The sequence below is a fragment of the Actinoplanes sp. NPDC049599 genome, from assembly GCF_044465625.1.
GTDB lineage: Bacteria > Actinomycetota > Actinomycetes > Mycobacteriales > Micromonosporaceae > Actinoplanes.
Genome location: NZ_JBITLX010000048.1, coordinates 3,606 through 47,384, shown reverse-complemented (window position 1 = coordinate 47,384; position 43,779 = coordinate 3,606). Strand labels below are relative to the sequence as shown.

At 72.4% G+C, this 43,779-nt stretch carries 35 protein-coding genes; 10 read left to right on the top strand and 25 right to left on the bottom strand.

Annotation, left to right across the window (positions count from 1 at the left end; all coding sequences use genetic code 11):
• Positions 1-102: 102 nt before the first annotated feature.
• The 6 genes from ACIBQZ_RS41925 to ACIBQZ_RS41900 all read right to left on the bottom strand — a co-directional run bounded on the left by ACIBQZ_RS41925 (position 103) and on the right by ACIBQZ_RS41900 (position 7,346).
• On the bottom strand, positions 103-933 hold the full coding sequence (locus ACIBQZ_RS41925) for a transposase family protein (protein ID WP_396094536.1): 831 nt from the start codon (positions 931-933) through the stop codon (positions 103-105).
• Positions 934-2,030: 1,097 nt separating this feature from the next.
• Positions 2,031-2,468: an endonuclease domain-containing protein gene (locus ACIBQZ_RS41920; protein WP_396094538.1), complete on the bottom strand. Its 438-nt coding sequence runs from the start codon at positions 2,466-2,468 to the stop codon at positions 2,031-2,033.
• A gap of 762 nt (positions 2,469-3,230) precedes the next feature.
• Positions 3,231-3,917: a hypothetical protein gene (locus ACIBQZ_RS41915; RefSeq protein ID WP_396094535.1), complete on the bottom strand. Its 687-nt coding sequence runs from the start codon at positions 3,915-3,917 to the stop codon at positions 3,231-3,233.
• A 317-nt stretch (positions 3,918-4,234) separates the two neighbouring features.
• Positions 4,235-5,044, bottom strand: coding sequence for a sugar phosphate isomerase/epimerase family protein (locus ACIBQZ_RS41910; RefSeq protein ID WP_396094534.1), 810 nt, complete (start codon positions 5,042-5,044; stop codon positions 4,235-4,237).
• The gene (locus ACIBQZ_RS41905; RefSeq protein ID WP_396094533.1) at positions 5,041-6,195 is read right to left on the bottom strand and encodes a DUF993 family protein; all 1,155 of its coding nucleotides are present in this window, start codon (positions 6,193-6,195) and stop codon (positions 5,041-5,043) included. Before ACIBQZ_RS41905 ends, ACIBQZ_RS41910 begins: the two co-directional genes overlap by 4 nt.
• Positions 6,192-7,346, bottom strand: coding sequence for a Gfo/Idh/MocA family protein (locus ACIBQZ_RS41900; protein WP_396094532.1), 1,155 nt, complete (start codon positions 7,344-7,346; stop codon positions 6,192-6,194). Before ACIBQZ_RS41900 ends, ACIBQZ_RS41905 begins: the two co-directional genes overlap by 4 nt.
• Before the next feature lie 101 nt (positions 7,347-7,447).
• Between ACIBQZ_RS41900 and ACIBQZ_RS41895 the strand changes: the two genes are divergently transcribed.
• A complete protein-coding gene (locus ACIBQZ_RS41895; protein ID WP_396094531.1) occupies positions 7,448-8,473 on the top strand; it encodes a LacI family DNA-binding transcriptional regulator in 1,026 nt (341 codons plus the stop codon).
• Here the strand turns inward: ACIBQZ_RS41895 and ACIBQZ_RS41890 are convergent, their stop codons facing one another.
• Positions 8,474-8,707: a zinc ribbon domain-containing protein gene (locus tag ACIBQZ_RS41890; protein WP_396094530.1), complete on the bottom strand. Its 234-nt coding sequence runs from the start codon at positions 8,705-8,707 to the stop codon at positions 8,474-8,476.
• Positions 8,708-8,766: 59 nt separating this feature from the next.
• On the opposite strand from ACIBQZ_RS41890, the gene ACIBQZ_RS41885 reads away from it, so the two are divergent.
• The 4 genes from ACIBQZ_RS41885 (at position 8,767) to ACIBQZ_RS41870 (ending at position 13,493) form a co-directional block, all read left to right on the top strand.
• Entirely contained in the window at positions 8,767-9,633 is an 867-nt protein-coding gene (locus ACIBQZ_RS41885; protein WP_396094529.1) for a DUF6910 family protein, read from the top strand.
• A gap of 34 nt (positions 9,634-9,667) precedes the next feature.
• The gene (locus tag ACIBQZ_RS41880) at positions 9,668-10,441 is read left to right on the top strand and encodes an SDR family NAD(P)-dependent oxidoreductase (RefSeq protein WP_396094528.1); all 774 of its coding nucleotides are present in this window, start codon (positions 9,668-9,670) and stop codon (positions 10,439-10,441) included.
• 45 nt (positions 10,442-10,486) lie between these two features.
• Positions 10,487-11,743, top strand: a complete 1,257-nt coding sequence (locus ACIBQZ_RS41875) for a saccharopine dehydrogenase family protein (protein WP_396094527.1) — start codon at positions 10,487-10,489, stop codon at positions 11,741-11,743.
• Positions 11,744-11,867: 124 nt separating this feature from the next.
• The gene (locus ACIBQZ_RS41870) at positions 11,868-13,493 is read left to right on the top strand and encodes a methyl-accepting chemotaxis protein (protein WP_396094526.1); all 1,626 of its coding nucleotides are present in this window, start codon (positions 11,868-11,870) and stop codon (positions 13,491-13,493) included.
• A gap of 11 nt (positions 13,494-13,504) precedes the next feature.
• Here the strand turns inward: ACIBQZ_RS41870 and ACIBQZ_RS41865 are convergent, their stop codons facing one another.
• Both ACIBQZ_RS41865 and ACIBQZ_RS41860 read right to left on the bottom strand, forming a co-directional pair.
• Positions 13,505-13,843: a TraR/DksA family transcriptional regulator gene (locus ACIBQZ_RS41865; protein WP_396094525.1), complete on the bottom strand. Its 339-nt coding sequence runs from the start codon at positions 13,841-13,843 to the stop codon at positions 13,505-13,507.
• A 19-nt stretch (positions 13,844-13,862) separates the two neighbouring features.
• Positions 13,863-15,020: an alkaline phosphatase PhoX gene (locus tag ACIBQZ_RS41860; protein WP_396094524.1), complete on the bottom strand. Its 1,158-nt coding sequence runs from the start codon at positions 15,018-15,020 to the stop codon at positions 13,863-13,865.
• Positions 15,021-15,084: 64 nt separating this feature from the next.
• Here ACIBQZ_RS41860 and ACIBQZ_RS41855 point away from each other — a divergent pair, with 64 nt between their 5' ends.
• Entirely contained in the window at positions 15,085-16,077 is a 993-nt protein-coding gene (locus tag ACIBQZ_RS41855) for a DUF6461 domain-containing protein (protein ID WP_396094523.1), read from the top strand.
• Here the strand turns inward: ACIBQZ_RS41855 and ACIBQZ_RS41850 are convergent.
• The 11 genes from ACIBQZ_RS41850 to ACIBQZ_RS41800 form a co-directional block, all read right to left on the bottom strand.
• Positions 16,057-17,247 (bottom strand): serine hydrolase domain-containing protein, encoded by a 1,191-nt coding sequence (locus ACIBQZ_RS41850; RefSeq protein WP_396094522.1) that lies wholly within the window; start codon positions 17,245-17,247, stop codon positions 16,057-16,059. The genes ACIBQZ_RS41855 and ACIBQZ_RS41850 overlap by 21 nt on opposite strands.
• A 127-nt stretch (positions 17,248-17,374) precedes the next feature.
• Positions 17,375-17,917, bottom strand: a complete 543-nt coding sequence (locus ACIBQZ_RS41845; RefSeq protein WP_396094521.1) for a hypothetical protein — start codon at positions 17,915-17,917, stop codon at positions 17,375-17,377.
• Positions 17,917-18,555: a hypothetical protein gene (locus ACIBQZ_RS41840; protein ID WP_396094520.1), complete on the bottom strand. Its 639-nt coding sequence runs from the start codon at positions 18,553-18,555 to the stop codon at positions 17,917-17,919. Before ACIBQZ_RS41840 ends, ACIBQZ_RS41845 begins: the two co-directional genes overlap by 1 nt.
• A 41-nt stretch (positions 18,556-18,596) precedes the next feature.
• Complete coding sequence (locus ACIBQZ_RS41835) at positions 18,597-20,453, bottom strand: Xaa-Pro dipeptidyl-peptidase (protein ID WP_396094519.1); 1,857 nt, start codon at positions 20,451-20,453, stop codon at positions 18,597-18,599.
• Between the two features lie 148 nt (positions 20,454-20,601).
• Complete coding sequence (locus ACIBQZ_RS41830) at positions 20,602-21,123, bottom strand: hypothetical protein (protein WP_396094518.1); 522 nt, start codon at positions 21,121-21,123, stop codon at positions 20,602-20,604.
• Positions 21,120-23,213, bottom strand: coding sequence for a galactose oxidase-like domain-containing protein (locus ACIBQZ_RS41825; RefSeq protein ID WP_396094517.1), 2,094 nt, complete (start codon positions 23,211-23,213; stop codon positions 21,120-21,122). The genes ACIBQZ_RS41830 and ACIBQZ_RS41825 overlap by 4 nt, the downstream gene beginning before the upstream one ends.
• Complete coding sequence (locus tag ACIBQZ_RS41820; protein WP_396094516.1) at positions 23,210-24,403, bottom strand: glycosyltransferase; 1,194 nt, start codon at positions 24,401-24,403, stop codon at positions 23,210-23,212. Before ACIBQZ_RS41820 ends, ACIBQZ_RS41825 begins: the two co-directional genes overlap by 4 nt.
• Positions 24,400-25,971, bottom strand: coding sequence for an ArnT family glycosyltransferase (locus ACIBQZ_RS41815; protein ID WP_396094515.1), 1,572 nt, complete (start codon positions 25,969-25,971; stop codon positions 24,400-24,402). The genes ACIBQZ_RS41820 and ACIBQZ_RS41815 overlap by 4 nt, the downstream gene beginning before the upstream one ends.
• Positions 25,972-26,056: 85 nt before the next feature.
• Positions 26,057-27,313 (bottom strand): glycosyltransferase, encoded by a 1,257-nt coding sequence (locus ACIBQZ_RS41810; RefSeq protein ID WP_396094537.1) that lies wholly within the window; start codon positions 27,311-27,313, stop codon positions 26,057-26,059.
• A gap of 741 nt (positions 27,314-28,054) precedes the next feature.
• Positions 28,055-28,930: an alpha/beta fold hydrolase gene (locus ACIBQZ_RS41805; RefSeq protein WP_396094514.1), complete on the bottom strand. Its 876-nt coding sequence runs from the start codon at positions 28,928-28,930 to the stop codon at positions 28,055-28,057.
• Between the two features lie 76 nt (positions 28,931-29,006).
• Entirely contained in the window at positions 29,007-31,196 is a 2,190-nt protein-coding gene (locus ACIBQZ_RS41800; RefSeq protein ID WP_396094513.1) for a putative bifunctional diguanylate cyclase/phosphodiesterase, read from the bottom strand.
• Positions 31,197-31,342: 146 nt separating this feature from the next.
• On the opposite strand from ACIBQZ_RS41800, the gene ACIBQZ_RS41795 reads away from it, so the two are divergent.
• The gene (locus ACIBQZ_RS41795) at positions 31,343-33,136 is read left to right on the top strand and encodes a serine/threonine protein kinase (protein ID WP_396094512.1); all 1,794 of its coding nucleotides are present in this window, start codon (positions 31,343-31,345) and stop codon (positions 33,134-33,136) included.
• Between the two features lie 15 nt (positions 33,137-33,151).
• On the opposite strand, the gene ACIBQZ_RS41790 is transcribed toward ACIBQZ_RS41795, so the two are convergent.
• Genes ACIBQZ_RS41790 through ACIBQZ_RS41775 form a run of 4 tightly spaced genes read right to left on the bottom strand, consistent with a single transcriptional unit; the run spans position 33,152 to position 37,377 of the window.
• The gene (locus ACIBQZ_RS41790) at positions 33,152-34,213 is read right to left on the bottom strand and encodes a LacI family DNA-binding transcriptional regulator (protein ID WP_396094511.1); all 1,062 of its coding nucleotides are present in this window, start codon (positions 34,211-34,213) and stop codon (positions 33,152-33,154) included.
• 16 nt (positions 34,214-34,229) lie between these two features.
• Positions 34,230-35,126 carry a carbohydrate ABC transporter permease gene (locus tag ACIBQZ_RS41785; protein ID WP_396094510.1) on the bottom strand — a complete coding sequence of 299 codons (897 nt, stop codon included), beginning with the start codon at positions 35,124-35,126 and terminating at the stop codon, positions 34,230-34,232.
• Entirely contained in the window at positions 35,123-36,058 is a 936-nt protein-coding gene (locus ACIBQZ_RS41780; protein ID WP_396094509.1) for a carbohydrate ABC transporter permease, read from the bottom strand. Before ACIBQZ_RS41780 ends, ACIBQZ_RS41785 begins: the two co-directional genes overlap by 4 nt.
• An 11-nt stretch (positions 36,059-36,069) precedes the next feature.
• Positions 36,070-37,377 (bottom strand): ABC transporter substrate-binding protein, encoded by a 1,308-nt coding sequence (locus ACIBQZ_RS41775; RefSeq protein WP_396094508.1) that lies wholly within the window; start codon positions 37,375-37,377, stop codon positions 36,070-36,072.
• A gap of 153 nt (positions 37,378-37,530) precedes the next feature.
• On the opposite strand from ACIBQZ_RS41775, the gene ACIBQZ_RS41770 reads away from it, so the two are divergent.
• Positions 37,531-39,501, top strand: a complete 1,971-nt coding sequence (locus ACIBQZ_RS41770; protein WP_396094507.1) for a beta-galactosidase — start codon at positions 37,531-37,533, stop codon at positions 39,499-39,501.
• 26 nt (positions 39,502-39,527) lie between these two features.
• Positions 39,528-41,048: an arabinogalactan endo-beta-1,4-galactanase gene (locus tag ACIBQZ_RS41765; protein WP_396094506.1), complete on the top strand. Its 1,521-nt coding sequence runs from the start codon at positions 39,528-39,530 to the stop codon at positions 41,046-41,048.
• Between the two features lie 6 nt (positions 41,049-41,054).
• Here the strand turns inward: ACIBQZ_RS41765 and ACIBQZ_RS41760 are convergent, their stop codons facing one another.
• Positions 41,055-42,458, bottom strand: a complete 1,404-nt coding sequence (locus ACIBQZ_RS41760; protein ID WP_396094505.1) for a S28 family serine protease — start codon at positions 42,456-42,458, stop codon at positions 41,055-41,057.
• Positions 42,459-42,570: 112 nt separating this feature from the next.
• On the opposite strand from ACIBQZ_RS41760, the gene ACIBQZ_RS41755 reads away from it, so the two are divergent.
• Positions 42,571-43,515 carry a hypothetical protein gene (locus ACIBQZ_RS41755; RefSeq protein WP_396094504.1) on the top strand — a complete coding sequence of 315 codons (945 nt, stop codon included), beginning with the start codon at positions 42,571-42,573 and terminating at the stop codon, positions 43,513-43,515.
• Positions 43,516-43,779: the final 264 nt, after the last annotated feature.

The window sequence follows — 43,779 nt, the reverse complement described above, 5'->3', positions numbered from 1 at the left end:
GCACGAAACCAGCGGCGGTATCCGCACAATGCACTTCTACGTCGACTCGCAGACCAACGCACTAGCCGAAATCGAGTCGCACCTGACGCGGTGGAGGGAGGGTCATTCAAAACCCGGTGCGGTGGTTCTGAAGATCTCCAAGGCGGTGACGGTGCGTAACACGTCGGGGACGTCAGTCATGATCTGGTGGTAGCCGGTCTTGAGGATCTTCCAGTTCTTCAAATGACTGTTCGCGCGTTCGACGGCTGCGCGTAGTCGGTTGACGCTGTAGTTGTAGGACGTCTGCTTGCCGGTCAGTTCCCCACCGGGGGGCTTCTTGTGCGGGGTGATCGGGCCGGTGCCCTGGTAGCCGCTGTCGCCGATCATGCCTGGTCCGCCGGGTGTGAGGTGGTCGGCCCACCGTTGGGCGATGCCGGAGATGAAGAACGCCGCCGCGTCGTGGCGGGCGCTGTTGACGGGTTCGCCCACGTCGGTGACCCGGCCGTCGAGATCAGCGATGACCTGCGCGTTCTGCCCGCACACGTGTTTCTTGCCGGAGAACAGGCCGTGAGAGGACTCGCGTTCGCCGACCGGGGCGACGAACCCGTCGACCAGCACACCCTCGCGGCGGGTCTGCTCCAGACGCTGGTCGACTTCAGGGCGGGTGACCCAGCGCAGGATCGGCTGCAGGATCTGCTGATAGCGGGTGATGGTTGCCTGGGAACAGCCGAACACCTCAGCCAGGACCTCGTCGGGCAGGTTGTGCCGGAGTCCGAACAGTACCGCGATGACCGCCGTGGGCAGCCGCAACACGTGTGGACGCCCGACCGGCGGCTTCTCCCACTCATCGCCGACGATCTCGCGGACCCGGCCGATCAGGTCGGCGAGCCGGCCGGTCGGGAGTCCTGTCATACTTTCGCAGCGCAGCGGCTGGCCCTCGATCAACTTCCTCACAAAAGATGATCTAAAGGATCCCGGCCGCTGCGTCTACTTCAGACAGTCGGCCTCGGGTCGCGGCCACCCTCGAATCTCACTCAACGTGACATCCATGAGTGTCGACCGATTTTTGAATGACCCTCAGGGAAGGCCGCGCGTCGATCGAACCACAGCTCGACCCCGCATTCGAACACATCGGCCACCTCACGCAGTAGCCTGCAACGGATCTCGGCACAGCATGCGCCGGTCAGCCGCAAGTAGCATCACCGTGCGTGACGATGCCTCGCCGACCGCCGCGCACGCTCGGCGGCAAATGAGTGCACTGCCGAAGTTGGGCCAGAAGGATGAGTTCAAAAGGCAATCTCGGGGCACAGAATCGCAACGTGGTGCCTGACCGCGAAGCCCCGACGTTGGAGGAGCTTCAAGTGTTCGCTGCGACGCTTCCCGCTCCAATGGGAGAGCGCCTTCTCGCCAAGGCTCGTCCACTGCCGGCAGCTCCGGAACCCGACACCATCGGTGCGCCCGCACCGATTTATCAGTCATGGTCCGAGTTCCTGGCTCTCACCACGGCGGCGCAGCGTCTGATGTGGTGTCGGTTGAAGGCCAAGACCGCGAACCGCACGCGCCTCATGTCAGGGGCAGCGGCCGGCAGAGTGACTCCAGAAACGGTGTGGGGAGTTCTCGAGGCCGCCGAGGGCCGGTGCACCTACTGCGGTTCACTGCTGTGGAGGGTCGGCCGTCCGGCGCGGATGGCCGACCCGCAGCCTGGGCTCACGTCGGTCGCCGGATCGGGTCACTCGGTCACCTCGTCGCCCGATTCAGCGGGGGAACCAACGACCGCGACAATCTCAGCTGGTCATGCCTCTGGTGCAACACCTGGCCATCCGAGCGCCGAGAAGGAGCGTCGGACCACGGTGCCGTCCGTTGACACGGTAGGTGCCCGAGGACCGGATACACCCGGCCGATGTCGCCCAGAACGATCCACGCCACACCTGCTGGCCGGTCGCCCTGGCGATGGCGCTAAGTCCGACACTGCTTCACCCTCCGCGCCTTCCTCCCGGCAGCAGAGGACGCTCAGTCTTGGCTGGCGAATGAAGCGGACCCGGCCGCGAGCGTCATCGACCGGGTGCTCGCGGGATGGCGAGTGGCGAGCATTGGTCGCAGATGCATTGCGCTCCGAGCTGCTGAGCGCGCTCGTGCTTGGTCTTGTTTACCGCAGTCCTGCGGATCGGGTCGGTCGGATCGTTGCCGTACGCGCGTAAGTAAGCGAGGGCCGCCGCGACCCACCGCGCGTTTCTGATGCGGATGATGTACTCCAGACCACGGGTCTCGAAGGCGCCGAGGTCACCGTTGCACCCGGAACATAGAAGGCCGCGATTGCACTGCCCGCAGCTACCGCGCTCGCAGCACACATGGTCGTGGTCGATGAATAGCGGTGCCGGCCCGCTTCGGGCGGTGTTGTCCGCCCCGAAGGACCGCGATAGGCCGCGGCCGCAGATTGCACAGACTCCACCCTGTGCACGCAGCAGTGCCGAGTACGTCTCCCTCGTCATGCGGTGCCTGACGAGGGGCTCGGTGGGCATGGCGAGGCAGCAGAAGTCCGGCCCCGGCGATTCGATGTGGATCGCAATCGTGGCCGTCAAGTCGATCATGTGCCGCAGTGAGGGCGGTGAAGCTGGCACTGGGACGCGGGTCATTTGGCGAGATGGCATGCGCAGATGATGCCGTCTGGGTACGACACTGGAGGCCTCGGCCGATCCTGCCCTCAATGGTCAGCCGGATCGGTCGTCCCGGCGTGAGGTCAGCGCCTGCACGTCGACAAGAATGGCGATGGCATGATCCCCGTCCCCAGGCGCCACCTCGACGGCTGAGACAGGATGCCAGCCACCTCGGGAACGTGACGCTGTGTAGCGATCGGATCGCGGCAGATCCGGATGCCAGCAGTTACAGCTGAGAAGCCATGAACTTCACTCGACCCGGAATATCAGAATTGGGAAGTGGGTGCCACTCGGCTTCCTCCTGAACCCGAACCGCAAGCCACAGGCACTGAACGCAGCGACGAAATTCCCGGACCGGCAGCAGCCACCCGCCTTCGTCACGGTGGCCAGCGACGGTTGCTGACCGCACGGAGAGCGGCGATCCGCATTTCGGGCAACGATGTGATGGATGCGGCTGCCGGACGTAGCCGCCGGACCCATCGCTCATGAGCAGAACTCTAGCCCGCAACTTCGACAGCCGGGTTGACCTTAGGCAGGAGCCGCACGATCGTCTCGTGCGCACGATCCGCGGCATGACAGTGCGCTCCGCCCAAGATGTCAAGATCTGCGCCGGACCGATTCAGGAGCAACTGCGGCCACCTGGTCACAATCCGAGATGACTCCCTCCGCACTGTGGGACGCTGCCTTCGGTAGTCCGCGCAAGGGACGGGAATTGTTGTTCTGGCCTCCAGCCGGGGAGGTCGCCGATTCTAACCACCCCATGCCGTCGAACCGCCGCAATCCCAGGCGATCGAGGATCCGGGGTTTGTCAGCGGTTGCCGCCAGGTGGGCGAGGTTCTCGAAGTAGCTCCAATAGGTACCGCAACCCCTCGTCCGCTCTTGCTCCGCATATGGCTGCAACTTCTTCCACGCTTCAAGTACTCGGCCGTGGACGTAACTCAAGATCAGCTCACGGTCGGCCGTTGGAAGCACAGCCAGGATCCCATAGTCACCGTAGAGGTGACCAACCCGGTAGACATGCACCCGAGCTTCCAAAGGGAGACCAGAGATGCCGTGGTCGGGAGTGAAGTCGGCTGCCAGGTGGCGCAGAACATAGTCGAGGCTATGCTGAAAGGAGTCAGTCCGGAACTCCGCGTTGAGGCTCATCAGCGTCGTCCTGGTATGTGAATCGCGACTCGTGGAGCGCGTGATCCGATATTGCCGCAACGCCATTGCCGTAGAAACGGCGAGCGCGGTGACGGAAGTCGGCAATGCGATCAATTGCTGGATCGATCCGAGGTCCATGCGATCTCCCGATTGCCTGTCAGCTTCATTCGGAAGGAGCTGGTCACAGGATACAGAGCCCCTGCAAATTGATCACCGAGTCATTGCCATGGAATTAGTTTCGGCGCGGCGAGTGGATTCTTGTCGAGATGATCGAGTGCGCTCATCTCGGCAGATCCGCGCATCCCGCACTCAGCATCTCGGTGCGCGGTGACAGCAACGCGGCGCCGAGAGTCGCGTACATCTGGTTCGATCTCGCGAACGAACCCACGCCCCGCCGGCGGGGCCCGTCGATATCGGCCCGCACCGGCGGCTGTGGATGGAGCGCGGACCGCGCCTCAGGCGTCGCTGACGTGGATGCGGTAGCGCTCCAATGTCTCGTCGAGCACCTCGCCGCCCGGCCGGGACCAGACGTCCTCGGCGAAGACTTCCACCTCGATCGGGCCGGTGTAGCCCGCCGCGTCCACCGCCTCGCGGAAGCGGCGCAGTTCCACGCAGCCCGTGCCCGGCAGGCCCCGGCCGAGCAGTACCCCGGCCGGCAGCGGCGTCACCCAGTCGGCCACCTGGAAGCAGGCGATCCGCCGCTCGCGCCCGGCCCGGGCGATCTGCTCCCAGACCGCGTCGTCCCACCACAGGTGGTACGTGTCGACGACCACCCCGACCGCCTCGGCCGGGTACGGCGCCGCCAGGTCGAGCGCCTGCTTCAGGTTCGCCACCACGCACCGGTCCGAGGCGAACATCGGGTGCAGCGCCTCGATCGCCAGTTGGACCCCGGCGTCCAGTGCGTACGGCACCAGCTCGCCGATCGCCGAGCCCACGTGTGCGCGGGCCGCGTCGACGTCCCGGCTTCCGGCCGGCAGTCCGCCGGAGACCAGCACCAGCGCGGGGGCGCCCAGGGTCGCGGCCTCGTCGATCGCGCGCTTGTTCTCGTCCGCCCAGCCGTTCTGCTGGAAGAAGCCGCCGCGGCACAGCGAGGTGACGGCCAGCCCGTGGTCGCGGGCCAGCGCCGCCGCCCGTGCCACGCCGTACGCCTGGACGTCCTCGCGCCACAGGCCGACGCCGGTCACGCCGGCTGCGGCGCAGCCGGCCATCAGGTCGGGCAGCGGCCAGTGCTTGGTTGTCGCCTGGTTCAGGGAGAAGCGTTTCACGGCTGCGCCACCCCCGCCGTGGTGAAGAACGCCCGGGCCCGGTGCGCGGCGAGTTCCGCGTCCGGCAGCAGCCCGGCCGCGTCGGCCAGGCGTAGCAGCCGCGCCAGGTGCCGCGGTGAGCGGCCGCTCTGCACGCCGCCGACCATCGTGAAGTGGTCCTGGTGGCCGGCCAGCCAGGACAGGAACACGATGCCCGTCTTGTAGTACCAGGTCGGCGTGGCGAACAGGTGGCGGGAGAGCGTCACGGTCGGGGCCAGGATGCGGTCGTACTCCCCGAGGTCGCCCGCGTCCAGGGCCCGCAGCGCCGCGGCGGCCGGCGCCGTGATCGCGGCGAAGATGCCCAGCAGCGCCTCGGAGTGGCCCCGCTCGTCGCCGCGGATGAGGATCGGGTAGTTGAAGTCGTCGCCGGTGTAGAGCCGGACCTCGGCCGGCAGCCGGCGCCGGATCGCCACCTCGAAGTCCTCGTCCAGCAGCGACAGCTTGATCCCGTCGACCCGGCCGGGGTGCGCGGCGATGAGCTCGAGGACCGTCTCGGCGGCCGGGCCCTGCTCGCCGGCTCCCCAGTAGCCGGCGAGCAGGGGGTCGAAGGCCGGGCCCAGCCAGTGCAGGATCACCGGCTGGTCGGCGTCGTCGAGGAGCCGCCCGTAGACGTCCAGGTAGTCCTCGGCCGTGCGGGCCGTGGCGGCCAGGTGCCGGCTGCACATCAGCACCGGGGTCGCGCCGGCCTCCTGCACGTCGGCGAGCTGCTCGCCGTAGGCCTTGCGGATGTCGTCCAGCGACGCCGGGCCGGGCGGGAGCTGGTCGGTGGCGACGCCGGCGGCGATCGTGCCACCGGCCGCCGCCGCCTCGCGCGACGAGCGGCGGATCAGCTCGCGGGCCGCCGGGTAGTCCAGGCCCATGCCGCGCTGGGCGGTGTCCATCGCCTCGGCCACGCCGAAGCCGTGCGCCCACAGGTGGCGGCGGAAGGCCAGGGTGGCGTCCCAGTCCACCGCCGGGGGCGCGCCGGGCACGTTCTCGGCGGCCGGGTCCGCGACCACGTGGGCGGCGGCGTAGGCCACCCGGCCGGTGAACGGTGCGCCGGGCGTGGCCCACTGCGCGCCGGCCCCGGAGAGCGTCAGCGGCCCGTCGGGCAGGTGCACGGTGCGGCTCACTGCGTCAGCTCCGGCACCTCGACGCGGCGGCCCTCGCGGGCCGACCGCAGGCCGAGCTCGGCCAGTTGCACGCCGCGCGCGCCGGCCCACAGGTCCCAGGTGTACGGGGCGTCCTCGGCGACGTGCCGCAGGAACATCTCCCACTGCGCCTTGAAGCCGTTGTCGAACTCCTCGTTGTCCGGCACCTCCTGCCACTGGTCCCGGAACGAGTGGGTCAGCGGCAGGTCCGGGTTCCACACCGGCTTGGGGGTGGTGGACCGGTGCTGGATGCGGCAGTTGCGCAGGCCCGCGACCGCACTGCCCTCGGTGCCGTCCACCTGGAACTCGACCAGCTCGTCGCGGTTCACCCGGACCGCCCAGGAGGAGTTGATCTGCGCGACCATGCCGCCGTCGAGCTCGAAGATGCCGTACGCGGCGTCGTCGGCGGTGGCCTCGTAGGGCTCGCCCTGCTCGTCCCAGCGTTGCGGGATGTGCGTGGTGACGTGCGCGGTGACGGCGCGGACCGGGGCGAAGAGCTGCTCCAGCACGTAGTGCCAGTGCGGGAACATGTCGACCACGATGCCGCCGCCGTCGGCCGCCCGGTAGTTCCAGCTCGGACGCTGGGCGGTCTGCCAGTCGCCCTCGAAGACCCAGTAGCCGAACTCGCCGCGTACCGAAAGGATCCGGCCGAAGAAACCGCCGGAGATGAGGCGTTCCAGCTTGCGCAGGCCCGGCAGGAAGAGCTTGTCCTGCACGACGCCGTGCTTGACGCCGGCCGCGTCGGCGGCCCTGGCCAGCTCGACCGCGCCGTGCAGGGTGGTCGCGAGCGGCTTCTCGGTGTAGATGTGCTTGCCGGCCTCGATCGCCAGGCCGATGGCCTTCTCGCGCTCGCTGGTCACCTGCGCGTCGAAGTAGACCTGCATATCGGTGCGGGCCAGCGCCGCGCCCAGGTCGGTGGTCCAGTCGGTGAGGCCGTGGCGGCCGGCCACGTCGCGCAGTTTGGCCTCGCTGCGCCCGACGAGCAGCAGCTCGGGCCAGAGCACCGAGCCGTCCCGCAGCGGCAGCCCGCCGCTCTCCCGGATGGCGAGCAGGGAACGGACCAGGTGCTGGCGATAGCCCATCCTCCCGGTGACACCGTTCATGACGATCCCGATCGGGACACGAGCGGACATGGGCCGACCCCCTAGGTAAGCGCTTTCCTGGCAGGTTACCGGCGCGCACACACCGCAGGCAAGCGGTTGCTCCCGGCCGTTGATGGGCTAGTCTTCTCCGCGTGGCGACTCTGGCTGATGTCGCGCGGCGGGCGGGGGTCTCGACCGCGACCGTTTCCCGCATCATCAACAACAGCCCCAAACCCGTGGCCGCGGCGCTGCGCGAGCGGGTGCTGGCGGCCGTCGCCGAGCTGCAGTTCGTGCCGAACGCCAACGCGCAGCAGCTGGCCCGGGCGGACCGCACCGCCGTCGGGGTGATCGTGCACGACGTCTCCGACCCGTACTTCGCGGAGATCACCCGGGGGCTGCAGCGGGTCGCCACCGACCACGGCCGGCTGGTCATCATCTGCAACAGCTACCGCGACCCGGAACGCGAGCTGGCGTACGTGGACCTGCTGCACGCCCACCAGACCGCGGCGATCGTGCTGGCCGGCTCCGGCTACGTCGACGCGCCGATCACCGCCCGGATGGACGGCAAGCTGCGGCTCTACCAGAGCACCGGCGGGCGGGTCTCGGTGATCGGCCGGCACGAGCACGCCGGCGACGCCGTGGTGCCGGAGAACGAGCCCGGCGGCTACCTGGCCGGCGACGCGCTCTACCGGCTCGGGCACACCGCGATCGGCGTCATCGCCGGGCCGCGGCACCTGACCACCACCACCGACCGCCTCGCCGGGCTGCGCCGCGCCGCCAAGGAGCACGGCCACCGGCTGGGCACCCGGCAGGTGGTCTACGCCGACTTCGACCGCAACGGCGGCGCGGCGGCCACCGCGACCCTGCTCGCGCAGAACCCGGGCCTGACGGCGCTGGCCGCGCTGAACGACTCGATGGCCGTGGGCGCGCTGGCCTGCCTGCGGGAACGCGGCATCGACGTGCCCGGCGAGATCAGCCTGATCGGCTTCGACGACATGCCGATCTCGGTCGACGTGACGCCGCCGCTGAGCACCGTACGGCTGCCGCTGGAGGAGATCGGCGTCCGCGCCATGTCGCTGGCGCTGCGCGAGGGTGACCGCGACGGCCCGCTGGTGGAGCACGCGGCCGCGAAACTGGTGCTGCGGGGCACCACCGCCCCGCCGCGCGGCGGGCGCTGATCAGACGGCCAGCCGGTCCGCCTCCCGGGAGTCGACGTCCTGCGTGACGCCGCAGTTGGTGCACTGCAGGTAGTAGCGGGCCGGGCGCACCGGGAACAGCGGGATGAAGAACAGGCTGAATTTGGTCGTGCGCTTGATCAGCACCTGCGCCACCGTGGCGCCGCAGTAGGCGTGCAGCAGGGTCGGCGCCGCGATGCGGCGGTCCGAGGACTTGAAACCGAAGATGAGGAACACGGGGACGACGGTACCCAGCCGGCGCATTCTCATACCCCGGCGAGCGAAAGGACGTGACCGTGCGGGTCGAGGTGGAGAGCGACACCCCGCTGTGGTTCGGGCCCGGTTCCCCGGTCCGGGCGGCCTCGGCGATCGCGGCGTTCGGCGACGGCTGGCTGGTCGCCCAGGACGACGCCACGCACGCCGCCTGGCTGCGGCCGGACGGCGTCACGGCGGTCCGGGTGCTCGACCCGGTCGGCGGGCACGACACATTCAGCTCCGCCGCGGGCACCAAGCACCTGAAGCCCGACTTCGAAGCGGCGGTCACCGTCGACGACGGCGTGCTGCTGCTCGGCTCCGGCTCCACCGCGGCCCGGATGCGCGCCGCGCTGGTGACCGCGCCCGGCACCGTGCGGATCGTGGACCTGACGCCGGTCTACCACCGGATCGCCGCAGCGCTCGGCCTCCCGGTGGACCGGCTCAACCTGGAGGGCGCGGCGCGGATCGGCGACCGGCTGCGCTGGTTCCAGCGCGGCAACTCGGCCGCCGGGGTGCCGTCCGCGGCGGTCGACGTCAACCTGTCGGCCCTGCTCGCCGCGGCCGCGCCCGAGGTGGGCAGCGCACGGCGGTACGACCTCGGCGCGGTGCGCGGGGTGGCGCTGGCGGTCACCGACGCGGTGGCGCTGCCGGACGGCCGGATGCTGGTCTCCGCCGCCGCCGAGGACACCCCGAACGCGGTCGACGACGGGCCGGTGGTGGGCGCCGCGCTCGCGCTGCTGGACGACGACCGGGTGCTCGCGGTCGCCGCGGTGCCCGGCGGGCCGCACAAGATCGAGGGTCTGGCCGTCCGGCGCGTCGGGCCCGCCGGGGTGTCCCTGATCGCGGTCGTGGACGCCGACGACCCCGACGCGGCCTCCGGCCGGCTGGACCTGCGCGTGACCTGGTGACGGCCGGCCGGCCGGGACGAGGCAGCATGGGGGCATGGCGACGATATTGGTGACCGGGTCCAGCGACGGCATCGGACGGCAGACCGCGAGCACGCTCGCGGCGGACGGGCACCGGGTGGTGCTGCACGCCCGCAACGCCGCACGGGCGGAGCAGGCACAGGCGGCGGTGCCCCAGGCGGTGGCCGTGGTGCGCGGCGACCTGACCTCGCTGGCCGAGACCCGGCAGCTGGCCGAGCAGGCCGCCGCGGCCGGGCCGTACGACGTGGTGATCCACAACGCCGGAGTGGGTGGCGGGCAGCGCGAGCCGGTCCGGACCGCCGACGGGCTGGAGCGGATCTTCCAGGTCAACGTGCTGGCGCCGTACGTGCTGACCGCGCTGGTGCCCTGGCCCGCCCGGCTGGTCTACCTGACCTCCGGGCTGGAGGCCGACGGGGTCCCGCGGCTGGACGACCCGCAGTGGGAGCACCGCGCCTGGGACGGCATGCAGGCGTACAGCGACTCGAAGCTGTACGACGTGATGCTGGCGTTCGCGGTCGCCCGGCGCCGGCCGCAGGTGCTCAGCAACGCGGTCGACCCCGGCTGGATCCGTACCCGGATGGGCGGGCCGGGCGCGACCGACGAGCTGCCCGCCGGCGCCGAGACCCAGCTCTGGCTGGCCACCAGCGACGAGCCGGCGGCCACGGTCACCGGCCGCTACCTCAAGCGCCGCCGGGAGCTGCGGGCGAATCCGGCCGCGTACCGGGAGGACCTGCAGGAGCGGTTGCTGGCGGTCTGTGCCGAGCTGTCCGGGGTCACGCTGCCGGCCTGAGCCCGGCCGAGCGGACCGGAGCGGGGTGACGGAGAATCATCGACCATGAGTGATCAATCCCCCGCCCGGGTCCGCGACCTCGACATCGTCGTCTACGGCGCCTCCGGCTTCGTCGGGGAGCTGACCGCCGGGCACCTGGCCCGGCACGCCCCGGCCGGCACCCGGATCGCGCTGGCCGGGCGGTCCGCCGAGCGGCTGGCGGCGGTCGCCGGGCGGCTCGGCGTGGACTGGCCGGTGCTGGTGGCGGACGCCGCCGACGAACCGGCCCTGGCCCGCCTCGCCGCCGCCGCGCACGTCGTGATCACCACGGTCGGCCCGTACGCCAAGTACGGCCGCGCCCTCGCGCACGCCTGCGCCGCGGCCGGCACCGACTACGTCGACCTGACCGGCGAGGTCATCTTCGCGCGGGCCAGCGCGGACGAGAACCACGAGCTGGCCCGCGCCACCGGCGCCCGGATCGTGCACTCCTGCGGCTTCGACTCGATCCCGTCGGACCTCGGGGTGCACGTGCTGTGGGAGCGGGTGCGGGCGGACGGCGCCGGCGAGCTGACCGCCACCACGCTGGTGGTGACCAGCATGAAGGGCGGGATCAGCGGCGGCACCATCGACTCGATGCGGCACCAGCTGGACGTGACGAGGAAGGACCCGGCGCTGCGGCGGCTGGCCGCGAGCCCGTACTCGCTGAGCCCGGCGCTCGCCGACGAGCCGGAGCTGGGCCGCCAGGACGACCTGGTCACGCTGCGCGCCGCGGAGGTCGACCCGGCGCTGCGCGGCAGCCTGGCCCCGTTCGTGATGGCGTCCTACAACTCCCGGGTGGTGCGGCGCAGCAACGCGCTGCGCGGCTTCGCGTACGGCCGGGCGTTCCGCTACCGCGAGGCGATGAGCGTGGGCACCTCGCCGCTGTCGCCGGTGCTCGCCGCCGCCACCAAGGCCGGCCTCGGCGCGCTGGTGCTGGGCCTGTCGGTGCCGCCGACCCGGTGGCTGCTGGACCGGTTCCTGCCCAAGCCCGGCGAGGGCCCGGATCAGCGATCCCGTGAGCAGGGGCACTTCACGGTCGACCTGTTCACCACGACCAGCACCGGGGCGCGCTACACGGCCCGGGTCCGGGCCAAGGGCGATCCCGGGTATGCGGCCACCGCCGTCATGCTCGGCGAGTCCGCGCTGGCCCTGGCGCTGGACCGGGAGCGGCTGCCGGACGTGCCGGGCGGCGTGCTGACCCCGGCCACCGGGATCGGTGACGCGCTGGTCGAGCGGCTGCGCGCGGCCGGTGTGGAGATCTCCGCCCGGCCCCGCACACCCTGACCCGGAAAATTCGCCAAGTCGGCCCCCACGCAGGTCCGCGCTGGCGATAGTGAGGATGCGGACGGCGCGGGGCCGCCCGCGAGGGGGACCCGTCCCGCCTGACCTGCAGCGAAAGAAGTACGGCATGACCACGGCAACCGAGTCGGGCAAACCGAGCCGGGGGCGGCCCACGTTCGCCGACCTCAGCGTCAACGTCAAGGTGCTGTCGGCGGTGGCCGTCGCGGCCCTGGTCGCCCTGTTCGTCGGGATCAACGGCATCCGCTCGCTCAGTGAGGCCAGCGACTCCGCGCAGCTCATCTACCGCAGCAACGTGGCCAGCATCAAGGCGATCGGCGACGTCAAGACGGCGGTGACCCAGGCCCGGGTCGACCTGTCCAACCAGGCGCTGTCCCCGGACGACGCCTCCGTCACCAAGTTCACCCAGGGTTTCATCGCCGACCTGGACGCCTTCAGCACCGCGATGAAGGCCTATCGCGACAGCGGGCCGGCCGGTGATCCGGCCGTCATCAACAGCCTGCAGACGACCTGGACGTCGTACATCAAGGTCGCGCAGGACGAGATGCTCCCGGCCGGGGTACGCAACGACCTGGCCGGCTGGGCGTCGATCCGCGACGCCAAGGCGCTGCCCCTGCTCACCACGATTTACCAGGACCTGGCGACGCTCGACAAATCCGAGACGGCCGACGCGGCCAAGAACGCCGCCGCGGCCAAGTCGGGCTACGAGTCCAGCCGGCTGACGGCGATCGTCTCGCTGATCGTCGGGATCCTGCTGGCGCTGGCCCTGGGCGCGCTGGTGGCCCGCCGGATCGTGCAGGCGCTCACCAAGGTCAAGGTGGTCTGCGAGGCGCTGGCGGCCGGCGACCTCACCAGGACCAGCGGGCTCACCTCGCGCGACGAGCCGGGGCAGATGGGCCAGGCGCTCGACGCCGCGGTGGGCCGGCTGCGCCACACGGTGACCACCATCGACGGGTCCGCCTCCTCGCTGGCCAGCGCCTCGGAGCAGATGACCGGCACGGCCACGCAGATCGCCACGTCGGCCGAGGAGACCTCCGCGCAGGCCCAGGCCGTGTCCGCCGCCGCCGAGCAGGTCTCGCGCAGCGTCGAGACGGTCTCGGCCGGCAGCGAGGAGATGGGCGCGTCGATCCGGGAGATCTCGCAGAACGCCACCGAGGCCGCCCGGGTCGCCGAGGAGGCGGTCACCGTCACCGCCGCGACCTCGGCCACCATGGGCAAGCTCGGCGAGTCCTCGGCCGAGATCGGCAACGTGATCAAGGTGATCACCTCGATCGCCGAGCAGACCAACCTGCTGGCGCTCAACGCCACCATCGAGGCCGCCCGCGCGGGCGAGATGGGCAAGGGCTTCGCCGTGGTCGCCTCCGAGGTCAAGGACCTGGCCCAGGAGACCGCCCGGGCCACCGAGGACATCTCCCGCCGGGTGCAGGCGATCCAGGACGACACCAACGGCGCGGTGACCGCGATCGAGGGCATCTCCGCGGTGATCGCCCGGATCAGCGACTTCCAGACCACCATCGCCTCGGCCGTGGAGGAGCAGACCGCGACCACCGCCGAGATGAACCGCAGCGTGTCCGAGGCGGCCACCGGCTCCGGGGAGATCGCGCAGAACATCACCGGGGTCGCCGAGGCGGCCCGGCTGACCAGTCAGGGCGTCTCGGACACCCAGCAGGCCACGGCCGAGATGGCCCGGATGTCGACCGAGCTCAGCAGCCTGGTCGCCACGTTCCGGTTCTGAGCCCGGGCTCCTCAGGCCCGGCCGGCGCAGGCCACGCAGGTGGTGGCGAACGGCCGGGCCGCGAGGCGCTCCCCCGGGATCGGCTCACCGCACTTCTCGCAGCCGCCGTAGGTGCCGGCGGCCGAGCGGGCCAGGGCGTCGTCCAGGTCGGCGACACGCCGGCGGCCGGCGGCGAGCAGGGCGGTGAGCTGGGCCCGTTCGAAGGCGATGGTGCTGCCCTCCGGGTCGTGCTCGTCGTCGGCGTTCGAGGAGCGCGAGGCCTCGAAGACCTCCAGCAGGTCCTGATCCAGCCGCTGCACCTGGGCCCGCGCCTCGGCCCGCAGGCGCCGCAGGGTGTCGTCGCGCTCCATCTCCCGACGATACGGCCGCTCAGCCGCGGAACGGCCCGCGCACGCAGTACGTGATGCCGTCGGTGAGCACCCCGGCCGGGCCCCGTTGCGAGGAGAAGTAGAGCCGGTCGCCGCGCGGGCTGAACGCCACCCCGCACAGCTCGGAGGAGTCCTGGCCGGTCACCCGCAGGAACGGCGACACCCGGCCGGCGGGCGTGACCAGGCAGATCTCCATCGAGCCGCCGTCCTCGGCCACGTACAGGTCGCCGCCGGCCGACCCGGTCAGGTTGTCCACGCCGGTCAGCGGCGGCGGGCCGGCACCGGCCAGGTTGTCGTCGTAGGTCAGCCGGTAGCGGCCGGCCTTGAGGTCGACCTGCCAGATCCTGCCGTCGCCCTTGGTGGTGAACCAGACGATGTCACCGGCGTAGTAGCAGCCCTCGCCGCCGTGGAAGACCTTCGCGGCGGCCACCTGGTGCCGGGTGCGCACCGGCGTGCCGCCCGGATCGGGCACCCGCTTCCAGGTGAAGGCGCCCGAGGTGCCCGGGCCGCCGCACAGCACCTCCAGCCGGCCCGCCGCCAGGTCCGGCCAGCGGTGCGGGACGAACCGGTAGAACCGGCCGTCGGGCTCGTCCTCGGTCAGGTATACGACCCGGCGGACCGGGTCGGCGGCCGCGGCCTCGTGCCGGAAGCGGCCCATCGCGGGCCGGGCCACGGCGGCGCCGCCCCTCGGGTACGTCTCGAAGACCTTGCCCCGGTCGATCTCCTCGCAGGACAGCCAGGTCCGCCAGGGCGTGCCGCCGCCGGCACAGTTGCCGGTGGTGCCGGCCAGGATGCGCCGGGCCGCGGTCACCCGCCCGTCGGCGCCGAACCGGATCATCGAGGCGCCGCCGCGTCCCGGGGCGGGCACCTCGGAGTTGGAGACGTAGATCCAGCCGTCGCCGTCCGGGAAGGTGGCGCCGCCGTCCGGTGCGTCGTGCCACCGGTAGCTCGTACCGGTGACCCGCCGCCCGGAGCGGGCCACGACGCTGCTGGTGAATCCCTCCGGCAGCCGGATCCCGTGGCTGTCCGCCGCGCACAGCGGCCCGTAGGGCCCGGCGCCGGAGCGGGCCACGGCGTAGGCCGCCGACCAGCCGGTGAACGGCAACGCCACGGCGCCCGCGCCGAGCGCGGTCACCCGCAGCAGACTTCGACGGTCCATCCCGACAGCATACCTAGATATGGTGTAATTCCGGCAATTCGCTCGGGGCCTACACTGCACTGCTGTGGATGACCTTGCGCATGCCCGGGCGCTCCGCGACCAGCTCGGCGAGACCTTCTGCCTGACCTATGTGAAGGGCGTGGACGCGGAGGCGGCGCTGCGGCGGCTGGGCGGCTGCCCGGACACCGTCCGGACGCTCCCGGACGGCGACGTGGCCGGGCCGCCGCTCGCCGTGGCCCTGGCGCTGGGCACCTGGTCGGTGGTGATCGAGCCCGGCGGGACGCGGGGCGCAGACCACGCGCTGCTGGAAGTGGCCTCGCGGGGCACGGCGGCGGTCTCGGTGCTGCGCCACGACCAGGCCGCGGCCCATTTCGGGTACGCCGTCGACGGCGCCACGGTCACCGGCTTCGACCCCGGCTACCCGGCCGAGGAGACGATCTGGGGCGCGGACCCGCAACTGCTGCGCCCGCTGATGGACGCCCTCGGGCTGCGGCCGCCGTCCGACGAGTCACAGAGCGCCTGGCAGGACGCCGAGGCCCGGGCGATCGTGCTGGCCCAGCGGATCACCGGGGTCCGGCTGCCCGACCGGCCGCTGGCGGCCGCCCGGGTCGCGGCCGAGCTGGAGCCCTGGTTCGTCGTCCCGGCCGGCGGGGCGGACCTGCTGCGCGCCGGCCGGCGCACCCCGTTCGCCGCGGAGCTGCTGGCGGCCGCGGAGGCCGCGGCCCCGGACGTGCAACGGGCGGTCGCGGTCGCGGAGGTACGCCGCCAGGCCGCCGTGCTGGGCGTCGCGGACTCCCCCGGTCTCGTGGCGGCGCTGACCGCCGGCGCCCCGGTGGCCCCGGACTCGCCGCTGGGTCATCGGGTGCGCGGCTGGCTGGCAACCGGCGACCGCCCGGAGCTGCGCTGGTTCCTCGGCGCCCTGCGCGGCGTGCTGGGCGCGGACCCGCGGGTGGCGGTGCTGGCGGCGCTGAAGCCGTACGCGTCGGCTCTGCCCGGCCTCGCCGACGAGCCGGCCCGTGCCGCCGTCCTGGCCGCGCTACGCGACCAGGCTCGCTGACGTCCGGCCGAGCCGGGCGGTGATCGCGCGCAGCGCCGCGATCGTCTCCCGGTCCCGGTCGGGGTCGTCCTCGGTCGGCCACGCGCTGCACTTGACGATCACCACGTCGGCCGCCGGATCGACGAACAGGTACTGGCCGTGCACCCCGAGGCCGGTGAACGCGCCGCCGTCCAGGGTCCACCACTGGTTGGCGTAGCCGTAGTGGTCGTAGCCGCTCGGGCCGAGCGCCCCGATCGCCAGCCCCGGCACGTCACGGACACCGGTGCGGCGGACCCAGTCGCGCGGGATGAGCTGCTCGCCGTCCAGCACGCCGTCGCGGGCCATCAGCAGCCCGAGGCGGGCCACGTCGCGCGCGGTGGCGTTGAACGAGCCGCCGCCGATCGCGGTGCGCGGCCGCGAGCGGGAGAGCCAGTAGTAGGCGTCCCGGTCCGCGCCGAGCCGGCGCCACAGCCGGTCGGCGGCGTACGCGGCCAGCGACATGCCGGTGGCGGCCTCCAGCACCCAGCCGATGAGCTGAGCGTCCATGGTGGAGTAGTTGAAGCGCTCACCCGGCTCGGCGGTGCGGCGGGCGGACCGCAGCACGTCCACCACGCTGCCGCGGCCCAGGCAGGCCTCCTCGAAGCGCTTGATGTCCGTGCCCGGCACGTCCCACGCCTCGAGGTCACCCACGCCGCTGCTCATCGCGAGCAGGTCGGCGAGGGTGGCGGCCTCGTAGGCGGTGCCGGCGAAGTCGGGGCGGTAGTCCACGACCCGGTCGGTCAGGCTGCCGATCGCCCCCTCGGCCAGCGCGATGCCGACCAGCATCGAGGTCAGCGACTTGGACAGGGAGAAGAGCTGGAAGCGGGCGCGCGGGCCGGCGAACGTGCCCGGGTACGTCTCGTGCACGAGCTCACCGCGGTGCAGCACGACGAAGGCCGTGGTGTAGGTCCGGCGGTGCAGGTCGGCCAGGCTGAGCCGCCGGCCGTCGAAGTCGTAGGTCAGCTCCAGCGGCCCGGCCCGGCCCGGCAGCGGGCGGTGCACCGGGCCGCGGGCGACCCGCTCGGTCGGCAGCAGCCAGTTCATGTGGGTGAAGGTCCACTCGTTGAACGGGCGCTGCATGATCAGGTCACCCTGGCGCTCCCACCAGGAGGAAGCCGGCTGAACGTGCTGATGGTCGATGACACTGGTCATGGCAGCCCCCGCTGTCCGATCCACGGTGCGTACGCGATACGTAACGCCTCGGACATGACTACGGAGTGGATCGGCGAATCGTTCGGCGCTTCCGCCTGACTTTTTCCCCGGCGCCGGCCCGCCCTGGTCAGCGCGCCGCATCGGCTTCCACCTCGGCGTCGTCGAGCCAGATGTGCGCGATCTCGAGGAACCGGCCGGCCTTGAGGTGATCCGGGCGGTCGGCGGGTTCGAGCGCCGCGGCGACCACGGCCATGCCGTCGCGCAGCTCGGCGATCAGCTCCGCGAGCGGCCGCGACGGCGCCGGCGGCACCCGGCGGTCGTGCACGGCCCGGCCGATCCGCCACAGGCGCTCACCCGCCCAGCCGGCGGCCGGCACCACGACGGCGAGCACCCCCGGGCGGGTCGGATCCGGCACCAGGAGCAGCGTCGTGGCGCTCAGCGCGACCATCAGCGCGAAGTTCACGATCGCCCAGTTCTCCGGGCGCCGGTCCAGCGCCGGGGGCAGTCCGAGCGCGTGGGTGGCGTTCCAGAGACCGGCGGTCGCGAGCTGCAACGCCCCGACGACGGCCGGGTCGGCGCCGGACCCGGACAGCCCGGCGTGCTGGCGGTCGACGGCGGCCCGCTCCGCCGTGAGCGCGAGATCCCGGACCTGTTCCGCGAGGCCGGTCATCACCCGGCCGCCCGCTCCGGCGCGGACAGCCAGATCTCCAGGGCCAGGATCGCGACGCAGACGTCACGGTCGGCAGCGCTCAGCGCGGCCAGCCGGGCGTCCCGCCACCGCAGCCGGTCGAAGGCGGCCGCGGTCGGCCGGCCCGCGGACCTCTCGCGCATCAGCGCGGTCAGTTCGCCGCGCGCCAGCCGCAGCAGGGCCAGGGTCTCGCCCGCCGCGCCCACCCCCGGCGGGGGCGTGACCGCCGGCGCCGATCGTGAGCGGGCCAGCCGGCGCCGGCCGACCCTCCGGTCGACGGCGTTGAGCAGCCGGAAGAACGGGAACGCGAGCCCGAACAGCACCACCGGCAGGGTGATCGTGGCGGCCCAGCCGCCCGGCAGCCCGGCCACCTCGCCGAGCAGGGTGGACACCGCCCAGATCGCGCCGCCCATCAGCAGCACGCTCAGCGCGGACCGGGCCCCGCGGCCGAGCCCGCCGGTGGCCCGGACCACCTGGTACCGGGCACCCCGCAGCCAGTCGCGGGCCTCGGCGGCGCGCGGATGGTCGCTGCCGGCGGTCAGCACCGCCAGGCGCGCCTCGGCAGTCTCCAGCAGGTGGCCGGCCCGGGCGAGCCGGGACGGCAGGCGGTGACCCTCCACAGCACGAGGGTCACACGGGAGCGCAACCGCCCGGCCGGCGCTCAGCGGGCCAGCGGCAGCGCCACGTGCGACACCCCGAGCCGGACGCCGACCGTGGTGCCGGCCGGGTAGCGCAGGGTGTGGTCGCGTTCGGTGGAGATGAGCACCAGGCCGATCCGGTGACCGGGCGCGAAAACGTGATCCTGGGTCTGCAGGTCCCAGCTGAACGGGTAGGTCCTGCCGGGCCGCACCGGGGTGGTGTGCGACGGCGAGAGCCGGTTGCGCACGTCCAGCCAGCCCCGGGTGACGATCTCCGACCCGGTGCGCACGGTCACGTACTCCCGGCGGGTGAAGCAGCCCGGGTCCTCCGGGATGCCGGGGCCGACGCAGTCCTGCACGCCCGGCAGCGAGCGCAGCCCGGCGAACCGGTCGGCGGGCCCGTAGTCGACCAGCAGCGCGGTCAGGTACGGCGACGCCCCGGCCAGATCGGCCCGGACCGTCACCCTCGGCGTGCCGGACAGCCGGGTCTCGCGGGTCAGCGGCTCGGACAGGTACGCCAGCCGGTTCTCCTTGACGGTCAGCTCGTTGTCGGCCAGCTGCTCGGCGGTCTGCGTGGGATCGTCCACGAACGACTCCCGGAGGCCCGGCCCGGTGGGCGTGCCGCGCAGCGTGCCGCCCGTACCGAAGAACATCGGGGTCGTCCGGGTGCCCGGCACCGGCCAGGACCGCGAGGTCCGCCACACGGTCGGCGCCACCTCGACGTCGGCCATCGGCTCCCGCATGATCCCGGTGTCGATCTTGTACAGCCAGAAGTCGAACCAGCGGTGCAGCGTGCTGAGCCACTCGGCCCGCCGGACGTTGAACGGGTCGGTGTGCGCCGCCTGGTGCAGCCAGATCTTGCGCGGCACGTGCCGCTTCGCCAGCGCGTCCCACCACTGCCCGGCCTGCCCGGTGCGGACGTTGTCGTCGTGCAGCCCGTGCACGAGCAGCACGCTCGCGCGCACCTTGTCCACGTCGCGCAGGTAGTTCCGCTCGGCCCAGTAGGCGCTGTAGTCGCCGGTCTCGCGGTCCTGGCCGCGTTCCAGCGCCGCCGTCACGCCGGCGCAGACCTCCGGGTTCTCCCGGGTCAGCACCGCCTTGGCGAGCACGTCGGTGTCCTCACCCTGGAACCCGCCCGGTGCGACCACGCCGCCGTTGGCCCGGTAGTAGTCGTACCAGCTGGAGATCGCGGCGATGGGCACGATCGTCTCCAGCCCGCGCACGCCGGTGGCGGCGACCGCGTTGGGCAGCGTGCCGTTGTAGGAGACGCCGATCATCCCGGTCCGCCCGGTCGACCAGCCGGCCCGCACCGGCGCGCCGGCCTCGTCGACGGCCGTGGCGCGGCCATTGAGCCAGTCGACGACGGCCTTCATGCCGAGGGTCTCGTTGCGCCCGCCGGAGGTGGGACAACCGTCGGAGCCGCCGCTGCCGAGGCTGTCGGCGAAGACCACGGCGTAGCCGCGCGGCACGAAGTAGTTGTCGAGGTACCCGGCGAAGGTCACGGTCTCGGCCGCCCGGTCGGCGTCGCTCCCGCCGCCGCGGCGCGCGCCGGCCGCGTCGCGGTCGATGTCGTCATGATTCGGTACGTCGTTGAGCCCGGCGAAGTAGGGACTGCCCTGGAAGATCACCGGGACCTTCCGGCCGTCCCCGGTCCGCGGCCGGATGATCCGTACGGCGACCCGGTCGGGCGTGCCGTCGGCGTCACTGTCCACCGAGGTCTGCACCCACACCCGCTCGCGGACGGCCTGGGTGTAGTCGTAGACCGGCTCGGTGCCGGCGGCGGGCGCCGGCGCGGCCTGCGCGACAGCCGCACCGGCGGCCACGGTGAGCAGGGCGGCGCCGGCGGTCAGAGCCCGCACCAGGAATCGGACGGATCGCATCGAGGACGCCTCCGGCGCTCGGGGACCAGACGGTGGGACGACCCTATCGCCTCCGGTCGATGCGCAGGGGCCCGGTCCACCCCGGACTCCCGCGGCACGCGTCGGTGGCAGGCAGCGCGACGTCGCGCTGCCTGCCACCGAACCGCGATCAGTTGTCGCAGGCCACCTTGTTGCCGTCGGGGTCCAGCTTCTGCCGGTCCGCCGCGGCCACCGTGAGCGGCAGGAAGCCGCGCTCGGTCAGCCACGCGCACTTGTCCTTGGTGCCCGGCGGGAACGTCCACGGCACGCACTGGGTGATCTCGCCGTAGTTGTGGTCGCAGCCGTCCACGTTGGGCCGGACGTACCGGGTCTTGGTCGGTGACGGCAGCGGCTTGAGCGGCTTCACCCCCGGCTGGCCGGCGAAGTTCTGCACGAACGGCTCGGCCACCGGCCCGCCCGGAGCCGCCGGCGACGAGGACGCCGCGGTGGCCGCGGCAGGCGGTGCCGCCGGGTCGGCCGGTGCGCTCGCGGCGAGCCGCGGCCAGGTGCTGTCGGTGGGCCGGGGCGCCGGCGCGACCGGCCCGGCCGCCGGGGAAGCGTCCCGCTCCCCCGGCGCCGCGACCAGCCAGACGCCGGCGGCCAGCACGCCGAGCACCCCCAGCACGATCAGGGTACGGCGCGCCCCGCTCACTTGACCTGCACCCACTGCGCCACCGACGGGACCCCGTTGGTGCCGACCACGTAGAGCATGTACCAGCCGGGCGGGGCCAGGTTGGGGTTGCTCGTCAGGTTCAGGCCGATCGTGGTGCCGGTGACCGTCATCGGCAGATCCACGTACCGCTGGTTGGGGTCGCTGGAGTGGGTCACGGCCTCCGGGCGGATCAGCGCGGCCTTGAGGATCGGGCCGTCCACGGTGATCTGCTTGCTGGTGCCGTACGCCCACTGGTCGCCCGCCACCGAGAGGATCTGCGGCCGGCCGCCCTTGAACAGGTACGGCGGGGAGTACACCGAGATCCGCATGTCGAACGTGCCGTCGCCGGGGTTGTCGCCGACGGCCATGACCCGGCCGTCCGGCAGCAGGAACGCCGACGAGTGGTAGCCGCGCGGCACCGGGTCGGTGGCCATGCCCGGGGTGAAGGTGTTGGTCGCCGGGTTGAACATGGACGCCTCGTACACCGGGTCGGCCCGGTTGTGCAGGGCGCCGCCGGTCTCGAAGACCTTGCCGTCGGGCAGCAGCACCGCGGACACGTACATCTTGCCCTGCGCGGCGGTCTGCGGGACGCCGCCGGTCATCGTGCCGCCGGGCAGCGGCGGGCCGGGCTGGTACACCGGCGTCGCCTGCTTGAGGTCGATGAGGTCGGTGAGCCGGTTGGCGTCCGGGTTGCTGTCGATGTTGCCGCCGCCGAGCGTCAGCACCCGCTGGTCCTGTGCCGGTGGCAGCAGCACGCTCATCGACTGGTCCCGCTGGTCCTTGTTCTGCAGGCCGGTGACCGGGGTGATGGTGTTGGCGCCGTAGTCGTAGATGGACGCGCCCGAGCCGGGCAGGCCGTTGCCGAAGACGTGGCTGCCGGTGTAGAAGAGCCGGCCGTCCTGCATCAGCACCATCGACGGGTACAGGCCCCAGAAGCTCCAGCTCTGGTTCGCCTCGTTGAGCGAGAGCCAGCGCTCCTCGCTGCTGTCGAAGTACTGCGTCGCGACGGTGCCGGAGGAGTCCTCGCCGAGGCCGCCCAGCGAGATGACGTCGCCGTTGCCCATCACCGTGGCCGAGGGGTACCAGGAGCCGGACGACATGTCGTTGACCTTGGTGTAGCCCAGGGTGTCCGGGTCGAAGATGTACGAGTCCTTCAGGCCCTTGTAGCCGTGGCTGCCGTCGGCCGCCGGGTAGTCCTTGTTGCCGCCCATGATCAGCACCCGGCCGTCGGCGAGCTGGACGTGGCCGGAGCAGAACAGGTCGGCCGGCGTCGGCACGGCGGTGAAGGTGCCGGTGCGCGGCGAGTAGACGGCCGTCTTGAAGGTGCCCGCGGCGAACGCGGCCGGGTCGTTGCCGGAGCCGGCGACGAGCAGCACGTTGCCGTTCTTGAGCACCACCGCGTGGATGCCGCGGACCGGCGAGTTGAACGGCATGACCTGCCAGGCGCCGGCGGTGCAGGCCGGGCCGGCGCTGCACGAGGTGCCGGGCGCGGCCTGGGTGGCGTCCACCATGGCGTAGTCGTCGGTCTGCAGGGTGCCGACGCCGTAGATGGTGACGCCCCAGACGACCTGGTCGGTGTTGGCCGGCACCGGCGGGGTCCGCACGGTCTGCTTCTTCCAGGCCGTGCTGGTGGTCAGGGTGGCCAGGTCGGTCCAGTACACCCAGCCCTGCGCCACGTCGTGCCGGAACATGGTCATGACGGTGTTCGGGGTGGTGCTCTTGTACCAGGCCGACACGTCGTACTGGTGGCCCGGCGTCACGTTCGGCGCGCAGGACGGGTTCTCCAGCATCAGCGCCTTGCGGTCGCCGCTGGTGATCGCCGAGACGGTGACCTTCATGGCGTTGGCGCCGCTGTGCGGCGCGGTGTGGGTCACCTCGTACGAGTGCGTGCTGTCGCCCCAGCCGGACTGTTCCCAGCAGACCGGGAAGCCGGTGGAGTCGACCACCTCGAGCCCCGGGTTGCTGAGCAGGTTGGCGCCGGCGAAGGACTTGCCGGGCACGGCCAGGACCAGCAGCAGCGTCACGATGACGACCTGGGCTATCCGGATCCGGTCGCGCCGGCTGAGCAGCGGAAGGGGGCGACGGTTCATGCGTTCTCCAAAGCGGTGGCCCTGGGCTTGGCCCGGTAGATGACCTTGTCGAGAATGAGGAAGCGCACGACGAAGGACGTCACGAGCGTCATCAGGTTGGCCGCGAGCACGCCGATGTTCAGGCCGCCGACCAGCAGCGCCAGCAGCGGGATGCGCAGCAGCAGGTCGGCGTTGCCCATCACGAAGAAGCGGGTGAGCCGGCTCGCCAGGCTGCGGTGCCGGCGGTTGCGGTAGAGCAGGGTGTCGGTCAGCAGGAAGTTCCAGCCGACCGCGACCAGGTTCGCCAGCACGGCCGCCGCCAGGTAGTGCACGCCGGCCACGTGGGCCAGGAACCAGAGCGCGACCTGGTTGGGCAGCAGGCCGGAGACGCCGATCAGGCCGAACGCCAGCATCCGGGTGCGTTCCGCGCCGAAGCGCAGGATCGCCAGGTGCTTTCCGAAGCGGACGCCCTCGGCCATTGTCGACTTGGACTCGCCGGCGTGCCGCTGCTGGAACGTGTACGGCACCTCGACGATCCGCCCGGGCCGGTTGCGCACCACCAGCTCGAGCAGCACCTTGTAGCCCAGCGGCCGCAGCTCGTCGACCTCCAGCGAGCTGGTCCGCACCGCGAACAGCCCGCTCATCGGGTCGCTGACCTGGAGCAGCGAGTTCCGGAAGATCATCTTGGTGAAGAAGGTCGAGCCGCCCGAGATGAGCTTGCGGTAGCTGTCGGAGAGCCCGTCGCTCTTGCCGCCGCCCGCGTACCGGGTGCCGACCACCAGGTCGGCGCCGTCGCGCAGGCCGGCCGCGATGAGGTCCGGCACGATCTCCGGCGGGTGCTGCAGGTCGGCGTCCATCACCACGATCCAGGCGCCCCGGGCCAGCCGCATGCCCTCCACGACCGCGCCGCCGAGCCCGCCGACGCTGTGCTCGCGGTGGTGCACGGTGATCGGGATCGGGCAGGTCAGCGCCGCGGCCCGGATCACCTCGGGGGTGTCGTCCGTGCTGTCGTCGACGAAGACCAGCTCGGTGTCGCTCTCCGGCAGCACCGCGACGAGCCGCTCCAGCAGCGCCGCGATGTTCTCGCGCTCGTTGAAGGTCGGGATGACGATGGTCTGGCGCAGGCTGGTGGCGACCTGGACCTTGCCGATGGCCCCGGCCATGGTCACCCGGTACGGGGTCCCGGAGCGGTCGCCGGCGGTGAGCGTCATGGTTTCTCCTTGTCGACCCGGCGGATCTCGATGCGGCCCTCGCCGGGGCCGAACGTCGCGATCGCCGTGGAGTTGGTCAGCAGCTTGTTGACCGTGGGCAGGGAGGTGGGGTCCTGGCGCAGGACCGGGGTGGACACGATGTAGTCGACGTCGCGCCAGCCGTCGGGCAGCGTCGCCGCGACCGCGGTGTCGAGGTCCAGCTTGTAGAACCAGATGACCTTCTCGCGCTGGTAGCCGGCGTTGACGCAGTCCAGCCAGAGCACGTCGTCGACGACGACCGTGGCCGTCTCGCGGCCCGGCAGCTGCTCCCGCAGGTAGTTCGCCGCCGCCACGTACCCGGCGTTGTCGTCGGTGGTCAGGGCCCGGCGGTTGCCGTCGTACCAGCGCGGCAGCACCAGGGTCAGCGCGGTCAGGGCGGCGACGCCGAGCACGGCCCAGCGCCACCAGATCCGCCGCGGCTTGAGCCGCAGCACACCCTCGTCGATGACGCCGGCGATGACGATGGCGAAGAACGGCAGGATCTGCACCACGTACATGGCGGGCAGGTAGCCGCCGGGGCGCAGCGCGACCACGGCCAGGATGGTCGCGGCGACCGCGGGCGCCCGCAGCCGCCGCACGGCCAGCGCCACGACGGTGGCCACCAGGCCGGCGATCAGGATCACGGTGTCGTAGTAGAGCCAGGAGGTGATCAGCGAGTTCGAGCCGGAACCCTCGTCGAAGACGGTGCCGGAGCCGGAGCGCGACATGAGCTGGAACTGCCAGGCGCCGATCAGCGACACGTGCCCGTCGCCGGGGAACAGCTCGCCGCGCAGCAGCGCGTACAGCGGGTAGAAGACGCCGACCAGGACGATGCCGCTGACGTAGCCGCCGAAGGCCCACGGCCGGGTGGAGGTCTTCGCGGCGTTCTGCCACATCGCCACCAGCACCGCGGGAGCGGTGAGCACCATCGTCTCCTTGGACAGCACCGCGACCGCGGTCGCGGCGCCGGCGGCGGCGTAGTGCCACAGGTGCTTGCGCGGCGACAGCGCCAGCGCCAGGGCGCCGAGCATCCAGGCGACGGCGAAGCTGTCCAGGTAGATCTGCCGGTTCATGGTGAGCGCCAGCGGCGACAGCCCGAAGGTCAGCAGCGCCAGCGCGGCCGCCCACCGGGAGAACTGCAGCCGCCGGCCGATCACGTAGATCAGCACCAGGCTGGCCGCCACCACCGGCAGCATCGCGATCCGGCCGGCCGCGACGGCGAGCAGGTCGGGGGCGACCACGGCCGGCAGCCAGGCCAGGCCGGCGAGCTGGATCCAGGCCAGCGGCGGGTGGTCGTACCAGTAGGTGTAGTGCGCGAGGCCCTCACCCTGCTGCACCGCCCAGGCCTGGGCGAGGTAGGTGCCCTCGTCGTCGGACAGGGTCGGGAAGCCGGTGATGTTCCAGGCCAGGAGGAACAGGACCACGGCCGTCAGCCCGCCGGCCACGTACAGGTCCGTCCGCGACCTGCGCTTGCGCGCCGGTGCGGCCCGTTCCTCGGGTGCCGGCGGAAGGATGATGACTTCGGTCGGTGCCTCGGCAAACGTGGTCATGCTGCGCTCACCTTTCGCATGCCCTTCCGGCCCTCGCGGGCGATGCCATGATCCGGTGCGGCCAGGTGCTGCTCGGTGCCGGCGGTCATGCGGCGACCCCACTCTCGGCCGGGACGCGCGCCTGCTCCAGGTGCGCGCCGGTGTGCGCGGTCAGTTCCCAGTTGCGTTTGCCGGTGTACTCACGCCAGACCGCGCGCAGCGCCGCCACGGCGAGCACCAGCGCGTACGGGAAGGCGCCGAGGATCAGCCGGGCGTAGTGGTGCCAGCGGGTGCGCAGGCCGTACTGCAGGCCGAAGTCGCGCAGGCCGACGGTCTGGAAGACCAGGTTGGCGGCCATCGGGATGACCGGCACGAAGGTGATCAGCGCGACGAGGACCGGCAGCCGCGCCCAGATCGCGATGGCGATGCCGATCGGGATGACGATGCCGGAGAACGCCTGCAGGAACGGCTGGGTGAGCGTGTAGCGGGCCAGCATCCGCTGGCCGAACTCCGGCAGCCGGCGCCACTCGCCCTTGCGGTACACCTGCAGGAAGCCCTGGTTCCACCGGGTGCGCTGCTTGAGCAGCGAGGTCAGCGTGCCCGGGGTCTCCTCCTTGGTGACGATCGCGGAGTCGTAGGCCACGACCACCTTGGCGCCCCGGCTGCTCAGCCGCACCCCCAGGTCGCAGTCCTCGGCCAGGCAGGTGCCGTCCCAGCCGTTGGCCGCGCGCAGCACGTCGGTGCGGACGAAGACGGTGTTGCCGCCGAGCGGGATGAACCCCTTGCGGGCGTGCAGGTGCAGCCGGCTGCGGAACCAGAAGAAGTACTCCAGGCAGTTGTGCAGGCTGTACCAGCTGGAGTGGAAGTTGATCAGCTGCACGCCGCCCTGCACCACGTCGGCGTCGGTGGACCGGAACGCGTGGTCCACGTGCTCCAGCAGCTGCGGGTGCACCTGGTCCTCGGCGTCGAAGACCCCGACCACGTCCCCGCGGCAGTACGGCAGCGCGGTGTTGAGCGCCCGCGGCTTGTTCTTCTGCTCGTTGGTGTCGGTCACCACCAGGATCCGCCCGGGCGCGGTGGCGGCCACCCGGTGCGCCACCGCCGCGGTCTCCGGGTCGTCGTGCCCGACGATCACGATGATCTCGAAACCCTCGTGGGTGGACTCGAGCAGGCGCTGGACCGTGTGCTCCAGCACCGCCTGCTCGTGCCGCGCCGGGACGAGCAGCGAGAACGTCAGCCGATGCTCACCGTCCGGCGCGGCGAACCGGGTCGACGCGAGCGTCTCCGGCGTGCGCCACGCATGCATCGTCCACCACAAAGTGACCGCGGCGAACGCCGCGAGCACCAACGAAACCACAATCATCACGGCGGCAGCCAAAGCCGTTGCCTTTCAGAATTGAGGTGGGCCCCACCCCCACCAGCGGGCAAACAATAGCCCAATGCACCGCCGTGGTTTCAAGTCGCCTGACCGTTTGTTTACAGCGATCTCCGGGCCGTTCTCGGAAATGCCGAACGCCGGAAACACGGACTTAATGAAAGGCGGCGCAATCTGATGATCGCGCCGTTGATGCCCCGGCCCGATCGGGCCTGGCGGGATACGCTCGGTTATCGGCCGAATCGGGCCCGGCACCCGTCGCGCGGCGACATCCGGTGATCTCGGAAAGACGAAGGTACTACACGCCCCGACCGAACGGGCGACGGGGGTGGGCCGGTTCCCCGTGCTTGGAGATCAACTTCGCCGGGCGGAATGGGAGCGATCCCATGAATCGGCGCCGATCCGGACGCGGCGCGCCGGGTCGGGGCAAGTGGGCGGCCGGGTCGCCGCAGGGGCCCGCGAGCCGGCCCGCCGGGAATTGTCGAATGCCAGGCAGGAACGGGTGCCGGCGGTTCCGGTCCCACCATTCGGACGGCACCGCGGCGGGTGCCGCCCGGCGTCCGGATGACGTTTGACGACGCAAATGTTTCGGCGGGAAGTCCATCGCAACCCGTCATTACCGGTGCCACCCGGTAATGGCATGATCACGAAACGCCCGCACGGCAATTCAAGGCGCCGCGACCGCGCGCGGAACGCCGCCGAATAGTGAGCGGGCCCACAATGAGCCGGTCAATGGGCGGCGGCGCGCGCGGTATTCGTGCTGATCGCCGCGATGATCCGGGGCCAGAGCGGGCGGGGCAGGTCGTGTCCCATGCCGTCGAGCACGACCAGCTCGGCGCCGGGCACGGCCGCCGCGGTCGCCTCACCCCCGCTGAGCGTGATGAGCGGGTCGGCCGCGCCGTGCACGACCACAGTGGGCACGGTCACCTCGCGCAGCGCGGCGGTGCGGTCCGGCGAGGCGATGATGGCGGCGTACTGCCGCAGCGTGCCCAGCGGGTGGTAGCGGCGGTCGTACTTCTCCTCCGCCCGGCGCACCAGCTCCTCCTCCGGCGCCGGGAAGCCGGGCGAGCCGACGAGCCGGGCCGTCGCCACCGCGGCGGCGACGGCCGACGCCCGGTCCGGCGCCGGCGGCCGGATCAGCACGGCCGCGGCCTCGGGCGTCGGCCGGCCCACCGAGCGCCCGGTCGTCGACATGATGGAGCAGAGGCTGGCCACCCGGTCCGGGTGGTCGACGGTGAACTGCTGGGCGATCATGCCGCCCATGGACGCGCCGACGACGTGCACCCGCGCCAGCCCCAGCGCGTCCAGCAGCCCGGCGATGTCGGCCGCCAGGTCCGCGAGCAGGTACGGCACGGTCGACCGGTCACCGGCCACGATCGCCGCGACGTCGGGCACGCCCCACTCGGGCCGGATCGTGGACAGGCCCGCGTCCCGGTTGTCGAACCGGATCACGAAGAAGCCCCGGGCGGCCAGCTGCTCGCAGAACTCCTGCGGCCAGTCGATGAGCTGCGCGCCCAGCCCCATCACCAGCAGCAGCGCGGGATCGGCCGGGTCGCCGAGGGTCTCGTAGGACAGCCGGAGGCCGTTGGCCTGCACGTCGGGCACGGTGCATCCTCTCGTCGTCGGCACCGGGCGGGTGGACCCGGGCACTGACGATGATGGATGACCGGGGCCGGCGCGGCTACCCGACCAGCGCGCTGGGCACGCCGGCGAAGTCCGGCTCGGCCACCGGCCGGCCGAAGTGGTAGCCCTGCGCGAAACGGTAACCGAGGCGGTGCAGCTCGGCGGCCTGTTCGGCGGTCTCCACGCCCTCGGCCACGGCGCTGAGGCCGAGGCCGTCGGCGACCTGGATGAGGGCGGTGGCGATGACCGCGTGCCGGCCGGCCCGGGTGATCGAGTCCACGAAGCTCTTGTCGACCTTGAGGGTGTCGACCGGGATGGTCTGCAGCAGGCCCAGCGAGGAGTGGCCGGTGCCGAAGTCGTCCAGCGCGATCCGCACGCCGAGGCGGTGCAGCTCGTGGACGGTCTGCACGCTCTGCCCGCCGCCGAACACCGCGGTCTCGGTGACCTCGACGATGAGCCGGCCGGCGGGCAGGCCGGTGTCCGCGAGCACGTCGGTGACCAGCGCGGCGAAACCGGGTTCGGCCAGCTGCCGGGCGGAGACGTTGACGCTGACCCGGGCGGGCGCGTCCGCGCCGTAGCGGTGCCGCCAGGCGACGGCCTGGGCGCAGGCGGTGTGCAGGATCCAGGCACCGAGCTCGACGATGAGGCCGTTCTGCTCCGCGACGGGGATGAACTCGGCGGGGCTGATCAGGCCGCGGTCGGGGTGGTGCCAGCGGATCAGCGCCTCGACCGAGACGATCCGGGCGTCGGGCAGCGCGACGATGGGCTGGTAGACCAGCCGGAACTGCCCGGTGTCCAGGGCGGTGCGGATCTCCGCGCCGAGCCGGGCCTGCTCGCCGGCGCGTTCGTCGAGCTCGACGGTGTAGCGGCGGGTCCGGCTGCCGCCGCCGGCCTTGGCGGCGTACATCGCGATGTCGGCGCGGCGCAGCAGCTCCTCCGGGTCGTCCGTGCGGCCCGCGCCCGCGACACCGACCCCGGCGCCGACCAGCAGCTGGTGCTCGCCCGCCTGGATCGGGATCCGCAGGGCCGCGCAGATCCGCGCCACCATCGCGTCGCCGGCGGCGTCCGTGGCGTCCGGCACCAGCACCGCGAACTCGTCGCCGCCCATCCGGGCCGCCAGGTCGCCCGGGCCCAGCCCGGCCACCAGCCGGCCGGCCACGGCGACCAGGAGCCGGTCGCCGACGGTGTGCCCGAGGCGGTCGTTCACCGCCTTGAAGCCGGTCAGGTCCAGCATCAGCACCTGCGGCGACCCCGCCGCCAGCGCCGCACGCACCCGCTGCTCGAACAGCCGGCGGTTGGCCAGCCCGGTCAGCTCGTCGTGCATGGCCAGCACCTCGAGCTGCTCCGCCTGGGCCTGCACCTGGGCCACGAAGCCCGACATCCGCGCCAGCACGAGCAGGAACAGCAGCACCGCGCCGAGCCCGATGGCCAGCCAGCTCACCGGCCGGTCCCCGGCGCCACCCTGGACGAACAGCACCGCGGGGACCACCAGCGTCGAGCAGGTCAGCACGGCGAGCCGGCCCCGGCCGAAGCGCTGCGAGACCTCGCGGGCCGGCGGCGCGCTCACCGAGGGGTGCAGGGCCGCGCCGGCCCAGTAGACGTACGCGACCAGGAACCCCACGTAGGCGACGTCGGCCGAGGCGAGCATGACCGCCGGGAACAGCGTGTAGATGACGTTGGACACCAGCGTGAGCACGCTGCCGACGATGAGCAGCCAGGCGCTGGGCGTCGGCCGGGCGGTCCGGGTCGCCAGCCGGGCCACCACCGCGATCATCAGCACGCTGGCCGTCGGGTAACCCACGGTGACCAGTCGGGCCGGCAGCGGCACCGCCGCGTCACCCAGGATCGGGCCGATCACGAAGATCCAGTAGACCAGGCCGAGCCCGGCGGCGATGATCGCCGTGTCGACCAGCGCCGCCAGCCGGCGCTGGCGCCGGTCGCGGGCGAGCCCGTACAGACCGGCGATCAGCGGCGGGTAGGCGCTCAGGTAGAAGGCGTCGGACCAGGACGGGAACGGCATCTCGGCGACCATCAGGCCGGTCACCGAGTACGCGACGTCGCCGAGCACCCAGAGCACCTGGCTCACGATGATCAGGCGCCAGCACCGGGCCCCGGCGGGACGGTTGCGGCGCACCCCGATGATCATCACCAGCACCGCCGCGAGCCCCACCGCCCAGGACCAGACCGCCTGGCCGGCGTCCGACGGCACCAGCGGGTACGCCAGGCACGCGAGGGTGCCCAGCCCCATCCAGAGCGACCATCCCCGGCCGGCGCGTCCCGTCACTCCCGGTCAATCGGTCGGCACGCGGGGGACCTGAGGTTCCCGGGCGGGCCCGGCCGGCGGGCGCGCGATAGTGTGCCCCTCGGCGTGTCGCGAAGCGTGGGGAGAAGGCCTTGTCGAGTCAGCCCTTGCGCCCGGGCGACCCGGAACACCTCGGCGGGTACGTGCTGGAGAGCCGGCTCGGTGCCGGCGGCATGGGCACGGTGTTCCTGGGGCGCACCCCGCAGGGCCGCCCGGTCGCGGTCAAGGTGGTCCGCGCCGAGTACATCCGCGACGAGGAGTTCCTCGGCCGCTTCCGCAGCGAGGTCAACCGGGCCCGGCAGGTGCCGCCGTTCTGCACCGCCGAGGTGCTCGACGCCGACCTGGACCACGAGCCGCCGTACCTGGTGGTCGAGTACGTCGACGGGCCGACGCTGACCGACGTGGTGCGCGAACGCGGCCCGCTCTCCCCCGCCGCCCTGCACAGTGCGGCGGTCGGCATCGCCACGGCGCTCACCGCGATCCACGGCGCCGGGGTGATCCACCGCGACCTCAAGCCGGGCAACGTGCTCTTCGCGCTGGGCGGGCTCAAGGTGATCGACTTCGGCATCGCCCGGCCGCTGGAGGCGACCAGCCAGCACACCCGTACCGATCAGATGGTCGGCACCGTCGCCTACATGGCGCCGGAACGCTTCGACGAGCAGCCCGCCGCGCGGGTCAGCCCGGCGGCGGACATCTTCGCGTGGGGCGCGGTGGTCGTGTTCGCGGCCACCGGGCGGACGCCGTTCCAGGGCGACTCGGCGCCGGCCACCGCGATGCGCATCCTGACCCAGCAGCCGGACCTGACCGGGGTGCCGGCGCGGCTGAGCGGGATCGTCGCCCGGGCGCTGGCCAAGGACCCGGCGGACCGGCCGACCGCCCGCGAGCTGCTCGACCTGCTCCTCGCCGACGGGGCCGCGGCGGGGCTACCCGTCGCCGGGCAACCACCCACCGGACCACTCTCCGGGCGGCCGATCCCCGGGCAAGCGCCGATCGGACAAGCGCCGATCGGACAAGCATCGGCCGGACAAGCGCCGGCCGGACAAGCGCCGGCCGGACAAGCGCCGGCCGGACAAGCGCCGGCCGGACAAGCGCCGGCCGGACAGGCGGTGGGCCGGCAGCACGGCGGGCCGCCGCCCCGGCCGGCCGTTGCCGGTGCGTCTTCCTCCGGTTCCGCTCCCGTGCCGGTCCGGCAGGGCGAGGTGGCGGTGCCGCCCGACGACCGTTTCGTGGCGGCACCCCGGCCGCGCCGGCGGCTGCGGGTCTTCCTCGCCGCCCTGGTCGTGCTCGGTATCCTCGCCGGCGGTGGCTGGGCCCTCGCCCGCAACGCCGGCCTCGATCAAGGCGGTGACACCGGGCAGGCGCCCGGCCCGGACGCCGGCGCGGCGAGCGGCACCGCGTCGTCGAGGCCCGGTGCGGCGCCGAGTCCGGTGCAGACCGGCACGCCCGCCATCCTGGCCGGCGACCGGCGCACGCTGATCCACTTCGTGGAGATCGACCGGGATCTCGCCATGCCGTTCCCCGACGAGGTGGTGGCCTCCGACGGCACCGGCAAGGACGCGCTGTTCGCGCTGGTGCCCACCGGGGTGGACCACATGATCCAGTCGGTGCAGCCGACCGACGGCGAGCCGCCGTGCCTCGGGGTCAAGGTGATCCCGGGCGGGTCCGCCAAGCTGGTCGCCACGGAGTGCGCCGCCACCAAGGCCACGCTCTTCTCCGTCGACGGCACCGGCGACAAGGACGACAAGGGCCGGCCCACCTACACCATCTACAACGACGCCCACGGCTTCGTGCAGTGGTGGGAGGAGAAGTCCGAGGTCTACGTCGAGCACACCGGCGACGCCGCGCCCGACGACACGTTCAGCTTCGTCGACCGCGGGCCGGTCTGACCGCGGCCGGACCGGTCAGGCCGACTCGCGGACCACCAGGTCGGTCGGCAGGATCACCGCCGAGTGCTCCTGGCCGTCGATGTGGGCCAGCAGCAGCCGGACCATCTCGGCGCTCTGCCGGGCCCACGGCTGGCGGATCGTGGTCAGCGGCGGGGTGCTCGTGGTGGCGATCCGGTTGTCGTCGAAGCCGCCGACCGCCACGTCCCGCGGCACCTGCTTGCCGGCCCGCTGCAGCGTGGTGATCGCGCCGGCCGCCATCAGGTCGGAGCAGACGAACACCGCGTCCAGGTCCGGCGCCTGCTCCAGCAGCCGGGCCATCGCCGCCTCGCCCGAGGCCCGGGTGTAGTCGCCGGTGGCGATCAGCTCCGGGTCGCCGTGCCCGACGATCTCCCGGTAGCCGGCCAGCCGGTCGACGCCGCCGGGGGTGTCCAGCGGGCCGGTGATGATGGCGATCCGCCGGCGCCCGGTCGCGCGCAGGTATTCGGTCATCTGCCGGGCGCCGTCGCGGTCGTCGGAGGCCACGTAGGTGACGTCGCGCTCCTGGCCCAGCGGCCGGCCGCAGACCACGAACGGCAGCCCGCGCTCCTTCAGGTCGGCGATCAGCGGGCTGCCCAGGTGGTTGGAGATCAGCAGCGCGCCGTCGACGTGCCCGGCGGTGACCCAGCGGCCGATCCGCTGCCGGTCCTCACTGGTGGCCGCCACGGTCAGCAGCAGGGTGATGTCGTGCTCGGCCAGCACCTGGGTGCAGCCGCGCAGCAGGTTGTTGAAGTTCGGATCCTCGAAGAGCCGGTCCTGCGGCTCGGAGAGGATGAACGCCACCGAGCCGGCCCGCTGGGTGACCAGGCTGCGGGCGTGCTGGTTGACCACGTACCCGGTCTTGCTGATCGCCCGCTCGACCGCCGCCAGCGCCTGCCGGCTGACGTTGTGCCCGCCGTTGAGCACCCGGGAGACCGTGCCGCGGGAGACGCCGGCCACCGCCGCGACGTCGTCCATGGTCGGGCGGGAGCGGAGGCGGCTGGGCTCGGTCACGGTCACATTCTCCCGCCCGGCCGCACCCCCGCGCAGCCGGGTGCACATCCCGCGGCGCGGATCATCAGCCCTTCACCGCCCCGGAGACCAGGTCCAGCCGCCAGTACCGTTGCAGCGTCAGGAACAGCGCGATCAGCGGCACGATGGAGAGCAGCACCCCGGTGATCACCACGCTGTAGAGCGCGGGCAGGGTCTGGCCCTGGTTCAGCAAGGTGAACAGGCCCACGGTGACCGGGAACTTGTTGTCGTCGGAGAGCATCACGAAGGGCAGCAGGAAGTTGTTCCAGATCGCCACGAACTGGAACAGGAAGACCGTGACCAGCCCGGGCAGCATCATCGGCAGCGCGACCCGGCCGAAGATCCGGAACTCGGACGCGCCGTCGGTGCGCGCGGCCTCGACCACGGTGTCCGGCACGGCCGCGGCCGCGTAGATCCGGGCCAGATAGATCCCGTACGGGCTGAGGATGTTCGGCAGCAGCACCGCCCAGTAGGTGTCGGTCAGGCCCACCTTGGCCAGCAGCAGGTACTGCGGGATGGCCAGCGTCACTCCGGGCACCAGCACGCCGGCGAGCAGCACGTTGAAGATGACGTTGCGCCCGGCGAACCGGAACTTGGCGAGGGTGTAGCCGGACAACCCGGACACGAACGCCGACAGCAGCCCGCCGACGCCCGCGTACAGCAGCGTGTTGAGCATCCACTTCCAGTAGATGCCGCCGCTGTAGGAGGACAGCTCGGCCACGTTGGCGAAGAAGTCGCCGCCCGGGGCGAAGGTGAAGGTGGTGAACAGCGACGACCCGCTCTTGGTCGACGCCGCGACCACCCACGCCACCGGCAGCAGGCAGTACACCGCGCCGATCAGCAGCACGGCGGTGGGCAGCCAGGCGGCCCGGGGCCGGGACCGGCGGTGCGGCTGCCGGCCCCGGCGGTCGTCCACCGGGGCCTCGGTGGCCAGCGCTGTCATCGGTTCTCCCCACCGAAGGCCTGCCGCTGCACCAGCCGCAGGAAGCCGAACGAGACCACGAGCGTGACCCCGGCGATCAGCACCGAGCTGGCGGCGGCCGAGTAGAGGTCGTTCTGCGCGAACGCGTCGCGGTAGATCTTCATGAGCGGGGTCCACGTCGACGAGATGGAGTTGGTCAGCGAGCGGACGGTCAGCGGCTCGGTGAAGACCTGGAGGGTGGCGATCAGCGAGAAGACCGTCGTCATGATCAGCGAGGGCAGCAGCAGCGGGATCTTGATCCGCACGGCGAGCTGGAACTCGGTGCAGCCGTCCAGCCGGGCCGACTCGTAGATCTCGTCCGGGATGGCCCGCAGCGAGGTGAACAGCACGATCATGTTGAAGCCGACGCCGCCCCAGACCGCGATGTTGACGATGGCGAAGAACACCGAGCCGCCGGAGAGCGGGTCCGGGGCGGGCAGCCCCAGCCAGCCGGCCAGGTCGGTGAACGGGCTCACCGCCGGCAGGTACAGGAAGCCCCAGAGCATGCTGGCGATCAGCGCCGGCACCGCGTACGGCAGGAAGATCGCCAGGCGCGAGAAGCGCGCCAGCCGGACCCGCGGCCGGTCCAGCAGCAGCGCGAACAGCAGCGCCAGGCCCAGCATGATCGGCAGCAGGGTGAGGCCGTAGGCCAGCACCCGGCCGGCGCTGCCCCACAGCTCGGGGTCGGTCAGCGCGGTGCGGTAGTTGGCCGTCCCGGCGAAGATCTCGGTACGCGAGTTGCGGCCCAGCCCGAGCCCGCTGACCCTGACCCGGCGCAGGCTCAGGTAGACGGCGTACCCGACGGGCAGCAGCAGGAAGAGCGTGAAGAGCACGATGGCCGGAGCGAGGAAGAGGTACGGCACCCCGCGGGATGCCGCACCTCGCCGCGACCGGCCGGTGACGGCCGATGACATGACGGGTCCTCTCAGCTCGCGACCTTGAAGCCGTTCTTCTGCATGTCGGCCACGGTGGCCGCCTGCATGGTGTCGACGGCGCCCGCGAACGGCGTCTTGGCGGTGATCGCCTTGGCGAACGCGTCCTTGTAGGTGTCGTAGGCGACGTTGACGTTCGGCCCCCAGACGAAACCGGACGCGGTCTCCGCGATCGCCTTGGCCGAGGTGTAGAAGTCCGGCTGCCCGGCGAAGAAGGCCGGCGGCTGCTGGAGCAGCGGGCTGGACTGCGCGTCCCGGGCGGCCGGGTAGATCGCGCTCTCCTTGATGAGCAGCTCGGTGGCGGCCGGGTCGCTGTTCATCCAGGCGGCGAACTTGACCGCGGCGGCCTTGTTCTTGCTGCCCTCGGTGACGCCGGTGGAGGAGCCGCCCCAGCTGCCGGTCTTGTTCTCCCCGGCGGCCCACTGCGGCATCGGCGCCATCGCCCACTTGCCCTTGGTGTCGGGCGCGTTGCCCTCCAGCACGCCGGGCGCCCAGATCGCGCTCGGCCAGGCGATCAGGGTGCCGTCGTTGAGCGCCTTGTTCCAGGCCGGGGTGTACATCGGCTGGTCGTCGATGGCGCCCTCGGCGACCAGGCCGCCCCAGTAGTCGGCGACCTTCTTGGTGGCGGCGTCGTTGACGCTGACCTTCCAGGTGTCGCCGTTGATGCCCCACCAGGAGGCGCCGGCCTGCTGTGCCAGGCCGGTGAACCAGCCCGGGTCGTTGGCCGAGAACGTGCTCAGGTACTTCTTCGGCGCCTTCTGCCGGACGGTACGGGCGGTCTGCGCGAACTCGTCCCAGGTCTTCGGCACGGTCAGCCCGAGCTTGTCGAACTCGTCGGTGCGGTAGTAGAACATCATCGGCCCGGAGTCCTGCGGGATCGCGTACACCGCGTCGGTGCCCAGGGTGACCTGCTGCCAGACACCCTCGGCGAACTTGTCCTTGACCGGCGCCGCCTCCTTTGCGATGTCCGCCAGCACGTCGTTGCTCACCAGGGTGGGCAGCGACTGGTACTCGACCTGGGCCAGGTCCGGCGGGTTGCCCGCCTTGGCCGCGGTCAGCAGCTTGGTGACGATGTCGCCGCCGCCGGCCTGCTTGCTGAGCGTCACGTGGATGTCGGGGTTCGCGGCGTTCCAGGCGGCGACCGTCTTGTCGATGTTCGGCGCCCAGGCCCAGAACGAAAGCTCCACCTTGCCGCCGGGCTGCGCGGGCTGGTCGGCGTCGCCGGAGTCGCCGGTGCAGGCGGCGCTCAGGCCGGCGGCCAGCAGCACCGCGAGCAGCGTGGCGCCGAACTTGGCTCTCATGGTCGTTCACCTTTCCTCGGGTGGCTGTGAGCGCTCACAGCCTTAACCCATAGACCCACAGTGTCAAGAGTCACCATTGTGTTAACTCTGCAGGTGAAGGGTGTGCAATCATGCCTGTGCACGGTTGGGAGCGCTCACAGATCGGAGCCGTACATGGACCAGATTGCCTACGGCGGGGACTACAACCCCGAGCAGTGGCCGGAGGAGGTCTGGACCACCGACGTGGCCTTGATGCGCGAGGCCGGGGTCAACCTGGTGAGCGTCGGCATCTTCGCGTGGGCGATGCTCGAGCCGGCGCCCGGCGAGTACGAGTTCGGCTGGCTCGACCGCAACCTCGATCTGCTGCACGCCGCCGGCATCGCGGTCGACCTGGCCACCCCGACCGCCGCCCCGCCGCCGTGGTTCCTGCGGCGCCACCCGGAGGCCGCCCCGATCACCCGGGACGGCGTGCGGCTCGGCGGCGGCGCCCGGCAGTCGTTCTGCCCCAGCTCACCGGCGTACGCCGCGGCGTCGGCGGGGATCACCGAGCAGCTCGCCCGGCGCTACGCCGGCCACCCGGCGCTGGTGCTCTGGCACTCCCACAACGAGTACGGCGGCGTCAACGCGTTCTGCTACTGCGCGACCTCGGGGGCGGCCTTCCGCAACTGGCTGCGCGACCGCTACGGCGACCTGGGCAAGCTCAACGAGGCCTGGGGCAGCACGTTCTGGAGCCACCGGTTCGGCGACTGGGACGAGATCGAGCCGCCGATCGCCGCGCCGACCACCGTCAACCCGGCCCAGGAGCTGGACTTCTTCCGGTTCTCCTCGGACGCGCACCTGGCCAACTTCCGCCGCGAGCGCGACATCCTGCACCGGCTCGCCCCGGGCGTCCCGGTCACCACCAACTTCATGCTGGCCAACTGCAAGAACATCGACTACTGGAAGTGGTCGACCGAGGTCGACGTGGTCTCCAACGACCACTACCTGCAGGCCGAGCGCGCCGACAACCACATCGAGCTGGCCATGTGCGCCGACCTGACCCGGTCGGTGGCGCACGGCCGGCCCTGGCTGCTGATGGAGCACTCCACCAACGCGGTCAACTGGCAGCCGCGCAACCTGGCCAAGGGGCCGGGCGAGATGCGCCGCAACAGCATGCAGCACCTGGCCCGCGGCGCCGACGGCATCCTGTTCTTCCAGTGGCGGGCCTCGCGGTTCGGCGCGGAGAAGTTCCACTCGGCGATGCTGCCGCACGGCGGCACCGGCACCCGCACCTGGCGCGAGGTGGTCGAGCTGGGCGCCGAGCTGGGCGGGCTGGCCGAGCTGCGGGACAGCCGGGTCACCGCCGAGGTCGCGCTGCTCTGGGACTGGGAGTCGTGGTGGGGCCTCGAGCTGCCCTGGCGGCCGTCGCAGGACCTGAGCTTCCGGGACCGGCAGGAGGCGTTCTACGAGCCGCTGTGGCGCGCCCACCGGACGGTCGACTTCGCCCACCCGGAGGCGGCGCTGGGGGCGTACCCGCTGGTGGTGGCGCCGAGCAGCTATCTGCTGACGCCGGGGGCCGCGGACAACCTGCGGCGCTACGTGGCGGGGGGCGGGACGTTGCTGGTGTCGTACTTCTCCGGGATCGTCGACGCGCACGACGCCGTCCACCCGGGCGGCTACCCGGGTGCGCTGCGCGACCTGCTCGGCCTGGTCGTCGAGGAGTTCGAGCCGCTGGCGGCCGGCCGCACGATCGGCCTCGACGACGGCCGGACCGCCGACACCTGGGCGGAACGCCTGGAGCTGCGCGGCGCGACGGCGCTCGCCCGGTACGCCGACGGGCCCGCGGCCGGGCTGCCCGCGATCACCCGGCACGGGTACGGCGCGGGGCAGGCTTTCTACGTCTCCACCCGGCTGACCCCCGGGGGCACGGCGGCGCTGCTGGCCGAGGTCTCGGCGGCCGCCGGCCTCGCCGCCACCGACCTGCCGGCGGACGTCGAGGTCGTCCGGCGGCGCTCCGGCACCGCGGAGTACCTGATCGCGATCAACCACGGGCAGCACACCGCCGTCGTGCCCGGCGCCGGTGTCGAGCTGCTGACCGGGGACCCGGTGGCCGGCGGCCTCCCGGTACCCGCCGGAAGCGTCCGCGTCCTGCGATGCGGCAGTTGACAGTCCTTCCCTCCCGAGGAGCTCCCATGCTTCGCACCCCCCTCGTCCTGACCACCGTCGCCGCGATACTCGTCGCGGCGGCACCCGCCCACGCCGCCCCCGCCGGCGAGGTGCACAATCCCGGCTTCGAGTCCGGCCTGACCGGCTGGTCGCAGAGCGGCACCCCCGGCGCCGGCTTCGTCGAGGCCGGCGGCTTCACCGGTGAGCACCGGCTGACGCACTACGCCGGCACCGCGTACCGGATCACCACCCGGCAGCCGGTCACCGGGCTCAAACGCGGCACCCACACGCTCAGCCTGCGGGTGCGCTCCGACAGCAACGCCTCGGTGGGTCTCGAGCACTGCGGCTCGGCGGCGCAGCACGCCGCGGTGCCGCGGACCGGGCCCGAATGGGTGCGGCTCGCGGTGACCGTCCGGGTGACCGGTGGGCGCTGCACGATCGTGCTGCGCTCCGACGCCGCCGCCGGGCAGTGGACCAACTTCGACGACGTCACGTTCGGGCCGTCGGACTCCGCACCGGGCACCCCGCTGGCGATCACCGGCGCGGACGTCTCGCACGTGAGCAAGAACGAGGACCACGGCGCGGTGTACCGCACCGCCGCGGGCCAGCGCCGCGACCCGTTCCGGCTGCTGGCCGACAACAACGTCAACACCATCCGTCTCAAGGTGTGGGTGAACCCGGCCGACGGCTACAACAACCTGGCGGACGTGCTCGGCAAGGCCCGCCGGGCCAAGGCGGCCGGCCAGCAGCTGCTGATCGACTTCCACTACTCCGACGCCTGGGCCGACCCGGGCAAGCAGAACAAGCCGGCGGCGTGGGCCGCGCTCGGCTTCGAGCAGCTCAAGCAGGCGGTCTACGACCACACCTACCGGGTGCTGCACGAGCTGCGGGCGCAGGGCACGCCGGCGGCGATGGCCCAGGTGGGCAACGAGATCAACGGCGGGATGCTCTGGCCGGACGGCCGCTGGGACAACTGGGACGGGCTGGCGGCGCTGCTCACCGCGGGCAGCACCGCGGTCACCGCGGCGTCGCCCGGCACCAAGGTCGTGCTGCACCTGGCCGAGGGCGGCAACAACGGCGGCCACCGCTGGTGGTTCGACCAGGCGACGGCCCGCAACGTGCCGTTCGACGTGATCGCGGTGTCGCACTACGTCTACTGGCACGGCTCGCTGGGCGCGCTCCAGGCCAACCTGCTGGACCTGTCCACCCGCTACGGCAAGCCGGTGATGGTGACGGAGACCGCGTACGGCTTCACCACCGCGGAGAACGACCACGAGACGAACATCTTCACCGCGGCGCTGGCCGAGGCCGGCGGCTACCCGGCCACGCCGCGCGGGCAGTCCGACGCGCTGCGCGACATCCTGACCGTGGTCGCCGGGGTGCCGGACGCGCTCGGCGTCTTCTACTGGGAGCCGACGTGGACGGCGGTGGACGGCGCGGGCTGGGACCCGGCCGACCCGTCCTCCGGTGACGGCTGGGAGAACCAGGCGCTGTTCGACTACCGCGGGCGCGCCCTGCCGGCCCTGTCGGTGTTCCGCCGGTTCTGACCCGGGTCATCGGCTGTAACGGCGGTCCAGGGCGGGGTTGTAGGCGTCCAGGGCCTCGTCGTAGGGAGCCGCGGCTGCCGCCGCCCGGGCGGTCGCGGCCCCGAGCCCGGCCCAGCGCTGCAGGGCGGCGGTCGCGGTGGCCGCTTCCGCGGGCGCCAGCACGCCGATGGTCGCGCCGTGGTTGGCGCCCGCGGCCACGTAGGACAGTGAGTCGCGGGTGCCCGGGCCCAGCCGGAAGGGTTCGGCGCCCCACGGGTCGTTGCCGCCGTACACGAAGAGCAGTTGACCTGCCGAGAGCTTGACCCACAGGTCGATGTCGGCCATCGCCAGTGGCCGGAAGCGCGGGCGCAGCTCGGCCGGCAGGTACGACTCGGCCCGGTCCTGGCCCCGGTAGCGCTGCAGCTTCGCCAGGTGCGGCAGCTTGATCACCGGGTAGCCCAGCTGGGTGGCCGCCTGGAAGTAGTACGGCACATAGGCGGTGATGCCCTGGTCGGTGTTGGAGTCGAGCCCGTAGACCGCGTCCAGCCAGCCGAAGATCTCCTCGTCGCCGGCGTCCGCGGCGGGCACCGAGGAGCACTGGCTCACCCCGCTGTACTGCCAGAACGCCCAGGTCGTGCCGTTGACCATGAACTCGAACGCGCGGTCCGCCGAGCGCGTGACGGTGAACGTGCGGGCGTTCGCGGTGGCCCACTCCTGATAGCGCGCGACCAGGGCCGTGCGCCGCCGCAGGGCCTGGACCTGCACCTCGTCGAGCGCGGCCCGGCAGGCCGGGTCGCCACCCACGGTGGTGAAGAACCGGTCGTACGCCGAGTCCTCGACGTTCACCACGTCCTGCGGCGCCACGTAGGCGACCGTGCCGGCCACGTCTCCGGGGTAGAACCGGCGGTGGTAGACCGAGGTCATGCCGCCCTTGCTGGCGCCGGTGGAGATCCACTTCGCGGGGTACAGCGGGGCCAGCGCGCGCACGATGCGGTGGTGGTCGGTGGCCGCCTGCCAGATGGTCAGGTCGGACCAGTCGGCGGGTGCGGGCCGCGACGGGGTGAAGAAGCGCTGCTCCACCGAGAGCTGGTTGCCGTCGATGAGCCGGGTGGGCTCGGCGCGGAAGATCGAGCCGGGCACGCCGTACCCGGTGGTGTGCAGGACCGTGGGCCGGTCCGTGCCGCGGTGCAGCAGCGTCATCCGCTGCTGGAAGGTCCCGGCGGCAGGCCGCCGGTGATCGGCGGCCTGGGTGATGGTCAGCACGAAGAACCGGTACGGCGCGGGCGCGGCCCGCTCCTCGACCACGGTCAACCCGGGGATCGCCCGCAGCCGCTCCAGGATGTCCTCGCCGGCGGCCGCGGCCGGGCCCGCCACCACCGCGGGCGCCACCAGGATCACCAGTGCCGTCAGTGCCGTCCACAAGCGCTTCACGCCGTCCCCCGCCGCCGTCGCCGATCCATCGACGCCCGACCATATCGTGTCTTGCCCGGCGGGTGCAGAATGACCATGCCGGAAATCCGGCGCCAGCTCAGGAGGCCGACCGATGCCCGACGGCACGCTGCCCGGTGCGGCGGTCCGCGCCTTCGTCGAGGCGCTCAGCGCCCACGAACGCGCGCACATCGGCGCGGAGGTGCTGGAGGGCATCCGGGCCGGCGGCTACGCGCTGGCGAACCCGTTCGACGCGGTCGACGCCGGGATCCGCCGCACGCTGGCGGTCAGTCGGGTCGACGTGCCGGCCGGGACCCAGGTCGGCGAGTTCCCGCACCGCTCGCTGCACGCCCGGGCGCACACCTTCGCCGGCGGCACGCTGATCCTGCTCGACACCGGGCTGCGGCCGCTGCTGGACCGGATGGCCGGCACCCTGGTCGCCTCCCAGCTGACCTCCTCGCGCGACGCACAGGGCGCGGCCCGCTACCAGGCCGCGCTGCTCCAGCAGCGGCAGCAGCGCGCGGAGACCGACGACGCCTTCGCCGCGGCGGTGGCCGGCTACCTGCGCCGCGAGCCCGCGGCGGCGGACCCGCAGAACACCTTCGGCTTCTTCATGGCCCGCTCGGCGGAACGCTTCGTCCTGGGCCACGAGTACGGCCACCTGCTCGCCGGCCACCGGCACACCCCGCCGGACGGCGACCCGCGCAACGCCCGTCGCGAGTACGAGGCCGACGAGCTCGCCGCGATGCTGATCCTGCGCGGCATCGACGACGGCGCCGAGTTCCGCTGGCGGGCGCTGGCGGTCGCCGGGCCGTTCCTGTTCCTGGCGGTCGAGCAGCTGGTGAACCGGGTCCGCGGCGCGGCCGACGGCACTCACCCGCCGCCGGAGGAACGCACCGCGCTGCTGCGGCGCGTCTTCGAGCAGGCCGGGGCGCGCGGCCTGCTGCACTTCGCGGAAGCGTGGGTCAGCTCCCTGCTGCTGCGGGAGGCGACCATCGTGGACCGGGCCCGCGGCTCAGGCCCGCAGCTGCGGCCCGGGCAGGGTGAGGTCGGCCGGTGACAGCCGGTCGGCCGCGGTGAACTGCTCGCTCGTGCGCGCCCCGACCACCGGCGAGATGACCGCCGGCCGAGGCCTTGCGCTCCTCGCCGATCGCCACCAGCACCTCGACGGTGTCGTCGAGCCGTTCCCGGTCGTGCACCGGCGGCCGGGCCGGGACGCTCAGGCCGGTCGTGCACCGGCGGCCGGGCCGGGACGCTCAGGCCGGTCGTGCACCGGCGGCCGGGCCGGGACGCTCAGGCCGGTCGTGCACCGGCGGCCGGGACG

Bases quoted from the DNA above. Each gene is read 5' to 3' on its own strand.
- ACIBQZ_RS41920 (WP_396094538.1), bottom strand. From the start codon at position 2,468: ATGACGAGGGAGACGTACTCGGCACTGCTGCGTGCACAGGGTGGAGTC.
- ACIBQZ_RS41915 (WP_396094535.1), bottom strand. From the start codon at position 3,917: ATGGACCTCGGATCGATCCAGCAATTGATCGCATTGCCGACTTCCGTC.
- ACIBQZ_RS41900 (WP_396094532.1), bottom strand. From the start codon at position 7,346: ATGTCCGCTCGTGTCCCGATCGGGATCGTCATGAACGGTGTCACCGGG.
- ACIBQZ_RS41880 (WP_396094528.1), top strand. From the start codon at position 9,668: ATGGCGACGATATTGGTGACCGGGTCCAGCGACGGCATCGGACGGCAG.
- ACIBQZ_RS41875 (WP_396094527.1), top strand. From the start codon at position 10,487: ATGAGTGATCAATCCCCCGCCCGGGTCCGCGACCTCGACATCGTCGTC.
- ACIBQZ_RS41870 (WP_396094526.1), top strand. From the start codon at position 11,868: ATGACCACGGCAACCGAGTCGGGCAAACCGAGCCGGGGGCGGCCCACG.
- ACIBQZ_RS41865 (WP_396094525.1), bottom strand. From the start codon at position 13,843: ATGGAGCGCGACGACACCCTGCGGCGCCTGCGGGCCGAGGCGCGGGCC.
- ACIBQZ_RS41860 (WP_396094524.1), bottom strand. From the start codon at position 15,020: ATGGACCGTCGAAGTCTGCTGCGGGTGACCGCGCTCGGCGCGGGCGCC.
- ACIBQZ_RS41850 (WP_396094522.1), bottom strand. From the start codon at position 17,247: ATGACCAGTGTCATCGACCATCAGCACGTTCAGCCGGCTTCCTCCTGG.
- ACIBQZ_RS41845 (WP_396094521.1), bottom strand. From the start codon at position 17,917: ATGACCGGCCTCGCGGAACAGGTCCGGGATCTCGCGCTCACGGCGGAG.
- ACIBQZ_RS41835 (WP_396094519.1), bottom strand. From the start codon at position 20,453: ATGCGATCCGTCCGATTCCTGGTGCGGGCTCTGACCGCCGGCGCCGCC.
- ACIBQZ_RS41825 (WP_396094517.1), bottom strand. From the start codon at position 23,213: ATGAACCGTCGCCCCCTTCCGCTGCTCAGCCGGCGCGACCGGATCCGG.
- ACIBQZ_RS41820 (WP_396094516.1), bottom strand. From the start codon at position 24,403: ATGACGCTCACCGCCGGCGACCGCTCCGGGACCCCGTACCGGGTGACC.
- ACIBQZ_RS41815 (WP_396094515.1), bottom strand. From the start codon at position 25,971: ATGACCACGTTTGCCGAGGCACCGACCGAAGTCATCATCCTTCCGCCG.
- ACIBQZ_RS41810 (WP_396094537.1), bottom strand. From the start codon at position 27,313: ATGATTGTGGTTTCGTTGGTGCTCGCGGCGTTCGCCGCGGTCACTTTG.
- ACIBQZ_RS41800 (WP_396094513.1), bottom strand. From the start codon at position 31,196: ATGGGGCTGGGCACCCTCGCGTGCCTGGCGTACCCGCTGGTGCCGTCG.
- ACIBQZ_RS41790 (WP_396094511.1), bottom strand. From the start codon at position 34,213: ATGTGCACCCGGCTGCGCGGGGGTGCGGCCGGGCGGGAGAATGTGACC.
- ACIBQZ_RS41785 (WP_396094510.1), bottom strand. From the start codon at position 35,126: ATGACAGCGCTGGCCACCGAGGCCCCGGTGGACGACCGCCGGGGCCGG.
- ACIBQZ_RS41780 (WP_396094509.1), bottom strand. From the start codon at position 36,058: ATGTCATCGGCCGTCACCGGCCGGTCGCGGCGAGGTGCGGCATCCCGC.
- ACIBQZ_RS41775 (WP_396094508.1), bottom strand. From the start codon at position 37,377: ATGAGAGCCAAGTTCGGCGCCACGCTGCTCGCGGTGCTGCTGGCCGCC.
- ACIBQZ_RS41770 (WP_396094507.1), top strand. From the start codon at position 37,531: ATGGACCAGATTGCCTACGGCGGGGACTACAACCCCGAGCAGTGGCCG.
- ACIBQZ_RS41765 (WP_396094506.1), top strand. From the start codon at position 39,528: ATGCTTCGCACCCCCCTCGTCCTGACCACCGTCGCCGCGATACTCGTC.
- ACIBQZ_RS41755 (WP_396094504.1), top strand. From the start codon at position 42,571: ATGCCCGACGGCACGCTGCCCGGTGCGGCGGTCCGCGCCTTCGTCGAG.